General features: G+C 72.1%; 48 protein-coding genes and 3 tRNA genes (1 of these 51 running past the window's edge). 25 read left to right on the top strand and 26 right to left on the bottom strand.

All coding sequences use genetic code 11. The features are described from left to right. Positions 1-101 precede the first annotated feature (101 nt). The 5 genes from GPA10_RS32640 to GPA10_RS32615 form a co-directional block, all read right to left on the bottom strand. Positions 102-1691, bottom strand: a complete 1590-nt coding sequence (locus GPA10_RS32640; protein WP_425505853.1) for a sensor histidine kinase — start codon at positions 1689-1691, stop codon at positions 102-104. A gap of 164 nt (positions 1692-1855) precedes the next feature. Next, positions 1856-2602, bottom strand: a complete 747-nt coding sequence (locus GPA10_RS32635) for a response regulator transcription factor (protein ID WP_058849932.1) — start codon at positions 2600-2602, stop codon at positions 1856-1858. A 93-nt stretch (positions 2603-2695) separates the two neighbouring features. Further along, positions 2696-3631 (bottom strand): amidohydrolase family protein, encoded by a 936-nt coding sequence (locus tag GPA10_RS32630; RefSeq protein WP_157168603.1) that lies wholly within the window; start codon positions 3629-3631, stop codon positions 2696-2698. Then, positions 3624-4142, bottom strand: coding sequence for an antibiotic biosynthesis monooxygenase family protein (locus GPA10_RS42985; RefSeq protein WP_246260216.1), 519 nt, complete (start codon positions 4140-4142; stop codon positions 3624-3626). Before GPA10_RS42985 ends, GPA10_RS32630 begins: the two co-directional genes overlap by 8 nt. Positions 4143-4297: 155 nt before the next feature. Next, positions 4298-5311 carry a DUF2797 domain-containing protein gene (locus GPA10_RS32615; protein ID WP_198351773.1) on the bottom strand — a complete coding sequence of 338 codons (1014 nt, stop codon included), beginning with the start codon at positions 5309-5311 and terminating at the stop codon, positions 4298-4300. Between the two features lie 155 nt (positions 5312-5466). Here GPA10_RS32615 and GPA10_RS32610 point away from each other — a divergent pair, with 155 nt between their 5' ends. Continuing rightward, positions 5467-6387 carry an MOSC domain-containing protein gene (locus tag GPA10_RS32610; RefSeq protein ID WP_157168601.1) on the top strand — a complete coding sequence of 307 codons (921 nt, stop codon included), beginning with the start codon at positions 5467-5469 and terminating at the stop codon, positions 6385-6387. A gap of 564 nt (positions 6388-6951) precedes the next feature. On the opposite strand, the gene GPA10_RS32605 is transcribed toward GPA10_RS32610, so the two are convergent. Beyond that, a complete protein-coding gene (locus GPA10_RS32605) occupies positions 6952-7422 on the bottom strand; it encodes an NUDIX domain-containing protein (protein WP_157168600.1) in 471 nt (156 codons plus the stop codon). 2 nt (positions 7423-7424) lie between these two features. Further along, a complete protein-coding gene (locus tag GPA10_RS32600) occupies positions 7425-8171 on the bottom strand; it encodes an XRE family transcriptional regulator (protein ID WP_157168599.1) in 747 nt (248 codons plus the stop codon). Positions 8172-8763: 592 nt separating this feature from the next. Here GPA10_RS32600 and GPA10_RS32595 point away from each other — a divergent pair. The 4 genes from GPA10_RS32595 (at position 8764) to GPA10_RS32585 (ending at position 11547) form a co-directional block, all read left to right on the top strand. Further along, positions 8764-9066 (top strand): hypothetical protein, encoded by a 303-nt coding sequence (locus tag GPA10_RS32595; protein WP_343041580.1) that lies wholly within the window; start codon positions 8764-8766, stop codon positions 9064-9066. A gap of 232 nt (positions 9067-9298) precedes the next feature. Continuing rightward, a complete protein-coding gene (locus GPA10_RS32590; protein ID WP_157168597.1) occupies positions 9299-10423 on the top strand; it encodes a radical SAM protein in 1125 nt (374 codons plus the stop codon). Beyond that, the gene (locus tag GPA10_RS41915; RefSeq protein ID WP_198351772.1) at positions 10420-10584 is read left to right on the top strand and encodes a hypothetical protein; all 165 of its coding nucleotides are present in this window, start codon (positions 10420-10422) and stop codon (positions 10582-10584) included. The genes GPA10_RS32590 and GPA10_RS41915 overlap by 4 nt, the downstream gene beginning before the upstream one ends. 87 nt (positions 10585-10671) lie before the next feature. After that, positions 10672-11547: a GNAT family N-acetyltransferase gene (locus GPA10_RS32585; protein WP_157168596.1), complete on the top strand. Its 876-nt coding sequence runs from the start codon at positions 10672-10674 to the stop codon at positions 11545-11547. Between the two features lie 91 nt (positions 11548-11638). On the opposite strand, the gene GPA10_RS32580 is transcribed toward GPA10_RS32585, so the two are convergent. Next, positions 11639-11711, bottom strand: a tRNA-Arg gene (locus GPA10_RS32580). A 302-nt stretch (positions 11712-12013) separates the two neighbouring features. After that, positions 12014-12104 (bottom strand) — tRNA-Ser (locus GPA10_RS32575). A 243-nt stretch (positions 12105-12347) separates the two neighbouring features. Here GPA10_RS32575 and GPA10_RS43870 point away from each other — a divergent pair. Further along, positions 12348-12845 carry an SSI family serine proteinase inhibitor gene (locus GPA10_RS43870; RefSeq protein WP_343041579.1) on the top strand — a complete coding sequence of 166 codons (498 nt, stop codon included), beginning with the start codon at positions 12348-12350 and terminating at the stop codon, positions 12843-12845. Positions 12846-13159: 314 nt separating this feature from the next. Next, on the top strand, positions 13160-18208 hold the full coding sequence (locus GPA10_RS32565) for a PAS domain-containing hybrid sensor histidine kinase/response regulator (RefSeq protein WP_343041578.1): 5049 nt from the start codon (positions 13160-13162) through the stop codon (positions 18206-18208). Positions 18209-18357: 149 nt separating this feature from the next. On the opposite strand, the gene GPA10_RS32560 is transcribed toward GPA10_RS32565, so the two are convergent. Further along, positions 18358-18948, bottom strand: coding sequence for a TetR/AcrR family transcriptional regulator (locus tag GPA10_RS32560; protein ID WP_058849943.1), 591 nt, complete (start codon positions 18946-18948; stop codon positions 18358-18360). A 187-nt stretch (positions 18949-19135) separates the two neighbouring features. On the opposite strand from GPA10_RS32560, the gene GPA10_RS32555 reads away from it, so the two are divergent. Continuing rightward, positions 19136-20401, top strand: coding sequence for an MFS transporter (locus tag GPA10_RS32555; RefSeq protein ID WP_157168595.1), 1266 nt, complete (start codon positions 19136-19138; stop codon positions 20399-20401). A gap of 109 nt (positions 20402-20510) precedes the next feature. Here the strand turns inward: GPA10_RS32555 and GPA10_RS32550 are convergent, their stop codons facing one another. The 7 genes from GPA10_RS32550 to GPA10_RS32520 form a co-directional block, all read right to left on the bottom strand. Then, positions 20511-22160, bottom strand: a complete 1650-nt coding sequence (locus GPA10_RS32550) for a long-chain fatty acid--CoA ligase (RefSeq protein ID WP_058849945.1) — start codon at positions 22158-22160, stop codon at positions 20511-20513. A gap of 229 nt (positions 22161-22389) precedes the next feature. After that, positions 22390-22953 (bottom strand): SigE family RNA polymerase sigma factor, encoded by a 564-nt coding sequence (locus tag GPA10_RS32545; protein ID WP_016639082.1) that lies wholly within the window; start codon positions 22951-22953, stop codon positions 22390-22392. A 281-nt stretch (positions 22954-23234) separates the two neighbouring features. Then, on the bottom strand, positions 23235-24065 hold the full coding sequence (locus tag GPA10_RS32540; protein ID WP_157168594.1) for a DUF1906 domain-containing protein: 831 nt from the start codon (positions 24063-24065) through the stop codon (positions 23235-23237). A 73-nt stretch (positions 24066-24138) separates the two neighbouring features. Then, a complete protein-coding gene (locus GPA10_RS32535; protein ID WP_157168593.1) occupies positions 24139-25305 on the bottom strand; it encodes a lipid-transfer protein in 1167 nt (388 codons plus the stop codon). After that, positions 25302-25766 carry a MaoC family dehydratase gene (locus GPA10_RS32530; protein ID WP_157168592.1) on the bottom strand — a complete coding sequence of 155 codons (465 nt, stop codon included), beginning with the start codon at positions 25764-25766 and terminating at the stop codon, positions 25302-25304. Before GPA10_RS32530 ends, GPA10_RS32535 begins: the two co-directional genes overlap by 4 nt. Beyond that, positions 25763-26917: a Zn-ribbon domain-containing OB-fold protein gene (locus GPA10_RS32525; RefSeq protein WP_157168591.1), complete on the bottom strand. Its 1155-nt coding sequence runs from the start codon at positions 26915-26917 to the stop codon at positions 25763-25765. Before GPA10_RS32525 ends, GPA10_RS32530 begins: the two co-directional genes overlap by 4 nt. Positions 26918-27103: 186 nt before the next feature. After that, positions 27104-27415 carry a hypothetical protein gene (locus GPA10_RS32520; protein ID WP_058849949.1) on the bottom strand — a complete coding sequence of 104 codons (312 nt, stop codon included), beginning with the start codon at positions 27413-27415 and terminating at the stop codon, positions 27104-27106. A 371-nt stretch (positions 27416-27786) separates the two neighbouring features. Between GPA10_RS32520 and GPA10_RS32515 the strand changes: the two genes are divergently transcribed. Continuing rightward, the gene (locus tag GPA10_RS32515) at positions 27787-28848 is read left to right on the top strand and encodes a bifunctional DNA primase/polymerase (protein ID WP_246260214.1); all 1062 of its coding nucleotides are present in this window, start codon (positions 27787-27789) and stop codon (positions 28846-28848) included. Between the two features lie 309 nt (positions 28849-29157). Here the strand turns inward: GPA10_RS32515 and GPA10_RS32510 are convergent, their stop codons facing one another. The 3 genes from GPA10_RS32510 to GPA10_RS32500 form a co-directional block, all read right to left on the bottom strand. Further along, positions 29158-29355, bottom strand: a complete 198-nt coding sequence (locus GPA10_RS32510; protein ID WP_157168590.1) for a hypothetical protein — start codon at positions 29353-29355, stop codon at positions 29158-29160. Positions 29356-29631: 276 nt separating this feature from the next. Beyond that, positions 29632-29716 (bottom strand) — tRNA-Ser (locus GPA10_RS32505). 48 nt (positions 29717-29764) lie between these two features. Further along, entirely contained in the window at positions 29765-31411 is a 1647-nt protein-coding gene (locus GPA10_RS32500) for a S1C family serine protease (RefSeq protein WP_343041577.1), read from the bottom strand. Positions 31412-31689: 278 nt separating this feature from the next. Here GPA10_RS32500 and GPA10_RS32495 point away from each other — a divergent pair, with 278 nt between their 5' ends. The 3 genes from GPA10_RS32495 (at position 31690) to GPA10_RS32485 (ending at position 34826) form a co-directional block, all read left to right on the top strand. Then, positions 31690-32562, top strand: a complete 873-nt coding sequence (locus tag GPA10_RS32495) for a glycerophosphodiester phosphodiesterase (RefSeq protein ID WP_343041576.1) — start codon at positions 31690-31692, stop codon at positions 32560-32562. Positions 32563-32615: 53 nt separating this feature from the next. Further along, the gene (locus GPA10_RS32490) at positions 32616-33254 is read left to right on the top strand and encodes an ATP-binding protein (protein WP_343041575.1); all 639 of its coding nucleotides are present in this window, start codon (positions 32616-32618) and stop codon (positions 33252-33254) included. 597 nt (positions 33255-33851) lie between these two features. Next, on the top strand, positions 33852-34826 hold the full coding sequence (locus GPA10_RS32485; protein WP_157168589.1) for a DUF5926 family protein: 975 nt from the start codon (positions 33852-33854) through the stop codon (positions 34824-34826). 443 nt (positions 34827-35269) lie between these two features. Here the strand turns inward: GPA10_RS32485 and GPA10_RS32480 are convergent, their stop codons facing one another. Further along, the gene (locus GPA10_RS32480; RefSeq protein WP_157168588.1) at positions 35270-35965 is read right to left on the bottom strand and encodes a hypothetical protein; all 696 of its coding nucleotides are present in this window, start codon (positions 35963-35965) and stop codon (positions 35270-35272) included. Positions 35966-36020: 55 nt separating this feature from the next. Then, positions 36021-36824 (bottom strand): bifunctional DNA primase/polymerase, encoded by an 804-nt coding sequence (locus tag GPA10_RS32475; protein WP_157168587.1) that lies wholly within the window; start codon positions 36822-36824, stop codon positions 36021-36023. Positions 36825-37438: 614 nt separating this feature from the next. Here GPA10_RS32475 and GPA10_RS32470 point away from each other — a divergent pair. The 3 genes from GPA10_RS32470 (at position 37439) to GPA10_RS32460 (ending at position 42158) form a co-directional block, all read left to right on the top strand. Further along, a complete protein-coding gene (locus GPA10_RS32470; RefSeq protein ID WP_157168586.1) occupies positions 37439-38956 on the top strand; it encodes a PP2C family protein-serine/threonine phosphatase in 1518 nt (505 codons plus the stop codon). A gap of 254 nt (positions 38957-39210) precedes the next feature. Next, positions 39211-40680 carry an aminopeptidase P family protein gene (locus tag GPA10_RS32465; RefSeq protein ID WP_343041574.1) on the top strand — a complete coding sequence of 490 codons (1470 nt, stop codon included), beginning with the start codon at positions 39211-39213 and terminating at the stop codon, positions 40678-40680. Between the two features lie 251 nt (positions 40681-40931). Then, positions 40932-42158 (top strand): MFS transporter, encoded by a 1227-nt coding sequence (locus GPA10_RS32460; protein ID WP_157168585.1) that lies wholly within the window; start codon positions 40932-40934, stop codon positions 42156-42158. On the opposite strand, the gene GPA10_RS32455 is transcribed toward GPA10_RS32460, so the two are convergent. Further along, positions 42155-42709 carry a carboxymuconolactone decarboxylase family protein gene (locus tag GPA10_RS32455; protein ID WP_198351770.1) on the bottom strand — a complete coding sequence of 185 codons (555 nt, stop codon included), beginning with the start codon at positions 42707-42709 and terminating at the stop codon, positions 42155-42157. The genes GPA10_RS32460 and GPA10_RS32455 overlap by 4 nt on opposite strands. Positions 42710-42750: 41 nt before the next feature. On the opposite strand from GPA10_RS32455, the gene pdxR reads away from it, so the two are divergent. Next, entirely contained in the window at positions 42751-44247 is a 1497-nt protein-coding gene (pdxR, locus tag GPA10_RS32450; RefSeq protein WP_157168584.1) for a MocR-like pyridoxine biosynthesis transcription factor PdxR, read from the top strand. A gap of 53 nt (positions 44248-44300) precedes the next feature. Here the strand turns inward: pdxR and GPA10_RS32445 are convergent, their stop codons facing one another. Further along, on the bottom strand, positions 44301-44828 hold the full coding sequence (locus GPA10_RS32445) for an ATP-binding protein (RefSeq protein ID WP_157168583.1): 528 nt from the start codon (positions 44826-44828) through the stop codon (positions 44301-44303). 204 nt (positions 44829-45032) lie between these two features. Between GPA10_RS32445 and GPA10_RS32440 the strand changes: the two genes are divergently transcribed. The 9 genes from GPA10_RS32440 to GPA10_RS32395 all read left to right on the top strand — a co-directional run bounded on the left by GPA10_RS32440 (position 45033) and on the right by GPA10_RS32395 (position 55723). Then, positions 45033-45890: a hypothetical protein gene (locus GPA10_RS32440; protein ID WP_157168582.1), complete on the top strand. Its 858-nt coding sequence runs from the start codon at positions 45033-45035 to the stop codon at positions 45888-45890. 177 nt (positions 45891-46067) lie between these two features. Then, the gene (locus GPA10_RS32435) at positions 46068-46826 is read left to right on the top strand and encodes a YcnI family copper-binding membrane protein (RefSeq protein WP_157168581.1); all 759 of its coding nucleotides are present in this window, start codon (positions 46068-46070) and stop codon (positions 46824-46826) included. 71 nt (positions 46827-46897) lie between these two features. Then, on the top strand, positions 46898-47710 hold the full coding sequence (locus tag GPA10_RS32430; protein ID WP_246260212.1) for an SCO family protein: 813 nt from the start codon (positions 46898-46900) through the stop codon (positions 47708-47710). Then, positions 47707-48474, top strand: coding sequence for a copper chaperone PCu(A)C (locus GPA10_RS43865; protein WP_343041573.1), 768 nt, complete (start codon positions 47707-47709; stop codon positions 48472-48474). Before GPA10_RS32430 ends, GPA10_RS43865 begins: the two co-directional genes overlap by 4 nt. A gap of 16 nt (positions 48475-48490) precedes the next feature. Further along, a complete protein-coding gene (locus tag GPA10_RS32415) occupies positions 48491-50644 on the top strand; it encodes a copper resistance CopC/CopD family protein (RefSeq protein ID WP_157168580.1) in 2154 nt (717 codons plus the stop codon). Between the two features lie 4 nt (positions 50645-50648). Next, positions 50649-51923 carry an iron uptake transporter deferrochelatase/peroxidase subunit gene (gene efeB / locus GPA10_RS32410; RefSeq protein ID WP_157168579.1) on the top strand — a complete coding sequence of 425 codons (1275 nt, stop codon included), beginning with the start codon at positions 50649-50651 and terminating at the stop codon, positions 51921-51923. A gap of 144 nt (positions 51924-52067) precedes the next feature. Beyond that, positions 52068-53003: a prephenate dehydratase gene (gene pheA, locus GPA10_RS32405; RefSeq protein WP_058849967.1), complete on the top strand. Its 936-nt coding sequence runs from the start codon at positions 52068-52070 to the stop codon at positions 53001-53003. A gap of 594 nt (positions 53004-53597) precedes the next feature. Continuing rightward, positions 53598-54887 carry a serine--tRNA ligase gene (serS, locus tag GPA10_RS32400; protein WP_343041572.1) on the top strand — a complete coding sequence of 430 codons (1290 nt, stop codon included), beginning with the start codon at positions 53598-53600 and terminating at the stop codon, positions 54885-54887. Beyond that, positions 54884-55723, top strand: a complete 840-nt coding sequence (locus GPA10_RS32395) for an HAD family hydrolase (RefSeq protein ID WP_058849969.1) — start codon at positions 54884-54886, stop codon at positions 55721-55723. Before serS ends, GPA10_RS32395 begins: the two co-directional genes overlap by 4 nt. 430 nt (positions 55724-56153) lie before the next feature. On the opposite strand, the gene GPA10_RS32390 is transcribed toward GPA10_RS32395, so the two are convergent. Further along, entirely contained in the window at positions 56154-56411 is a 258-nt protein-coding gene (locus GPA10_RS32390; RefSeq protein WP_246260210.1) for an SGM_3592 family protein, read from the bottom strand. 172 nt (positions 56412-56583) lie between these two features. Next, positions 56584-56960, bottom strand: the 3' portion of a protein-coding gene (locus tag GPA10_RS32385) for an ABC transporter permease (protein ID WP_058849971.1). It continues 346 nt past the right edge of the window; 377 of the gene's 723 nt are visible here — the last part of the coding sequence; its start codon lies beyond the right edge, outside the window — the gene reads right to left on this strand; the stop codon is at positions 56584-56586.

The following is a 56960-nucleotide window of genomic DNA, read 5'->3' as shown; positions in this document are numbered from 1 at the left end:
TGTGTGGTGGTGCTGTGGTGCGACTGTGAGTCATGGGGCCGCACTCGCGTACGGGTGCTGTCCCCTACGGGGATGTTGTCCGTTACAGGGGTGCTGTCCCCTTACGGGGGCGGGGGTGCCGTCTCCTCGTACGGAGACGGGCACGACGTCGCTTCGTACGCGGGCAGCCGTACCGCGAACACCGTCCTGCCGGGCTCGCTGGTGACCGTCACGGTGCCGTCGTGCGCGGTCACGACCGCGTGCACGATGGCGAGGCCGAGGCCCGTGGAGCCGTGGGCGCGCGAGCGCGAGGTGTCGCCGCGCGCGAACCGTTCGAAGACGTGCGGGCGCAGCTCCGGCGCGATGCCGGGCCCGTCGTCCACGACGTCGAGGCCGACCCGGGTGCCGTGGCGGCGCACCCGCACGGTGACGGTGGTGCCCGGCGGGGTGTGGGTGCGGGCGTTGGCGAGGAGGTTGGCGAGGACCTGATGGACGCGGGCGCGGTCGGCGAGGACCGGCGCCGGGTCGTCGTCGGGGAGCTCCAGGCGCCAGCCGTGGTCGGGGCCCGCGGCGCGGGCGTCGCTCAGGACGTCGACGACGAGCGGCGCGAGGTCGACGGGCTCGCGGTCCAGCGGGCGTGCCGTGCCGCTCCCGCGGCCCGCGTCGAGCCGGGCGAGCAGCAGCATGTCCTCGACGAGGCCGGTCATGCGGGCGGCCTCGGACTCGATGCGGCCGAGGGCGTGCCGGGTGTCGGGCCCGGCCTCCTCGCCGCCGCGGCGCGTCAGCTCGGCGTATCCGCGGATGGACGCGAGCGGGGTGCGCAGCTCGTGGCTCGCGTCGGCGACGAACCGGCGCGCCCGCGTCTCGCTGTGCTGGCGTGCGCGCAGCGCCGCGTGCACGTGGTCCAGCATCCGGTTGAGCGCGGCACCGACCTGGCCGACCTCGGTGCGCGCGTCGGCCTCGGCCTCGGGGACGCGCTCGTACAGGGCCACTTCGCCGCTGTGCAGGGGGATCTCGGAGACCCGGCCGGCAGTGGCGGCGACGCGGCGCAGCGGGCGCAGGGCCACGCCGACCATGGCGGCGCCCGCGAAGGAGGCGGCGACCAGACCGGCCGCGGTGACACTGACCTCGGTGACGACGAGCGTGCGCAGGGTGGTGCCGACCTTGGTGGTGGGCAGGCCGACGAGGTAGTCGCCGTTCACGCCGGTGGCGTACTGGACGCGGTACTCGCCGAGGCCGGGGACGTCCACGCTGTGCGGCTCGCCGTCACGGGACACGGAGGCGAGGGCGGCGAGCTGGTCGGAGTCGAGCGCCACGGCGACGGCGCCCGGGGTCACTCCGGCCACGTCGTTCTCGGCGCTCACGGAGCCCGCGCCGACCGTGCCGCCGTCGTCGACGACGGCGCCGATGGTGCCGATCTCCTGGGGGCCGATGGTGACGAAGCGCAGGGGGCCGCCGCTGTTGCCCGGGACGAGGACGGGCGGGGTGCCGGTGACGCCGTCACCAGGCTTGCCGTCACCGGTTCTGCCGTCACCGGTCTTGCCGTCGCTGGGCTTGAGGAAGCGGCGTGCGCGGGGGTCCGGCAGCCCGTCGGCACCCTCCGGGGGCCCGGCGGCGCGCATCGCGACCTGCCCGAGCGCGCCGTCCAGCTGCTCGTACAGGTGCGAGCGCAGGGCGATCGTCGTGACCGTGCCGATGACCGCGCAGACCACGGCGATCAGGGCGACGGCGGAGAGGACGAGGCGGGTGCGGAGCGTACGAGGTGTACGAGGCGTACGAGGTGTACGCGACGTATGAGGTGCACGCGACGTACGAGGCGTACGAGGTGTACGCGACGTACGAGGTGTGCGAGGCGTACGGGTGCCGCAGCGTCGGGTCACGCCGCCAGGACGGCGGGCTTGATGAGATATCCGGCGCCGCGCCGCGTATGGATCATCGGCTCACGGCCCACGTCTATCTTCCGGCGCAGATAGGAGATGTACAGCTCCACGACGTTGGCCTGGCCCCCGAAGTCGTAGCTCCACACCCGGTCGAGGATCTGTGCCTTGCTCAGAACGCGCCGCGGATTGCGCATGAGGTAGCGGAGCAGCTCGAACTCGGTGGCGGTCAGATGGATGGACTCGCCGCCACGCGTCACCTCGTGACTGTCCTCGTCGAGGGTGAGATCGCCGACGGCGAGCACCGACTCGCTGCGGCGGCCGGACGCCCCGGCCCGCCGGATCAGGCCGCGCAGCCGCGCGACGACCTCCTCCAGGCTGAACGGCTTGGTGACGTAGTCGTCGCCGCCTGCGGTGAGTCCGGCGATGCGGTCCTCGACGGCGTCCTTGGCCGTGAGGAAGAGGACCGGTACGTCGGGCAGTTCCCTGCGCAGCCGCCCGAGCACGGACAGCCCGTCCATGTCCGGCAGCATCATGTCGAGCACGACGGCGTCGGGCCGGAAACCGCGCGCGGCCCGTACCGCGCCTGCGCCGTCGCCCGCGCTGCGGATCTCCCAGCCCTCGTAGCGCAGCGCCATGGACAACAGCTCGGTGAGCGACACCTCGTCGTCCACGACGAGCACGCGGACGGGGCTCCCGTCCGGCCTGAGCAGTTCGGTACGCCCCTGGGGCGATGTCGTGGTCATGCCCTCAGCGTCGGGGGCGGCGGTGAGAGCGGGATGGGCCCTGCCTGTGAATTCCCTGAGAAAACCCTCGGGGGCGGTGCGGTCTCCTGTCCCTCAGCCCAGGCCGAAGAGGCGCGCCCCGTTCCCGTGGCACACCGCCCTGAGCCAGTCGTCGCCCAGGTCGAGCCGGGCCAGGGCTTCGAGCTGGTGGACGTACCCGTAGGGGATGTTGGGGAAGTCCGTGCCGAGCAGGACGCGGCCGCCGAGCCCGAGTTCGGCGAGCCGCCCGAGGTCCGCCCGCGGGAACGGCGCCGCCCGCTCGCCGAAGTCCGTGAACGCCATCGTCGTGTCGAGCCGCACCTCCTCGTACCGCTCGGCCAGGTCCAGGAAGTCCGCGTACTCCGGCATCCCCATGTGCGCGACGACGAGCGGCAGCCGCGGATGGCGCGCGAGCAGCCGCGCCACCGGCTCGGGCCCGGTGTGCTTGCCGGGCGCGGGCCCCGACCCGCAGTGCATCACCACCGGGATCCGGGTTTCGGCGAGCAGACCCCAGACGGGGTCGAGCAGCGCGTCGTTCGGGTCGTACGCGCCGACCTGCACATGCGACTTGAACACCCGCGCCCCGGCCGCGACCGCCTCCGGCACATAGCGCGCGGCCTCCGGCTCGGGGAACAGCGTCGCCGTGTGCAGACAGTCCGGCGTCCGCGCGGCGAACTCCGCCGCCCAGCCGTTGAGCCACTCCGCCATGCCCGCCTTGTGCGGGTACAGCATCGACGTGAACGCCCGCACCCCGAACTCCCGCAGCAGGGCGAGGCGCCGCTCCTCGTCGTGCCGGTAGGTGATCGGCCACTTCACGCCCGTGAGCGGGCCGACCGAGTCGAAGTAGTTCCACACCTTGGTGAGGACGCGTTCCGGCATGAAGTGCGTGTGTACGTCGACGAGTCCCGGGAGGCCGAGCCGCCGCCAGAACGCGACGACCTGCGCGGCCTCGTCGCCCTCCCCAGGGGCGCTCTGCTGCTCCGGCCTGTCCGTGCCTCCTTCCTCACCCAAGGCCGTAGCTCCGTTCGACCTTCGCCACGTGCACGACGTAGTCCTCGTACCACTCCTTTCGGCCCCGCGCCCGTGCCTCCCGGTGCTCCGGGTCGCCGCGCCAGGCCGCGATCGCCGCCTCGTCGCGGAAGTACCCGACGGTGATGCCGAGCCCACCCGGCGTCCGCGCCGAGTCCATCCCGAGGAACCCGGGCACGGACCTCACCCGCTCCTCCATACGGTCGGCGGTCGCGCCGTAGTCGTTGTCCCCCTGGGTGCGGAGGGAGCTGAAGACGACGGCGTAGTAGGGAGGGTCGAAGGGTGGTACGGGCCCGCCCGGGGCTCGGCTGTCGCTCACGTCGGCGTCGAGGGGCGCGTCGGCGGTTCTGGTGGGGTCGGCGCTCCTGGTGGCGTCGGCGTTTCTGATGGCACCGGCGGTTCTGGTGGCGTCGGCGTTTCTGATGGCACCGGCGGTTCTGGTGGCGTCGGCGGTTCTGGTGGCACCGGCAGCAGCATCACGTTGATCACTCATGACACATACGGTCGGGTGCGCGCCGATTCCCTGTCCACCCTCCGGCGCCCGATATTGCCGAACGGGCGGCGGGACTTTGCCTTCCGGTCTCCGAAGCCACCGAGTGCGGTCTCAGAAGCCGCCGAGTGCGGTCTCCGAAGTCACCGAGTGCGGTTTCAGAAGAGCCCGCCCTGCACCACGGGTATCTCCCGCACCGGAACGGTCACGCCTTCCGCGACATCTCCGCGCCCGGCGGCGGAAGTGTCGTTCGCGTCCCCGGAAGCGGAGGTGCCGTCGCCCAGGCCGACCAGGCGCCACCCGCTCATCAGCCTGCTGTCGATGACCAGCTCTCGCGCCCCGGCCCTCTGCTCCCGGGCGCCCGCCCCCGCCTCCAGGCGCAGATGCAGATCGGGCCCTGCGGCGGCGGCGAGTGTCCCGGCGACGACGCCGCCGTCGGTCAGCTCACGCACGACCCGCCCGGCGTCGACGAAGCCGCCGGAATCGCCCGAGCCCGGTGGCGGTCCTGACCGCCCGAGCGCGGCGAGCCCGAACACCTCGCCGTGGTCGACGACGCCGCAGGGCAGCCGCTCCAGCGAATCGGGCAAGGCGCCGAGCGCCATCGCCTGCCCGTGGACGCGCGCGATTTCCTCCGCCCGCTCCGCAGCCCCGGGCAGCCGCGCGCGCAGCGCCCGCTTCCGCTCGTACGGAATCCGGTCCGGGACGCCGAGCGCGGTCCGCAGCAGCTCCTCCGTGCGACGGGCGGCCATCAACGGCCCCCGGCCGAGCCAGGTGTAGGCCACGGCGCCCTGCTCCAGGAGGCGCGCGCCGCCCCGCGCGACCCCGGTGATGCCCACCTTCACCAGTCCGGGGCCGAACCAGGCCACGTACACGTGGTACGGGCGGGGGTCGTCGGCGTAGGTGTCCGCCGCGACCGAGTGCGCCCGGTCGACACGCGCGCACTCCTCGCACTGCGCGCGCGTGGCCCGCCCCGGCACCGCCGCACCCGTCGGGCACACCGTCCACCGGCCGCCCCGCCACACCCCGAGGCAGCGCCGCCCGCCCCGGACCCGGAAGGCGATCGGGGCGCCGGCCGACAGGACGCTCTGCCGCTCGCCGCGCCCCGGCGCGTACCACCCGAGGACGGGCCCCGCACCGACCCGCCACCGCACCCCCGTGCACCACCACGTCATGAAACCGAGCATGCCGCACGCCACTGACAAAGCGGAACGGTGACGTCCGTACCGACCGCGCGAGGGGTGGGCCCAATGCCCTTGCGCGTCACGTGCGGTGATTGGTTACCGTCACGGAAGGCAGGGCACGCCGGAACCGCAGGAGGGACCACACCATGGCCGTCGTCGCCGGGTTGTCGTACTACCCCGTGAAGGGCTGCGCGGGAACGGCGGCGAGCGAGGCCGCCCTGACGCCCGCGGGCCTCGCGCACGACCGCAGCTTCATGGTCGTGAGCGAGGAGGGCGGGTACCGGACGCAGCGGCGGGACCCGCGCCTCGCCCTGATCCGCCCGGAGATCACGAGGGACGGAAGCAGACTCACGCTGCGCACGGAGCCCCACGGGCACGTGGAGCACGGCCTCATGGAGCACGGCCTCGTGGAGCACGGCCACATGGGGCACAGCCCCATAAAAGTCGGCACCGAAGTCGCCGGCGAGGTCGACATCGAGGTCGACACAACGGGCGAGCGCCGCCCCGTGGACCTCTTCGGCACCCCGTACACGGGCATAGACCAGGGCGACGCGGCGGCGGAGTGGCTGTCGGAGGTACTCGGCACGCCCAGCAGGCTGGTCCGCGTACCGCCGGAACACGACCGCGCGACGGACGGCGTGACGCCCGGCACGTCCGGCTACGCCGACAGCAGCGCGCTGCACCTGATCTCCCTGGCGACGGTGGACCTCCTGAACGGGAAGATCGTCGAGCGCGGCGGGGAGCCGCTGCCGATGGACCGCTTCCGCCCCAACATCGTCGTGGCGGGCTGGGACGAGCCCCACACGGAGGACCGCGCCCACCACCTCACGATCGGCACGACGGAACTCGGCTACACCAAGGCAGCGATCCGCTGCGCCGTCACCCTGGTGGACCAGACCGCCGGCCACAGAACGGGCCCGGAACCCCTCCGCACCCTCGCCACCTACCGCCGCGCACCCCAGGGCGGCGTCGCCCTGGGCACCAAGTACGCGGTACTGCGCACCGGAAAGCTGTCGGTGGGCGACGAGGTGACGGTATCCACATGGGGCACCCCAGAGGTCCCCTGACCGACGACGCCCAGCCCCAAGAGCCGATCCCCCGATGCCAAGTCAGTTTCCGCAGCAGCTGCTCGAAGGTAGCCCTCCGGGGACATCACCATCCGTTACTGAGATGAGCGGGCGTCTGAAGTCCCTTCCGGCGGCCAGGTCTGATTTGCCCGGCACCACCGTCAGGCCGACAGGCGTCGTATTTACTGTCGTACCGACTGTGCGGAAGTCATCTGTCCGCTACGTTCAGCCTGTGGATTCGGGGGAAGCGTCGATGCCACCGCCTGCGTCGGACCCAGATCGGCAGCAGGGATCAACCTGCGCACATGACAACCACCTGATGACCTGGTAGGCAACTATCTGGAGACTTTTACCCTTACGCCTGAGACTGATGATGGCACAGAAAGCCACAGGGCACAGAATTCCGACCTGCCGATCGACCTGATATTGACAGCGCTCCCGCACTGCGCAGACGAGCAACCTTCCCCAGATCACCGCGGACGTCTAATTTCTAGGAGAGTCGGTATCCTTACTCTCACAACCTAGATGACGCCACAGCCGGACTGGAAATTATCGGCACACTGGTCAGCCGAGAAAAGGGATCTCTCGACGCTCCAGGAAGTGCTGAATCCTGAGTCGCTGAGTATGATGCATCGGCAGTTCTTCTACTTCCTTCGAATCGACAAATTGGAGTTCGGTCGACTCCTCTGAAATCACGAGCCGACCGCCGACGACCCGTGCGGTGAAGCAAACATTGAACTGTCGCCGAACCTCACCGTCCGTGTACTCGATGATATGCCTCGGATCGGTATATGTTCCGACCAAACCCGTGATCTCCACGTCGAGACCGGTCTCTTCCTTGACCTCTCGAACCGCCGCACCGGGCAACGAATCGGCAAGCTCCATGCCGCCGCCCGGTAGCGCCCACAGATCGTTGTCCCGACGGCGCTGGAGCAGGATGCGCCCCTGCTCGTCAGTGACGACCGCCGAGGCCGCGACAACCATGCTGTTCGGCTTCGGTGCGTTCGGGTCGTCGTAGTACTCAGTTCGCGCCATGGTCATTCCTCCTGCTGTACCGGCTCCGCCGTCGCCCACACCGCGTCGAAGCTCTGCCCGTAGGTGTCGAACATGCCGCCTTCGCCGTTACGGCGGAGATGCCATACCGGGGCGCCGTAGGCGTTCGCTCCCCAGACGTGGGCGTTGACAAGTAGCTGGTCATCGGCGCGATACAAGGAGTTGTAAAGCGTCGTGCCGTGGGTCCTCAACTCGATGCCGGGTACCCCGACGAGAGGGCGGTAGTGCATCAGGGCCAGTCGGCACCGGGACTCGATGCCGTGACCGAAACGCTCCTCCTGGCCTCGCGCCTGGACGTTCGAGCTTTCGGCGTCGCCTACCGCGATGCGTACGGTGCAGCCATCGGCCGCTCGTTCGCGCAGTAGATCGTTGAGCCGCGGGTAGGCCTCGTGCAGGAAGACGGCCGCGTAGACCAACACCTCAATCCGCTCGCGGGCCTGCGTCATCAAGTCCACGAACGTGGAGACGGGGATGTCCGCCCGCTGTTCGTAGAGGGCCATTAGTTCCGGGCTGATCCCACGGGCGGCGCGAGCCTGTCGAAGCGCCGGCCAGAGTGCGTGCACGTCTTCTCCTAGAGCTTCGGCCGCCTCCAAGGCTGATGCACGGCGCGGCGTACGGCCCAGGTTCACCCAGCGCTCCACTGACTTGGGATCGACCTCAACTGCCCGTGCGAGGGCGGCGTACGTCCAGCCTCCGGCCGCCATAGCGGCACGCAGCCTCTCGTTCTGCATGAGCTTCTCCCTGGCTGTCGGGACGGCACTAGGGACGTTTTATCCGACTCGGGACGTCCCGAAGTGGGATTTGGCGGTGGTTCCTGGGTCCTGTTCGTTGAGCTGATGCTTCTCCGCATGAGCACGGACGGGTCCGGCTGCTTGCCGAGTGATGCGGCAACACCGGTTCGAAGTCCGTTCGTTCCGTCGGCGAGCAGGAGGCAGAAGTGATCGGCAACGCGGCCTTACGGACCGCCGGCACCGTCGCGGTGGATGAGCGTACCGACAAGCCGGGCATCGTGATGGGCAGTGAGGGTCGGTACGTGCAACTCCGCCCGCCATGGGGCGGCATGGAGTGGGATGTCCCACCTGAGGTACTCCGCCAACCCACCCGAATCGAAACACTGCGGGCCACGGTATCTACGGATGACACAGCGGATCTCGCGTGACTGGGGCCAAACATGTGCCGGCCAGCGAGATGCACGTGGGTACCGACCCTGTGCTCTCGGCCGGCCCCGGCGGCTTCCCACCGTGCGCGTGCCAACGGTGCACGGAGCGATCCGCCGTCGGCTCTGTGGGTGCTGTCGTGATGCGGTGCACACACTGGCGCCGGGTGCCCCTACACCTGGCGCGGGAAGCACGGGCGAGGTTGGCCGCGCAGATCGTGGACAGTGCCGTGCGGTGCCAGTTGTCCGCGCACGGCGGAGCGCACTACGGCCTTCTCGACGATCTCGGCGAGTACGGGACCGCGCTGTGGCTCCGCTGGCAGGAGAAGACCGACGTGGACCTGGTCGTGCTGCCGGACTGTCCGGCGGTCGCCCCAAGTCCCGACGGTGAGGGCTGCTGCCTGTTCGTCGACCACGCCGAGCGGCACACATGGGAAGACACCCTGGCGGAGATCACGCGCACCGGCTGATCACGAGTCCGCGCAGCAGCATGCTCCTCGTCGCACGCCCCGATCCCTGGCCCGGCGAGCGTACCCGCCCTCGCACACCTCGCAACGAGAGCTGCAGAGCTGCGGCGGCAGCGGCACCAACTCGTCCGGCAAGTCCTGCGGCACCTGCGGCGGCCTCGGCGAGATCAACTGCTGCATCGGTCTCGGAGTACACGCATGCCGTCACGTTCCATGACTGGAAGGAAGGCCTCTGATGGCCCACACGCTGATCGCGTCTCCGTTCCTCGACGGGCACCTGCTTCTCAGGCCGGGCGCGAGATCTGGGGCTCGCATCCCCGCCGACCGCTATGAGGGCATCCGGCAGGCTTACGCCGACGGCGAGGCTCTGCCGGCCTGGGCGGTGCAGGCGGCCGCCGATGCGTGGGGCATGGACCTGAAGGGCCAACCCGTACAGGGCACGGTGTTGGTGCGTGAGCCGTCCCCGTACGGCTACTGCCGTGCCTCCTGGGAGATCAACCTTGGCTGCAACTTCGGCTGCAAGCACTGCTACCTCGGCGAGCGGCCCTTCTCCGGGCTCAGCTGGGAGGAAAAGGTACGGCTCCTTGACATCATGCGCGAGGCCGGTGTCCTCTGGCTCCAGATCACCGGCGGCGAACCCACCATGGACCCGCACTTCCAGGGCGCCTACCGGTACGCCTGGCAGGCCGGGATGATGCTCACCATCTCCACCAACGGCTCCCTGCTCTGGCGGCCGGACCTCCTCAAGCTCTTCCGCGACTGCCCGCCCTACCGACTGGTCATCAGCATGTACGGGGCGAGCGAGGAGTCCTTCGACACGCTCACCCAGCGCCGCGGAGCTTGGAAGGCGTTCCGGCGCGGCATGGATGCCGCACGTGAGGCAGGCCTGCCTCTGCGGATCAACGTCGTGGTGACCGAGGACAACGCCTCCGAGGCCGACGAGATGACCGCCCTTGCCGAGGGCTGGAATGTCGAGAACCACGCGTACACGAACATGACGCCCACAATCTACGGCGGCGGCGAACCGCTGCTCGCCCAGTCCACCGCCCACCTGCGGCAGCGCAAACCATTCGCCGGCTGCAACGCGGGCCACACCTTCTTCCACGCCGACCCGCACGCCAAGGTCTCGATCTGCAAGGTCGGCCGGGACGACCAGATCGACCTGATGGCCGAAGGCGTCGATGGCCTCATCCGGCTCGGCGCCATCGCCGACCGCCTGATGCTTCGCACCGGCGGGTGCGAGGGCTGCGCCCTGTCCGGTACCTGCCGGGTCTGCCGCCCCCTGGCCAAGCACTATCAGGAAGCGAAGGCGCCGCTGCACAACTACTGCCAACACGGAGACAAGGAGAACGCCTCATGACCCCGCCCGTACTGGTGACCCTTCTGCCCGGCCCGCCGGCCTCGGCGCGCCGCGCGGCACCGCCCGTAGCCGCCCTCTCGGTGACCGTCGTCCCGGACCTGGACGATGTCGTGGAGAGCGCGGAGTGCTCCTGCGACGCCGGAGACGACAACCCGCACTGACCGATCGATCCGGGCGGTGGCGTTTGGGCCCTGGCACGTTCGCGTCGGGGCCCGAGCCCTGATCGGCCGCCCCTTAGGGTGCCAGTCATGCTCTTCCGTTGGGACTGGCTCCGGCCCGTGCTGGCCGCGCCGATCGTGCCGACTCTCGGACCCGTTCATCCTGACGCCCTGACCGTCGACATTTTCGGGGACATCCTGCGAGCGGCAGCCACCGGGGACTTCCTGCCCTACGACAAGGACCGGCGCTGGGGCGACGAGAAGGACAAGAAGGACGAGAAGGTTCTCCTCGACGACGTGGTGCACCAGCCTGACCGCACCCTCATCCCCACGCTGAGCCGGCGAGGACGCGGCACCGTCAAGGTCTTCGCCTATGGGTTCCACGGCAGCGCCTTGGATGAAGCGGTCGAACTGGCCGCGAAGCTCGCCGCCGTACACGACGCGGCCAGCGCCCGTGTCGTGCGCCCGCTCGGACCCGGGACCCGCTCCCCACACGGCACCCGCATTCAGCTGAAGGACTTCACGGCCCGCCCCTGCCCCGACCCCGGCGGCCCAGTCCGCCCCGTCACCGGCTGGCCCGCCGCCGTACAAGGAACCTTCGCCCCGTTCGCCGCGGCCATGTCCGCCGACGGCTTGGTCTTCCTCCACACCCAGATGCGGGTCGGCAGGTGCGGCCCGGTTCTCACCGCCGCCGTCGAGAACCGCATCGTGGGCGCGATCGGCCCCATGGAAGTACGCCCCGACGCGCTCGGGCGCCCGCAGCTTCTGCCCCAGTACTTCGCCGTCCTGCCCGAGGCCCGGGGAAAAGGCCTGGGCCGCGTCCTGTGGCGGGCCGCAATGTACTGGGGCCAGACCCACGGCGCCTTCTACCAGCTCCTCCAGACAGAGGTGGGCGGCGCTTCCGACAGGCTGTGCCGATCCGAAGGACTCGCCTCCCTCGGCTTCATCCACACCATGAGCGCATGACGTCCGTCGGACGGGCGTTGCGGTACGCCGCTGCTGTACACCCGGGAAACGCAAGAGGCCCCGGATCTCTCCGGGGCCTCTTGCTTATATGTGCACTCGGCAGGATTCGAACCTGCAACCTTCTGATCCGTAGTCAGATGCTCTATCCGTTAAGCTACGAGTGCTTGGTTTTTCTGTTGTGTTGCTCTTCCTCCCGGGCTTTTCTGCCCCGGTCGGCGTTGCGAGAACAACATTACATGACCTGCGCCGTGAGGCGAAATCCGATTCCCTCAACCCCTCTGACCTGGGCAAACGCTCGTCAGGGTGACTCCACGCCACCTACGGGACCTTCGGGGCCGCGAGCGCGCCGCCAGGGCTGGACCCATGAGGCTGGCCCCATGGGGAGGGCGAGGCTGACGGCGGCGAGCCGGCGGGGGCGGATACGGCCGAAGCCCCGGTCGGATGACCGGGGCTTCGGATCGTGGTGCGGAGGCGGAGGGATTTGAACCCTCGATGGGCTTTAAGACCCAAACCGCATTAGCAGTGCGGCGCCATAGACCGGACTAGGCGACGCCTCCCAACCTGCACATCCGCGCGAGCGCGGGGGTGCGTGCAGATGATGACACAGCCAGGGGGCGCGTCACCAATCGCGGCTCCACGGTACTAGTCGTGCGGCCCGCAGGGCAAAGCCAAAAACGAGGGCGCAACGCGTCGGGGCCGACGGCGTTATAGGTGGTGGGCGCCGGAGACCGATACGGCTCCGGCGCCGACGGCCTGGCCGTGCCGCGCCTCGCCGCCACCGCGTCCCCAGGGGAGCCCCCGTGCAGCACCTCACGTCACGCCGCCTCTTCCTCACCGCCGCCGCGACCCTCGCCGCCCTCGCCGCGGGCCCCGCCACCGCACAGGCGTCCCCGGTGGCGGGCGCCCTGGAGAACGTCCTGGAGAAGAAGACGGGTGTCACGGGGAGCGGCTGGTTCGGTGAGCACGGTCGGCACCGGCTGACCATCACCGTGGACGGGACCGAAGGCGCCGCCGACGGCACGTACACCCTGGAGTGCGCCCCCAACGGGGGCTCGCACGCCTCACCCGGTGCCGCGTGCGCCCGGCTCGACCAGCTCGCGGCCGACGGCCTCAACCCGTTCAAGCCGGTCCCGCGCGGCACCATGTGCACCCAGCAGTACGGCGGCCCGCAGACCGCCCGCGTCCGGGGCCAGTGGCAGGGGCGCCACATCGACGCCGTCTTCTCCCGCGCCGACGGGTGCGAGATCTCCCGGTGGAACAGCCTCGTGCCGGTGCTGCCCGCGGCGGACGGCGCCTGAGCCGGCGGCAGACCGTACGGGCCGGGAACCCGTACATCGTGCCCGAGAACAGCTGGCGGGTCGGAAACGGAGGTTGTGGGTCCGGCACGCCCTTCTTGTGAAGGACGCCACTTGGTCCTTCTGTGGCCAGGAACTGACCAGGAGCTGACCAGGAACTACGGAAGCCTCACAGCTTCTGCGTGCGACCTCCCTCTCATCCGGCGTCGCGCCCACAACCACTCCCCGTAGACTCCCTCCCGTGACACGTCACGGGCCGCGAGGCAAGATGGCCCGGTCGGTCGGCAAGGTGCAGTAATCAGGGAGGAAGCGTCGTCGTGAGCAGCAGGCCATCCCGAGGCGCTGCTCGCCTCGCAGCCATACTCGACGCGCTCCCGGACGCGCTGGTGCTGGTCAACGCCAACGGGACGGTCGTGAACGCGAACGCCATCGCGCTCGAGGCCTTCGAGGCGCCCGGCACCGCGCTCGTGGGGCGCGGACTGCTCGATCTGCTGCCGGAGTTCGACTCCCGGCTCATCCCGGGCTCCATGCGCCGCCCGGTGACGGCGGACGAACAGGGACGTACCAAGCCGAAGCGGATGATCGCCCGGCGCACGGACGGCAGCGAGTTCCCCGTCGAGGTCACCAGCTCCAACCTCGAGGACAGCCGGCAGGCGTACGACGAGCGGTTCGGCAGCCACGGCGGGTACGGCGGCTACAGCGGCGACGAGATGCTGATGATCGTCGTACGCGATCTGTCGGGCACCCTCAACACCGAGGCCGAACTCGCCCGGTCGCAGCGGCAGACGGAGATGATCCTGCGCGCCGCCGCCGAGGGCGTCGTCGGCACCGACACCGACGGCCGCGTCGTCCTCGTCAACCCCGCCGCCGCCCAGATACTCGGCTTCCGCGCCAGCGACCTCGGCGGCCAGGAGCTGCACCCGCTCGTCCTGCACTCCCGCGCGGACGGCGAGCCGTTCCCGTACGAGGACTCGCCGCTCGCCGACACCCTGCGCTCCGGGCGCAAGCACCGCGTACGCGGACAGGTCCTGTGGTCCAAGAGCGGCGAGAAGGTCTCCGTCGACCTGACGACGGCCCCCGTGCGCGACGGCGACCAACTCGTCGGCGCCGTGATGACCTTCACCGACCGGCGGCCGTACGACAGCCTCTCCGAGAAGTACGAGGCCGCCGTCGCCCGGCACGCCGAGGAACTGCGGATCGCCACCGAGCAGCACGAGGAGGAGTTGCGCGCCGCCGCCGAGCGGCGCGAGGAGGAACTGCGCGCCGCCGCCGAACTGCGCGAGGAGCAGCTCGCGGCCGAACAGGAGCGGTACGCCGCGCTCGCCGAGCGCGAGAAGGACCGCCACGAGGAGCTCGCCGAGCGGGAGCAGACGCGGTACGAGGCCCTTGCCGCGCGCCACAGCCAGCTCGTCGCCGTCCTCGACCGGTCGCTGCGCGGACCCCTCGACGAGCTGCGCCGCGAGCTGTCCGCCCTCGCCGCCGACGACGCGGGCCAGCTCTGGCCCGAGGCCAACCAGGTGCTGCACCACCTCTCCGCCGGCTACGCCCGTATGACGACGCTCGTCGACAACGTCCTCGGCTACCAGCGGCTCGTAGCCGGTGGCGAGCAACTCTCGCGCACACCCGTGCTGCTCGACGCCGTCGTCGCCGCCGGTGTCGACAGTGCCGTCGAACTGATCGGCCCCGGCAGGGCCCAGTTCGCCGTGCACGCACCGCCGATCGAGGTCGTGGTCGACCCGCACCGCCTCGCCACCGCGCTGGCCCATCTGATCGCCGACGTCGCCGGAATCGACGCCACCGGCAACACGCGCTCGGGAGCGGGGGCGGGCGCGGGAACGGGCGCGTACGTCGACTCGACCGTGGTCGTGGCCGCCGCGCAGCGCGGCGAAGTCGTCCGCATCGAGGTGCGCGGGCCGTACTCCGGGGGCGATCCGGTGCACGGGCCCGTCGTCCGGGGCATCGTCGAGGCCCATGGAGGCGTCCTCCAGACACACGAGGTACCGGGCGCGAACGGCAGCGCGTTCGTCCTTGAGGTGCCTATGGGTGATGTGTCCGGTGATGGGTCCGACGGTGTGGCCCGTGGTGTGTTCCCTGGTGTGTCCGGCCACGGTTCTTCCGGTTCTTCCGGTTCTTCCGGTTCCTCTGGTCCTTCCGGTTCCTCTGGCCCTTCTGGTCCTTCTGGCCCTTCCGGTTCCTCGGATTCCTCGGATTCTTCCGGTTTCTCGGCTCCTTCCGGTTCCACGGAGACTCCTGGTTCGGATACCTCGGTGCCCTCGCAGGACACCGGCAGCATCGGCGGCGGGCGCCGACGGGCCCGGCGGTCGTCCGTGGACTCCTTCCTGGACAGTGCCGTTTCCGGCGAGGCCGAGGAGAGCGCGGGCGGCGACGGTTCCGGTGGGACCGGGCGGCGCAGGCGGGCTCTCGGGGCCGCCGGGCCGGGTTCCGGTGCCGCGCCTGGTGACATGTCGGACGGGGCCTCGGGCGGAGCTTCGGGTGGTACGGGTCGACGGCGCGGGCGGCCCAGTCCGGCCGAGGGTGCCGTGAAGACCGCTGCCGAGCACGCCGCCGGAGCGGCCGCCCTCGGCGAGACCGTGCCGCCCCAGGGCGTGCCCACACAGGGTGGACCGCCGCACGGCGGACCGCACGGCGGGCCCGCGTCGGCGGAGATCGCCGTGGCGACCGGGCGGCGGGCCCGGCGCGGTGGCGAGCAGCAGGCGTTGGCGTTGCCTTCGGGTACGGGGCAGCCCGCCAGCGGGCCGGAGGCAGAGGGTCCGGAAGTCGGCGGGGAAGCACCGCGCCCCGGCGGCAGGCGGGCCCGGCGTGCACTGGCCGCGGCCCGTGAGCGGGCCGCGGCGGAGGAGGCCACCAGCGGGCGCGTGTTCGCGCTGCCGCCAGCCGAGGCCGACCGTGAGGCGGGCAGTGGTGCGGCCGGTATGGCCGAGCAGGTGGGCGTCGCGCAGGTTGGTGCCGGTCATGGCGCCGCCGCGCAGGCCGGTGCCGGTCATGGCACCCCCGTACAGGCCGGTGCCGCGCAGGTCGGCGCCTCGGTGAACGTACCGGCCGGTGTGCAGGCCGGCCTTCAGGCGCGTACTCGCGGGGGTGTCCCCTCGCAGGGTGGCGCGCCCGCGCAGAGCGGTGTGTCCGTACAGAGCGGTGTCCCCACGCACAGCGGTGTGCCCGTACAGAGCGGTGTGCCCGTACAGAGCGGTATGCCCGTACAGAGCGGCGCGCCGGAAGACGCCGCGCAGGCCCAGGAAGGCATGGCCGCTGCGGCACACGGTGTCCCGGCTGCGGGCGCGCGGGGTGCCCGTGTCGCCGGTGCGCGGCGCGGTGCGGCTTCCGGAGCGCAGGGGGGCGTGCCGGTGGGCGCGCCCGCGCGGGCTTCGGGCGTCGCGCCCGGGGCGGCCCCTGGTGCCGTGGCCCCCTCCGGCCAGGACACGCCCGGACAGCGCGCCCCCGAACCACACACCCCCGAACAGCGCGCCCCCGAAACGCACGCCCCCGGACAGCGCGCCCTCGGCCAGAACGCCCCCGGGCAGCACACCGCCGCCCTGCACGACCCGACCGAGGACCACACCCCGGTGGAGCCGCATCCGGCGCAGGCCGCCCCGATGCCGTACGGTCCTGCCGCCCCCTACGCACAGGGCGTGCCGCACGGTCCAGTGGCCGCACCGGGCACCCCGGCCCAGGGCACGCCTGCCCAAGGCACTCCCGTGGGCACCCCCGCACAGGGCACTCCCGCCCAGGGCACCCCGCCCCAAGGCACCCCCGCTCCGGGCCCCCAGCAGCAGAACCCCACCGGCCGCCGACGCGCCCGGCAGGCCCAGGCCGCCGACACTGCCGTGCCCAACGCGTCGACGCCCGCCCAGGGCATGCCGGTTCAGAACCAGCAGGTCCAGGGCACCTCGCCGAGCGGTACGCCCGCCGGGGGCACGCCTGCCGGGGGCACGCCCGCCCAGGGCACCCCCGCGCCCCCGCCCGGCGCCGCCCTCCCCCCGGAACGCGACCCCCGCGCGCGTGCCGCCCAGCCGCTGCCCGCCGAGGCCGCACCCGTCGACCCGAACTCGACCCAGGGGCGTGCCATCAGCGTGCGCACGCTCGGGCAGGGCGTGCCGTTCGGACGCCAGGCCAACGCCGCCCAGCCGGGACACCCGCGCCAGGCAGGCACGACCCCGCAGGCCAAGGCCCAGCCACAACCCCAGGGGGCCCAGCCCTCCCCGCACGCACAGCCGTTGCCCCAGCCCCAGCCGCAGGGCGCCCAGCCGGACCAGGGCCACACCCCGGCGCAGCCTTCGGCAGGTGGCTCGGGACGTCGGCGTCGGCTGTCCACGCCACCTGAGCCCGCGGCCGACGAGCGCCAGGCCAAGGCCAACTCGCACCCACAAGCCCAGCCGCAGACACAGACACAAGCACAGGCGCAGCCCCAGCAGGCCGCCCGACAGCCCGCCGCCCAGCAGCCCGCGCCCCAGCAGTCCAGGGTGCAGCCGCAACCCCGGCTCTCGCCGACCACCGAAGGCACGGGCCGTGCCTACGCGATCGGTGCTCCGGACGAGGACGCCGACGAGGGGCCGGAGCTGCTCGACGGCCCCGGAGGCGCCGTGGAGGTGTCGAACCGGCCGCAGCCGCAGCCCATGGACGACGAGTTGCCGCCCGAGCCGCTGGACAACCCGCGCCGTCTCCTGGTGTGGCCCGCACCCGACGTCACCACCCAGCAGGCGCTCAGCGACCGCGGCTACCGTCCCGTCATCGTGCACTCGCGCGAGGAGGTCGACGCGCAGATCGCCGCGTTCCCCGCGGCCCTCTTCGTGGACCCGCTGACCGGTCCGATCACGCGTACCGCGCTTCAGTCGCTGCGCCAGGCCGCGGTCGCCGCCGAGGTGCCCGTCCTGGTCACCGCGGGACTCGGGCAGGCGTCGCGCGAGGCGGCGTACGGCGCCGACCCGGCCGTACTCCTGAAGGCGCTCGCGCCGCGCGACAGCGAACAGCATCCCCCGCGCGTGCTGCTCATCGAGGAGCACGAGGAGATCGCGCTGGCCCTGACCGCGACGCTCGAACGGCGCGGGATGCAGGTGGCGCGGGCCGAGAGCGACGCGGACGCGGTCACGCTCGCCGCGCAGATGCGCCCGAACCTGGTGGTCATGGATCTCCTCCAGGTACGCCGTCGGCGTGCCGGGATCATCGACTGGCTACGCGCGAACGGCCAGTTGAACCGCACGCCGCTGGTCGTCTACACGGCCGCCGTCGACGAGACCGACCTGCCGAAGCTCGCCGCGGGCGAGACCGTACTGTTCCTGGCCGAGCGGTCCACGAGCGGCGAGGTGCAGAGCCGGATCGTGGACCTGCTCGCGAAGATCGGTACGAACTGAACGTGGCTCCAGAGGCCTGAGCTTCAGGGATCCTGAGATTCAGGGGACCCTGAGCATCAGAAGTCCCAAGCCTCCGGAGTCCCAAGCCTCAGGAGATCCTTAGCTAGCCTCAGGGGATCTTTCGCTCCAGGGATCCTGAGCTTCCGGAGTCAGCCTGAGGACGGCTCCGCGATGCGCCGCGCCGCCGCGCGGATCGAGGCCCGCAGGCGCGCCCTGTCCTCGTCCCCCGCACCGGCGAGGATGCGCCGCATCTGCGGTACCGCGGAGGCCCAGCCGGCCAGCGCGACCAGCATGAACAGCAGGTCCCGTGCCGGGATGGCGTCCGTGATCACCCCGCGCGCCTGGCCGTCCTCGAAGGTGGCGACCTTCCGGTCGTAGTGCACCTGGCGCTCGTACTCGTGCGGCAGTTCCTCGCTGCCGCCGTACTCGATGCCCTCCCAGAAGAGCAGGCGCAGCACCTCGGGGTGGGTGGCGTGGTAGTCCATGAGACGGTCCATCCAGCCGTCTATGTCGTCGGGGTCCGGCGGCACGCTGACGGCCAGATCGAGCATCCGCTTTTCGAGGACCTGCGCGAAGAGCTCCGCCTTGTTGCCGTAATAGGCGTAGATGAGCTGCTTGTTGGCTTTCGCCTCACTCGCGATGCGGTCGATGCGGGCGCCGGCGATGCCGAACCGGGCGAACTCCGCCACCGCCGCGTCGAAGATCCGGGCCCGCGTGGCCTCGGGGTCTCTCACTCCCATGGGGCCAGCGTAAGCGAACTTCACCGCTAACCAACCGTTTGGTTGCTTGACAGTCTTCGAGCCGGAGCCTCAGACTTGCAACCAACCAGTTGGTTACGAAACTGCCGTACTGCCTGCCGTACTGCCTGCCGTACTGCCTGCATCACGCTGCATCACGCCCCCCGACGCACAGAGGAGCCCGTCGCCCATGTCTTCAGCCACGCCGCCCCCGCCGGGCGCCCTGACGGTGGAGGGAGCCCGACCCACGGCACCGGGCCGGCCGAGGGCGCGCACACCCCCGCCCGTCCCCGCGGCAGGCCTCCCGCCGCGCGCGTTCCTCGTCCTCATAGCCGTCTGCACGGCGGTCACCGCGGCGAACATCTACGTCGCCGCGCCGCTGCTCCCCCTCATCGCCGAGGACTTCGGCTCGACCCCGTCGGGCGTGGCCTGGATCGCCTCGGTGGCCCAGTTCGGGTACGCGGCGGGGCTGCTGTTCTTCGCGCCGCTCGGCGACCGGGTCGACCGCCGCAAGCTCGTCGCGGCCCTGTCCCTGGCGACGACGGCCGCGCTGGTCCTGGGCGCGGCGGCGTCCGGCACCACCGTGCTCGCCGCCGCCGTCCTGATCGCCTCCACGGCGACGGTCGTCCCGCAGCTGCTCGTGCCCCTGGTGGCCGCCCGCGCACCGGCCGACCGGCGGGCCAGCCATGTCGCGGCCGTCATAGCCGGGCTCTTCACCGGCGTCGTGGCGGCCCGGGTCCTCGGCGGTCTCGCCGGGCAGGCCTTCGGCTGGCGCTGGGTCTTCCTCGGCGCGGCCGTGCTCACGGCGGTGCTCGGTCTCGCCTCCGCGGCCGCCCTGCCCAAGGAGACCCACCGCCGCACGGGCCCGCTGTTCGGCGGCCTCGCCCGACTCCCCGGCGTGGTGCGCGGCTCACGGGAGCTGCGCCGGGCCTGCATACGCCAGGGCGGAATGTACGGCGCGTGGAGCGCGCTGTGGACCTCCCTCGCGCTCCTCCTCACGAACGAGGGCGACGGGTACGGCATGACGACCGGCGCGGCCGGGCTCTTCGGCCTCTTCGGGCTCGCGGCGAGCCTGGTGGCGCCGATCGCGGGCGGGCTCGTGGACCGGTTCGGCGCGGGCAGGGTGGTGGCGTCGGCGTACAGCCTCGCGGCGGTGTCGGTGCCGCTGTTCTGGCTGGGCGGCGAGCGGCTGTGGGCGCTGTGCGCGGCGGCGGTCCTCGTGCACGCGGCGCTTGTCGCGAGCCATGTCGCCAACCAGACCCTGGCCCTGACCACGACCTCCACCCCGGCGGTCGCCAACACCGCCTATGTGGTGGCCGGTTTCGCGGGCGGCGCCCTGGCCTCCGCCCTCGCGGGCACGGCGTTCACGCACTGGGGCTGGACCGGGGTGTGCGCGGTGGCCGCGGGCTGCCTGGCGGTGGGCTGGGGGGTGACGTCGCTGCGCCTACGCAAGTAGGAGAGGGAGGACCCACGGGCTCGGCGGGCTCGGCGGGCCCGGCGGACCCGGAGAACCCGGCGGACCCGGCGGACCCGGAGAACCCGGCGGACCAGCGGACCCGGCAAGCTCAGAGTCGCGTCACGTCCAGCTCGCCCTCCGCGTACTGCCTGCGCAGCACCTTCTTGTCGAACTTGCCCACGCTGGTCTTGGGGACGGCCGGTACGAGGGCCCAGCGCTCGGGGAGCTGCCACTTGGCGACGCGGGTGGAGAGGAACTCCTGGAGGCTCGCGTAGTCGGCGGTGGCGTCCTCCTTGAGGACGACGGTGGCGAGGGGGCGCTCGCCCCACTTCTCGTCGGGGACGGCGACGACCGCGGCCTCGGCGACGTCCGGGTGGGACATCAGCGCGTTCTCCAGCTCGACGGACGAGATCCACTCGCCGCCGGACTTGATGACGTCCTTGGCGCGGTCGGTGAGGGTGAGGAAGCCGTCGGGGCTGATGACGCCGACGTCACCGGTCTTCAGCCAGCCGTCGGGGCTGAACTTGTCCTCGGGCCTGATGGCCTCGCCGCCGGCGCCGCCGTAGTAGGCACCGGCGATCCAGTTGCCGCGCACTTCGAGCTCGCCCGCGGACTCGCCGTCCCAGGGCAGACGGGTGCCGTCGGGGCCGGAGAGCCTGGCCTCGACCCCGGCGGGGAAGCGGCCCTGGGTGAGCCGGTAGCCGAACTCCTCCGGGGTGCCGAGGGCATGGGCGGGCGGACGGGCCACCGTGCCGAGGGGAGAGGTCTCGGTCATGCCCCAGGCGTGGCAGACGCGCATACCGAGCGTGTCGAAGGCCTCCATCAGGGAGGGCGGACAGGCCGAGCCACCGATGGTGACCTGGGTGAGGCTGCTGACGTCGCGGGGCTTGGCGGTGAGCTCGGCGAGCAGGCCCTGCCAGATGGTGGGCACCGCGGCGGCGTGCGTGGGCCGCTCGGACTCGATCATCTCCGCGAGCGGCGCGGGTTGCAGGAAGCGGTCCGGCATCAGCATGCCGACGCCGGTCATGAAGGTGGCGTGCGGCAGGCCCCAGGCATTCACGTGAAACTGCGGGACGACGACGAGGCTGAGGTCGGCGTCCGTCAGACCCATGGACTGGGCCATGTTGACCTGCATGGAGTGCAGGTAGATGGAGCGGTGGGAGTAGACGACGCCCTTGGGGTCGCCGGTGGTGCCGGAGGTGTAGCACATGGCGGCGGCGCGGCGTTCGTCCAGCTCGGGCCAGTCGTAGGCGGTCGCCCTGCCCTCGATGAGTTCCTCGTAGTCGTGGACGCGGACACGCCCGCCGTCGAGGAGGGAGCGGTCGCCGGGCCCGGAGACGACGACGTGCTCGACGGTCGTCATCCGGTCGAGCAGCGGCGCGAGCAGCCCGAGCAGCGAGCCGTTGACGATGATCACGCGGTCGGCGGCGTGGCCGACGATCCAGGTCAGCTGTTCCGCGGGCAGCCGCAGGTTGAGCGTGTGCAGGACGGCGCCCATGCAGGGGACGGCGAAGTAGGCCTCGACGTGCTCGGCGTTGTTCCACATGAACGTCGCCACACGCTCGTCGTCCTCCACGCCGAGGTCGTCGCGCAGGGCGTGGGCGAGCTGAGCGGCGCGGGCACCGATCTCACGGAAGCTGCGGCGCTGCGGGGCGCCGTTTCCCGTCCAGGTGATGACCTGCGAATTCCCGTGCACGGCCGTTCCGTGGTCGAGGATGCGGGTCACAGTCAGCGGTACGTCCTGCATGGTGCTCAGCACGGCGTCCTCCCGGGGGCGTGGCACGGGCGACCGGGTGGCCCCGGCGCGCTACCTGGCAGTAGCCCCAGATTCTTGCCGCATACCGCGCGGTATGTCACTACCGCGGGAGCACATCAAGGGAAAAATCACCGCGTACGGCCGACGCGCCGACTCGGCCGGCGACCGAGCGGCCGGACCTCGGTGGAGCCTCGGTGGAGCCTCGGTGGACCGGCCCCGTCGATCCTCGGTGTCAGCGGACCGGCGTCAGCTCCGGGTCCTCACGGAGCTTGCCGAGCGCGCGGGACACGGCGCTCTTCACCGTGCCGATGGACACCCCGAGCACCTCGGCCGTCTGGGCCTCGCTCAGGTCCTCGTAGTACCGCAGGACGACCATCGCCCGCTGCCGCGCGGGCAGCTTCATGATCGCGCGCCACATCGCATCGTGGAGCGCCTGCTGCTCGGCCGGGTCACCGGCCGGGACGGTCTCGGGCTCGGGCAGCTCGTCGCAGGCGAACTCGTCGACTTTGCGCTTGCGCCACTGCGAGGTGCGCGTGTTCAGCAGGGCCCGGCGGACATAGCCGTCGAGCGCCCGGTGGTCCTCGATCCGGTCCCAGGCCACATACGTCTTCGTCAGCGCCGTCTGCAGCAGGTCCTCGGCATCGCTCGGGTTCGCCGTCAGCGAGCGGGCGGTGCGCAGGAGCACCGGCTGACGCGCCCGTACATAAGAGGCGAACGACGGGTAGGCGGAAGGACTCGTGGTCCGCGTCGCGGCCTTCGATGCGCTGGTGCACACGGTCACCATGGATGCGGTCATGGCTCCACGCTAGAAGCGACCCCTACATCAGCGGATCGGCCGCAGGTCCCGAAGCCTTGTCCGCCTCAGGTTGTACGAGGGGAGCCAGCCCCACCTCCTGAAGGTGGAGGAGACGCGGCGGACCCCTGCGGGTTCAACCCTGAGGTGTACGCGATCGGCCATATCGACCGCGCAGGGGGCGCGGGTCCGGCGCACGCGGAGTGCGCCGGTGCGAAGCGCCCGACCCCGGGAGCCTCCTAAGGCCTGTCGTCAGACTCCCACCTGCCACATGACGACAGGGCCTAGCCCAGCGTGGCCACCGGTGCGTCCACGAGGTTGCGGTCGATGGTGACGGTGCGCCCGCCGTGGCGCTCCGTGACGTTGCCCGCGTACTGGTGGATGCGGCTGTTGGGCTGCCAGGCGTCGCGGCCGAGCGCGGGCTCGCCGTTCAGGTCGGGGTCGGTGTGCCAGCGCGCGAACCACATCACCGACGGCAGGTCCCGTACGCCGTCGCGCCGTGCCTGGTCCATGTGCGTTACGCCGGAATTGGCGCTGCTGTAGAAGCCCGGTACGTAGTCGTGGCTGCGTACTTCGCGGTTCCAGGCGCGGACGAAGGAGAGCGTGTCCTTGGCGCAGTCCCGCTGCTTGTACCGGTACGCCTCCATGTCCAGGTAGAGCGGGCTCTCCGGTCGGATGCCCATGTCCCCGGCACGCTCGACCGCGTCCGCGCCCTCCTGGGTGCCCTGCTTCCAGGGGTCGCTCCCGATGCGGACGTGCTGCTTGTTCTTCGCCACGACGCACGGGGACTGGGAGCCGACGTACACCGGAAGGACCCGCCAGCCCAGGTCGTCCACCTTGCTCAGCCACTCCCGGCTCAGGTGCTTCTGCTTGGCGCAGGCCCGGCCGCGGCCCCCGAAGTACACCCCCACCGCGCCGTAGTCGGACGCGAGCCAGCGCCGCATCGTGTCGACGGGCGGTGCCTGACAGGTGTCGAAGGCCCGGCCGTAGAAGGTGGCGGGGGCGGCGCGTCCGCCTCCGGCGGCGGGCGGCCCCACGTCGGCCGACCTCGCATCGGTCGGTGTGGTCGTGTCCATGGCCAGCGTCGCCGCGGCCAGGCCAAGTACTAGTCCCAAGAGCATCTTTCGGTGGCGCATACGGCGAGTGAACGGGTCGGGCCCGCCGCCGGGCGCGGGACACGCGCCGCGTTCAGCCGTCCGCCGCGATAATCAGCCCCGATGTGGGGACACCGGTGCCCGCCGTCACCAGGACGCGCGCGGCGTCGCGTATCTGGTTCACCGCCGTGCCCCGCACCTGCCGCACGGCCTCGGCGACGCCGTTCATCCCGTGCAGATACGCCTCACCGAGCTGCCCCCCGTGCGTGTTCAGCGGCAACCGCTCCTCCGCCACGAACTCCGCCCCCTCACCAGCAGCGCAGAACCCGAACTCCTCCAGTTGCATCAGCACGAACGGAGTGAAGTGGTCGTACAGGATCCCCACGTCCACCTCCCGCGGCGAGAGGCCCGCGGCCCGCCACAACTGCCGCGCGACCACTCCCATTTCGGGCAGACCGGTGAGGTCGTCGCGGTAGAAGCTCGTCATCTGCTCCTGTGCCCGGCCCGCGCCCTGCGCCGCGGCGGCGATGACCGCGGGCGGTCGCCGCAGGTCACGGGCGCGTTCCACGCTCGTCACCACGAGCGCCTGCCCGCCGTCCGTCTCCTGGCAGCAGTCGAGGAGGCGCAGCGGCTCGACGATCCACCGCGACGCCGCGTGCTCCGCCAACGTGATGGGTCTGCCGAAGAAGTACGCCGCCGGGTTCGTCGCCGCGTACTTCCGGTCGGTGACCGCGACATGCCCGAAGACCTCCGGCGCGAGACCGTACGCATGCAGATAGCGCCGAGCCGCCATCGCCACCCACGACGCGGGCGTGAGCAGGCCGAACGGCAGCGCCCAGCCGAGCGCCGCGCCCTCCGCCGACGGCTCCCTGTGCTGCACCCCGGAGCCGAAGCGGCGGCCGGAGCGCTCGTTGAACGCCCGGTAGCAGACGACCACTTCGGCCACTCCGCTCGCCACCGCGAGCGCCGCCTGTTGCACGGTCGCACAGGCCGCGCCGCCGCCGTAGTGCACGCGGGAGAAGAACGACAGTTCCCCCATGCCCGCGGCCTGCGCCACCGTGATCTCCGGGCTGGTGTCCATCGTGAACGTGACCAGGCCGTCGACGTCGGCCGGCCGCAGCCCCGCGTCGTCGAGCGCGGACCGCACCGCCTCCACGGCCAGCTTCAGCTCGCTGCGTCCGGAGTCCTTGGAGAACTCCGTGGCGCCTGTCCCGACGATCGCCGCCCGCCCGCCGAGACCGTCCTTGTTCCGTACGCTCATGCCGCGCCGCCCTGGTCTGCACTGCCCTGGCCTGCACTGCCCCGGCCTGCACCGCCCTGACCTGCGGGAACCGTCACCGTGACCGTGCCCGTCACATGCTTGCCGATGCTGTTGGCGCCGACGACCCGGACGGTGAGAGTGGCTTCCGAGCCGCCGCCCCGGGTCTCCGACTCGACCGTGCCCGTCAACACCAACGTGTCCCCGGGATAGTTGGGCGCCCCAAGGCGGATCGACACCTTCCGCAAGGTGGCTCCCGGGCCCAGGCAGTCCGTGATGTAGCGGCCCACCAGGCCGTTCGTCGTGAGGATGTTCATGAAGATGTCGGGGGAACCCTTCTCGCGCGCGAGCTCCGCGTCGTGGTGCACGTCCTGGTAGTCCCGCGAGGCGATGGCCCCGGCGACGATCGACGTACGGGTGACGGGGATCTCCAGAGGCGGGAGAGAGGTACCTGACCTGGTCATACGGGCTCCTCCGGAGGTACGGCCCCCTCGTACGCCGGAGACGCGACCGGCCGGAACACGGGCAGCTCCCACTCCTCGTCGACGCGCCGGAAGTCGAGCCGCACCGGCATCCCGATCCGCACCTCGTCGTGTGCCACCCCCACTAGTTCACTGATGATCCGCACCCCCTCCGCCAGCTCGACGAGCACGACCGCGTACGGGGGGTCGAAGGCGGGGAACGGGGGATGGTGCAGCACGACGTACGAGAACACCGTGCCGTCGCCGCCCGCCGCGACCGTGTCCCACTCCGGCGCACCGCAGCCGTTGCAGCCGGGCAGCCAGGGAAAACGCAGCCGGGCGCAGGCGGTGCAGCGTTGGATGAGCAGTTCGTGCCGGGCGACGCCGTCCCAGAATCCCGCGTTGTCCCTGTTGATCACGGGTCGCGGCCGCCGGCTCCCGGCGGCCGGTGGCGCCGCATCGTCCGGTCGTCGGCGTGCGGGGGCGTATTTCAGGATCCGGAAGCGGTGCGTCCCGGCGGGTTCTCCGTTCGCGCGGACGTCCATCCGCGTGGTCACGAAGTGGCCCTTGCCGAGCCTGGTCGTCTTGCGCTCCGACACCTCCTCGATCACCGCGTCGAAGGTGATCTCGTCACCGGGGCGCAGCGGACGCAGATACTCCTGTTCGCAGTCGGTCGCCACCACGGAGGTGCAACCGGCGTCGTCGAGGAGCGCGAACAGCTCGTCGTACGCCTCCGAGCGGCCGGAGTGCTCGGAGGAGCCGGACTGCTCGGAGGAGCCGGACTGCTGGAAGGGCCCGGACTGCTCGGAGGAACCGGAGTGCCCGGAGAGGCCGCCCATCGTCCACACCTGGAGCATGGTCGGCGGTGCGACGGCGTCCGCTCCGGCGTACGCGGCGTGCGTGTCGCCCATCGCCTCGCACCAGTGCCTGATCATCGGGGCGTTCACCGGATCCTTGCCGCGCGCGGCCACAACGGCGGGCCGCCCCACGAACCCCTCCAGCCGCGCGAACAACTCGCCGTCCGGGTCAACCGGAGCCCCCGGCCCGTCCCAGGCCCCCGGCTCGCCCCGGGGCTCCGGCTCGCCTCGGGCCCCCGGTCCGGACGGAATCCCCGGCTCGTACGGAACTCTCGGCACATGCGGCAGACCCGCCATCCTCGTCCCTCCGCCCCGTACCCGGCTCCTGCTCGCCCACAAGGTCTTCTGACTGTCCGTCAGGAGACTCCCGGCCGTCAAGGCCCCCGCACACGACTGTGCGGCGGTGCCGTGGCACCGCCGCACAGACATCACATCACCCCACAGAGCCGGCCCCCGGGGATCACTCCCCGGCGAGGCCTCGGCTCACCAGAGTTCGCTGAAGTTGACGGCGACATTCGCGTTCGACTGCTCGATGGCCGTGAACGCGGAGCCGTTCACCTGGGCGGTGTTGTTCTGGTTCGAGGCGCCATTGCCGATCGCCTGCTGCTGCGTAGTGGCCGAGTTGCCGTTGTTGTCGTCGCCGACGCCACTGCCGATGACTGTGGCGACGCCCGCGTTGGATCCGTCGTCCGCGAACGAGCCGTTGTCGGCCATCGCCACACCGGAGAAGAGAGCGGCGGCGAGGGGCAGGGCCGCGACAGCAGCGAGGGCACGGGCGGTACGGATGCTTGCCATGTCGTTCCTCCAGAACGGGAGATTCACCCCGGCAGGGCGCCGGAATCAACTCAACTAGGGCTTGCAGCAAGGCGGTTGGCCGACCACCTCGGTTTCTGCACTGCACGACGTCGCGACTCCAGAGTTGCCCACCGAATCCCCTCGGAACCACCCCGGAAGACACGATTCCCCCGCAAGCGTGAGGACAAGTCGATAAACATGCTTTGCATCAGCAGACGCTCCGCGCGGCTTCGCGCGGGCGCCGGAATCGAGACGCCGCACGGGCTGAAGCGTTCCGGCGGCCGCCGGAAGAAAGGGCCGCCACCACCGCGGGACGTGCCACCCCCGGCCATCCCTCTGCCCATCGTCGAACGCCTGTACGAAAATGAGACATGGCCTCCTCCGACCGCCATGACGCAGATCGCAACACCCCTGATGAGACCCCCCGCCGAGCCGCCGAGGAGCGCCCCGGCAGCCCCGGTCCCCCCGTCGGGCCCGACGCCCGCCACCCCGCCCGGGTCGCCGCCCGGCACACCGCCACCCTCGCGCTCGCCCACGCCCTGTCCGCGGCCGAGCGCGGGCTCGCCGTCATCCCGCTGTCCCGGACCAAGCTCCCCGCGCTGCGCTCACCGCACCACGGCGTGCCGCACCACGGCAAGCCGCACCACGGGGATCCGCAGGCCGGGCTCCCGCACGCCGATCCCACGTCGCCGACGCCGTCGCCCTGCCGGGGCGCGTGCGGACGCATGGGGCACGGCGTGTACGACGCGTCGAGCGACCCGCACCGCATCCGCGAACTGTTCGCCGCCGCGCCCTGGGCCTCCGGGTACGGGATCGCGTGCGGGCTTCCCCCGTACCACCTGATCGGCATCGACCTGGACACCAAGTCCGGCACGGACGCCCCGGCCGCGCTGCGCGAGCTGGCGCTGCGGCACCTGTTCACGATCCCGGACACGGTCGTCGTGACGACCCCGAGCGGCGGCCGGCACATCTGGCTCTCCGGGCCGCCCGACACCGTCGTGCCCAACTCCGCGGGCCGTCTCGCCCCCGGCATCGACATCCGCGGGGCGGGCGGATATCTGGTCGGCCCGGGATCACGTACCGAGCGCGGCGTCTACAGCACCGTGCCCGGCACGGCCCATCTCCCGCCCGCCGTCTGCCCCGCCGCGCTCCTGCGCCTGCTCGTCCCGGCGCCGCGCCGCCGGCCCCCGCCGCCGCGCGGGGGCGTCCCGCCGGACCCGCAACAGGGTCAGGGCCTGGTCCAGTTCGTCCTGGCCGCACACGAGGGACAGCGCAACACGCGGCTGTTCTGGGCCGCGTGCCGCGCCTACGAGAACGGTATCGGCGAGGCCCTCACCGGCCCGCTCACGGACGCGGCCCTCCGGGTGGGCCTCACCCTCCGCGAGGCCCGATCGACGCTCGCCTCGGCGGCACGCCTGACGGGGCACGCCTGACAAGGCACGCTTGACCGGCCGCACCCGAAGGCCCACGCCTGACAAGGCACGCCCGACCAGCCACGCCCGAAGGCCCACGCCTGACAAGGCACGCCCGACCAGCCACGCCCGAAGGCCCACGCCTGACAAGGCACGCCCGACCAGCCGCACCCGAAGGCCCACGCCTGACAAGGCACGCCCGACCAGCCGCACCCGAAGGCCCACGCCTGACAAGGCACGCCCGACCGGCCACGCCCGAAAACCCTGGGGCGGCCTGTCGTCCTGGCCCGACAGCACGCGGCCCGTCGGCGGCCCAGGCCCCACCCGGGGTCAGGAGCGGTCGTCGAGCCCCTCGACGAGTTCCTTGCCGGGCACCCCGTCGAACGAGTCCTTCGCGATGATCGACGTGATCCCCAGCCCCTTCCTCGACGGCTCGTCGGCAGCGGCAGCGGGTGCTGCCGCCGTCCCCAGAGCCCCCAGCGCCACGACCGTGCCCACGGCTCCCGCCACCACCTCGGCGATCCTCATGCCGGTGTCCTTTCCGGCAGCACGCCCTCGGGCACGACGGTCGTGCCCCGGGGCACCGTTCACCCGGTGCCCAGGCCCTGCCACCACCGGTAACCCGCCGCACCCCGGCGAGGTACCGCCCCCTCACCCGGGCGGCTCATCGCCCACGCGGCACCCGTACCGCCCGCGCCGGAGGGACCACCCCACGCGCGGAGAGGACCGCCCCGGAACACGGCGACGGGGCGCCCCCGGAAACCGGAGGCGCCCCGTGTCGTCGGCGCTGCGGCCGAACTGGTGCGGTGGGTGTGGGATTTGAACCCACGGTGGCGTGAACCACGACGGTTTTCAAGACCGTTCCCTTAGGCCGCTCGGGCAACCCACCCCGCGCCCGCGGCCCGACGGACCGTGGCGCGGGGTCAAGAGTAGCGGGTCAGCTGTCGCCCTTGCGTGCGCCCAGGACCACGTCGACCGTGCGCTCCTTGCCGTCGCGCTCGTAGGTGATCTTCACGGAGTCGCCGGGCTTGTGGGTCCAGATCTGGCCGATCAGCGTCGGGCCGCTGTCGATGACCATGTCGTCCAGCTTCTTGATGACGTCGCCGGACTTGAGACCCGCCTTGGCCGCGGGGCCGCCGGGCTCCACCGCCGGGCCCGAACCGCCGGCGCCGCGGTCGGAGATGGTGGCGCCGTCCGAGGTCTCCGCGAGGGCGACCGACGCGCCGATGACGGGGTAGGTGGCCTCGCCCGTCCTGATCAGCTGCTGCGCGACGTTCTTCGCCTGGTTGACCGGGATCGCGAAGCCCAGGCCGATGGAGCCGGACTGGCCGCCCCCGCCGAGGCCGCCGCCGCTGTCGGCGGGCTTGATCGCGGAGTTGATGCCGATGACCGCGCCGCGCGCGTCCAGGAGCGGACCGCCGGAGTTGCCCGGGTTGATGGAGGCGTCGGTCTGCAACGCGCTCATGTACGAGCTCTTGTTGCCGCCGTCGCTGGAGGTCACCGGGCGGTTCTTGGCGCTGACGATGCCCGTGGTGACCGTGTTCGACAGGCCGAAGGGGGCGCCGATGGCGATCGTGGAGTCCCCGACGGCGACCTTGTCGGAGTTGGCCAGCGGGATCGGTGTGAGGTCCGCCGGCTTGTCCTTGAGCTTGATCACCGCTACGTCGTAGCCCTCGGCGCGGCCGACGACCTCGGCGGCGTACTTCTTTCCGTTCGAGAACGTTGCCGACAGTTTGCCGCCCTCGGCCGCGGACGCCACGACGTGATTGTTTGTGAGGATGTGACCCTGGGTGTCATAGACGAAGCCCGTGCCCGTGCCGCCCTCGCCGCTGCCGCTCTGGGCCTCTATCGTGACGACGCTCGGCAGCGCCTTGTTCGCGATGGCCGCCACCGAACCCGGCTGCCGCTTGAGGTCGGCCGGGGAGTCCGATGCGGAGACCGTCGTCGAGTCCGTGCCGCCGTCGTCGTTGCGGTCGGCAGCCCAGAAGCCGAGGCCGCCGCCGACACCGCCCGCGATCAGCGCCGCCGCGAGGACCGCGGCGACCAGGCCGCTGCGGCGACCGCTCGGCTTCGGCGCGGACGGCTGCTCCGCCGCCCAGGAGGCGCCCCAGCCGGAACCCGCACCGCCGCCGTGCCCGCCGTCCTGCGCGTACGTCGGCACCGCCGGCGGGGGAGGCGGCGGCCAGGCGCCGACCGGGCTCTGCGTGGTGGCGGGGTGGCCGGTGGCGGGGTGGCCCGCGCCTGTGTGACCCGCGCCGGGGTGCGCTGTCGGGTTCTGGCCCGCGCCGTGGTGCGCGGCCGTGTGGGCGTACGGGTCCGGGACGCTCGGGGCCGGAGTGGGAGCCGGAGCGCTCGGGGCCTGGGCAGGGGGCGCCGCGGGCGCCGGGGCCTGCGCCGGAGCGGGGCCCGGCGCGGCCGGCTCGCTCCCGGCGGCGGTCGCCCCGGACGGCGCGGCGGCTCCCCCGGACGGCTCCGGGGGCTGCTGCGCCGACGTCTCGGGGGCGGAAGCAGCGGGAGTGTCCACCGGCACGGGAGGTGCGGACGGGGCCGGAGGTACTTCGGTGCCCTCGTTCTCGGTGCTCACAGCTTCTTCTCCTCGGTCCACGCTGTCGTACTCGGTCACGGCCTGAGAGCAGCAAACGATCAGATCGGTTCAGATTTGTCTGTAGTCAGCTTTTCCCATGGGCTGTCAGGGCACCATAAGCCGAGGCTGTGCGTTCACGGCGGGCGAAACCGCCGCACCCCGCCCCACTCCGACCCGCACGGCCGACCCGCACGGCCGACCACTACGGCCGACCAGTACGGCCGACCCGCACGGCGGCCACGGCGGGCGCGGCGGGGCAGCGATGGCACGATGACGCGGTGACCCACGCACGACAGCACCACATCCAGGTCGTCGCCCACCGCGGAGCCTCCGAGGACGCACCGGAGCACACCCTCACCGCCTACAAGAAGGCCGTCGAGGACGGCGCCGACGCCCTCGAATGCGACGTACGCCTCACCGCGGACGGGCACCTCGTGTGCGTCCACGACCGCCGTGTGAACCGCACCTCCAACGGCCGCGGCGCGGTCTCCACCCTGGAACTCGCCGATCTGGCCACCCTCGACTTCGGCTCCTGGAAGCACGGGGGACCCCCGGGGGCGGCCGGGGGCGTACCCGGCGGCGCGGCGGGCGACATCGACGGGGAGGGGCCCGACTGGGACGTGGCACCGGACCCGGCGGACACCTCGGTCCTCACCCTGGAGCGACTTCTGGAGCTCGTGGCCGAAAACAACGCCTCCGGCCGCCGGGTGCGGCTCGCCGTCGAGACCAAGCACCCCACCCGCTGGGCCGGTCAGGTCGAGGAGCGGCTGCTGCACCTGCTCAAGCGTTTCGACCTCGACGCGCCGCCCGCCGACGGCCCGTCGCCCGTCCGCGTCATGAGCTTCTCGGCGCGCTCCCTGCAACGCGTGCGGGCCGCGTCCCCGACCCTGCCGACGGTCTATCTGATGCAGTTCGTCTCGCCCCGCCACCGCGAAGGACGACTGCCCCGGGGCGTACGGATCGCCGGCCCGAGCGTACGGATCCTGCGCAATCACCCGGGATACGTGGCCAAGCTCAAACGTGCCGGGCACCAGGTCCACGTGTGGACCGTGAACGAGCCCGAGGACGTCGAACTCTGCGCCCGGCTCGGGGTCGACGCGATCATCACCAACCGCCCCAAGCAGGTGCTCTCCCAACTGGGCCGCGACTAGGCCCTGTCACGGGGAGTGCACCGGCGCGTTCGCTGCGTGTTCGACCGTGTCGAGTGCGTCACCATCCCGGCGTTGGCCGGTTTCCGGTCCAGTCCATTGGGGCATCCACACCGTGGCGTGGGGCAAAGGAGGTCTCGGGGGTGGCGTTTGTGGTGGCACGGGAGGTGCCCGCGTCGTCGAGCATGGCCGTACCCCATGGTCCTGCGGGCGTGGGGGAAGCAAGACACCGGATGCGTGACCAGTTGCGTGTCAGCGGGGTGTCGGAGACGGTCATCGACGATGCCGTTCTGATCCTGTCCGAGCTTCTCAGCAACGCCTGCCGCCATGGCAGGCCGCTCGGCGAGGGGCTGCACGGAAACGACGGCGACAGCGACGGAGACGTACGCGCCGCGTGGCGCGTCGACAAGACGGGACGACTCACGGTCGAGGTGACGGACGGCGGCGGACCGACCCGCCCGGTCCCGGCCACACCGTCCGTGACGGCGCACGGCGGCCGCGGTCTGAACATCATCACCGCTCTCGCCGAGAACTGGGGGGTTCGCGACGACATCCACGGCGAGGTCACGGTCTGGGCTCTCGTGCAGTCCGACCATCGCCCCGAGGACTTCGCTACGCGCGTCGCGGCACCGGCCGCCGCCGCGGCGACGATATCCGACCTCGCCTTCGCCGATTCGTTCGACGACGGGGACTGACGACGGGGCCCCCCGGGGGGCGACCGACGATGGATGCCGGTGACGGGGGCCGGTGATGGGGGCCCAAGACGGGGCCCGCGGCAGAGCCCGGCGCCGGAGATCCCGGTGCGATCACGGCGACTTCGGGTGGGCAAGGACGGCTACGCCCGGCGGCGCGGCGCCCACCACCCCTCCGGTACGAGGTGCCGCGGCCCGGCAGCCCGGTGCCGACCCGGCCTCGCGGCACGAGACGTACTGGCCTCATGGCATGACCCGCACTGGCCGGTCGGCACGACCCGTACCGGGCCGGAAGCAGGACGAGCGGCAGCCGGGCCACGCCGCATCGGCCGGTCCCTCCGCGGGAGAGCGCAAGAGCCGCCGGTACGAGGGGCCGCGGGCCCGTGGCAGGACCCGTACCGGCCGCACGGAGCCGACGCGCCCCGGTCCCGTGACGGGACACCCACCGGCCCGCGGGCACGATCCGCACCGGTCGCGCGACGCGACACCCACCGTCCCCGGCACCCCGTCCCCCGGGCCCGCACGCGATCGGTCCGGTCCGCGGCGAACGGCTAGGCTCGCGCCCGTACGCAAGCGAGCCGTAACCGGGAGACACCCACGATGGCCAAGAAGCGCCCGCAGACCAAGGGCAACAAGGGCAAGCAGTCGCAGCTCAAGGACCACGAGGTCCCGGTGGTCGGCGCCCGGGAACCCTGCCCCTGCGGTTCGGGCCGCCGCTACAAGGCGTGTCACGGCCGGGGCGCCGCGCACGCGGTGACCGAGCTGGTGCAGCGCCCGTTCGACGGTCTGCCCGGCGAGTGCGACTGGGTGGCCCTGCGCGAGCTGGTGCCCGCCGCGACCGTCGAGCTCACGCTGAAGGAGGGACTGCCCGACGGCGTGCCCTCGGTGACCCTGGCGACCGTGCTGCCGATGGCCTGGCCCGCGCTGCGCCGCGACGACGGCAGCGTCCTGCTCGGCCTTCAGAACGAGACCTCGTCCGGCGACATCAGCCGAGACCTCGCGGACACCCTGAAGCGTGCGCTCACCACCGAGCCGGGCAAGCCGGTCGCGGGCCGCCGCGCGCCCGCCGACGGGCCGCGACTCCAGGACCTGATCGACGAGAAGAGCGCGTTCGAGCCGGTCGTGCACTCCGGGTTCGAGTTCTGGGTGCCGGACGCGGAGAACGCGACGCAGGAGGTGTCCGCCTCCTTGGAGCGTGCGAACGCCGCCGCCATCCCGACCGTCAAGCTGTCCGGCGTGGACGCCGCGTACTGGTGCGAGACGCCGGAGAAGAACCACCTGCGGTGGGTCATGCCGCACTCCGAGGAGCAGCTGCTCGACGCCCTCGCGCGGCTGCACGCCGCCGGTACGTCGAGCCTCGGCGAGGGCACCCGCCTGGTCGGCTCGTTCCGCGCGCACGGCCTGACCGTGCCGGTGTGGGACCTGCCGAGCGGCGTCGGCGCCGCGGACGTCGAGAAGCCGGCCGCCGAGTTCGCGGCGCGCCTCGCCACGGCGCTCGCGGCCACCGAGCCGCTGACGCCGGAGGAGCGCAGGGCCCGCGGCGGCCTCACCAACCGTCAGGTCACCCTCAGCTGACCGTGGAGTCGCCGTCAGCCGTCTGCGGGGGCACCCGGAGGCCGGCCCTCCGGACACCCTCCGCCGACCGCCGGGGTGTCGTGGGCGCGACCGCGCCGATGCGTGGACGCCACCCGTCCGCACCTGTCCGGCCGTCTGCCGGGGCACTTCCGGACGGCTGTCGGGACAGGCTCAGCGGCCGGTCCGCGCGTGCGCGGCGGCGGGGCGTGAGACAGGTGGGCCGCCCCGTCGGCGGCACCCCCTCACTGACCCACCAGTCAGTCGGATCGGAACGCGTGACTCCTGTCACAACTCCCCTTGGCGGCAGGTAAATCCCTGTCCGGATAACTGAGATCGAATTTGCCAAGCGCCGATCTCTTGTTACCGTTCTGGTAGCCCGGTTGCTGGTGCATCCCCCGTCGCCAGCAACCGGGCGCTTCTGTGCCCTGCGAACGGTCGCATGCTCAACTGCCCGGGGCGGCGGTGGAGTTGCTGCCCGACCTGAGCAGCAGGGCGTCGCCGCGCTCCGCCGCGAACTCCGCCACCGCCGAGTACCGCGCCGCTGGGCCCGCCGTGCGTTCCCTGGGTGTGTCGCAGGCCGTCGGCTCGTCCTCCGCGCCCACCGGGCAGTGCATCTGCACGGTGCGTCCCGTGGGGCTCATGAGGCTGAGCACGGCCTTCATCGGCTCGCCGGTGGCGTTGCGGTAGTACGTGCGTGCCCAGGTCTCACCGGCCTGGGTCAGGACACAGGTCTGGGCGTCGACGCCCTTCGGCGAGGAGACCTCGGGGCCGCAGCGCGCGGTGGTCTCGGCCGGGGGCTGGGCGTCGGCAGACGGGGCCGCGACAGACGGGACATCGGCGGGCGGGGCATCGGCGGGCGCGGGCCGGTCAGGGGCGCGGTCGTCCTCGCCCGGCGCGGACTGGCCGGAGGCCTTGGCGTCCTCGTCGGGCACGGACTGCCCGGAGGCCTTGGCGTCCCCGTCGGGCACGGACTGCCCGGAGGCCTTGGCGTCCCCGTCCGGCGCGGACCGCCCGGGAGCTTCGGCGTCCTCCCGGAGTGCGGGGCCCGCGGACGCGCCGGCGAGCGGCAGCAGCGCTGCGACGGCCACGACGCCCAGGAGCGCGAGCAGGCGGGGGTTCACGGCCGGGCGCGGGTGCATGGGCCGAAGATAACGACCGGGGAGACCCGGCCTGTTCGTCCCGCGCCCAATACCCCTACAACTCGGGTGCGCTCACACCCGTACGAGTGAGCGCGTCGACCACCGCGTCCACGACGGCCTGCACGTCGGGCACCCAAGGGGTCGCGGAGCCCGGTGCCGGGGCACGCTCCCAGCGCACCTGTCCCTGGCCGGTCTCCGACGGCGGCAGGGCGACGTACCCACCGTCGCCGTGAAAGCGCAGCGAGCCCGGGACCCGGTCCTTGGCATACAGGAGTGCGCCCAACTGCTCCATCGAGTACGGCGCGACGAGGATGAAGACGCGGGCCTGGGTGGCGACGACGGGTCCGAGCCGGACCCCGGCCTTGTCGAGTGCGGCCAGGGCGCGCGCGCCGGCCACCGCGGGCAGGCTCACGGCGCAGGGGGCGCGTCCGCCGGTGGCAAGGAGCACCGGTGCGCCGGGCCGATTGGTCCACCACCAGCGCACCATGCGCTCGTCGGTGGTCGCGGCGAGCAGTCCGGGGTCGAGCGGGTGGGCGCCGGGGAAGGCGCAGTCGGGGTCGGGGCAGGCACAGCGAACGGGCGCCCCGCGCAGCTCCGCCGCTCCGGTGCCCCTGGCCGCCTTTCTGGCGCCCCTGCCGCTCCTCTTGCGTGTGTCGCTCTGCCGGTCCGTGCGCGTGCCGAGGGTGTCGAGGGCGCCGAGGCCCCGCCTGACCTGGTCGTCCGTACCGACGCCTGGCAGCACGGGCCAGCGCCATGCTGTCGCGAAGGTCAGGGCCGCGAGCAGAGCGGGACTCTGGTCAGGCTTCCTACCGACTCGCCAGGACAGGAGCCTGCGTCGCCTTCCGAGGATCTCGCGCATGAGCGCTCGTTCCTTTCCGTTACACGCAGAGGGACACTTCGGGCCACATCACACCATGAGTGGATCTCTATCGCCGTGCGTACGAGGTGCGCGTACTAGGTGCATGCAAGTGCGTACAGGTGCGTACAAGCTGGCGCATCACTCCCCAGCCTGCGGCATGGGGCTCCCCTATGGGCCGAGCGTTGACGTGGCGGGGGGTGGCGGCGCCTGGCGTTTGCCGTCCCGCGCATTTCGTGCCGCCCGTGCCACGGGAGGATGGGGCACGGTCGCCGTGGGTTTAGACGCCCGACTCGGCCACCAGGTTCCGGGCATCGTGCAACTGCCCCTGGCCATCACCGAGTACGTACCCATCACGACCGCTGTGACGCTCCTTCGAACAATGTCAGTCGACCGCAATATGCCGTTCGCTGCAACAGTTTTCAGACAAGTTCTCAAGATCTCTTCCGCTGCACGGAATTCACACGCATCTTCTTGGACACCACGAATCCCAGCAGGACAATGCTGGACATCCCCTCTCCACTGCGTGTAGATGTGGAGACATTGCTAGCGACGCAAGATGACAGGGGGTTTGCGATGCTATCGAGCAATACGCGCTGGTCGGAAAGCCGTCAGCCATGAACGCCCCGCATCCTCCGAAAGTGGCCGGAATCGATTCCACTGTTCCCTCTCCCGCCCACACTGCCACGCCCGCCTCATCCACCCGGGGCGCGCCGGGAGCGCTGATCCAGGATCGCCTGGCCGGCTGGGTCTCGGACCTCACCACGCTGCACGAACTCGCCGAACGCCTGTCCCGCACCGCCACCCTTGACGAGGCCCTCAAGGAACTGCTGCGCGCGGGAGCCGCACTGGTCGGCGCCCGCCGCGGTCTCGTCGTCCTGGAACCCGCCGACGGCCGCGGTCCCGACACGACGGTCGGCCTCGGCCTGACCCGCGCCGACCTCGGCCATCTGGAGACGGTGCCGCGCGGCGCCACGTCGTTCGGCAGGCTGCTCGACGCCACCGCCGCGTACGCCCCCGGCGCGGCCGGCTCCGCGAGCGCCCTAGACGCGGTGGCCGCGGGCGACTCCGGGGACGCAGTGGGCGCCCCCACCGCGACCGACGCCTGCGGACCCCGGCCGCCCGTCACCGAGATCGTGCAGCCCGACCTCTTCGCCGACGACGCCCTCGACCCCCGCCACCGCGAGGTCGCCGTCCGCCTCGGCTATGCGGCCAGCTATGCGCTGCCGCTGGTCACGGACGCGGCGGGGCGGGTCGGCGCGGTGGCCTGGCTGTACGACGAGCCCGCCGAGCCGACCGCGCGCCGACGGCATGTCGTCGGCCGCTACGTCCAGTACGCGACCGAGCACCTGGCACGCCTGGTGGAGCTCGACCGCGCCCGCTCGACCACCGCGACCCTGCGCGAGGAACTGCTGCCCTCCCGGCTCCCGCGCGTCGCCGGGGTGCAGCTCGCCGTCCGGCACCACGCGGGACCGCGCGGCGGCGGCGACTGGTTCGACGCGCTGCCCCTGCCCGAGGCGGCGCTCGGCCTCTCGGTCGGCTCCGTCACCGGGGCCGGGCCGAGCGCGGTCGCCGCGATGGGCAGGCTGCGGGCGTCCCTGCGGGCGTACGCGGTGATGGAGGGCGAGGATCCGGTCGCCGTCCTGTCCGACCTGGAGCTGCTGCTCCGCCTGACCGAGCCCGCGCGCGCGGCGACGGCGCTCTTCGCCTACTGCGAGCCCGCGCTGCGCAAGATCGTGCTCGCCGGGGCCGGGCACAGCCCGCCGCTGCTCGTCGGCGAGCGGCGCACGGAGTTCGTGGAGACGTCCCTCTCGGCGCCCCTCGGCATGCTCGCCTGCTGGGAGGCGCCCAGCGTGGAGCTGCACCCGGAGCCCGGAGAAACGGTGCTGCTCTATACGGACGGGCTGCTTCACCGCACCGGCGACGCGATGGACCGCGCCTTCGCCCGGCTGCACGCGGCCGCGGTGAGCGTGCCGAAGGCCGCCCGCGACGACCCCGGCGCGATCGCCGACCACGTCCTGCGCACGATGCTGCCCGAGGGCCCCGACGCACAGGACGGCGCGCACGGCGCGCACGGCGCGGACAGCGAGGACAGCGAGGAGGACGTCGTGCTCCTCGCTGCGCGGTTCGCGTAGGGCCCGCGCGGCGCGGTGCGCAGGAGACCCTTCGTGGCGCGGTGCGTACGAGACTCCTTCGTGGCGCGGTACGTACGAGACCCCCTCGCGGCGCGGTACGTACGAGACCCCTCCTCTGCACGGCGCGCGTAAGGAACCGGGCACTCCGCGTGAGCCTGCCGCAACGGGTCTTCCGGCCCTGGGAGCCCTTCCGTACGACCGTACGATGGAGAGATCCCAGTGTCGTACACAGCCGCGAAAACAGGAGGCAGACCGTGTCGGACGCCCTCAACCCGGAGACCCCGGAAGAGCTGGTGGAGACCGAAGAAGAGCCGATCAAGCAGCGCAAGAACGGCCTCTACCCCGGTGTCTCCGACGAGCTCGCCGAGAACATGAAGTCCGGGTGGGCCGACACCGAGCTGTACGACCTTCAGCCCGTCGCGCAGGCCGCCGAGACCGCCGCCCGGCGCGCCGCGCTGTCCGCGCGCTTCCCCGGCGAGCGCCTGGTCGTGCCCGCGGGCAACCTGAAGACCCGCTCCAACGACACGGAGTACGCCTTCCGCGCCTCCGTCGAGTACGCCTATCTCACCGGCAACCAGACCGAGGACGGCGTCCTCGTCCTGGAGCCCACCACCGGCGGCCACAAGGCGACCGTCTACCTGCTGCCGCGCTCCAACCGCGAGAACGGCGAGTTCTGGCTCGACGGCCAGGGCGAGCTGTGGGTCGGCCGCCGCCACTCCCTCACCGAGGCCGAGAAGCTGTACGGCATCCCCGCCTCCGACGTCCGCGAGCTCGCGGACGCGCTGCGCGAGGCCGCGGGCCCGGTCCGGGTCGTGCGCGGGTACGACGCCGGGATCGAGGCCGCCCTCGCCGACAAGGTGACCGCCGAGCGCGACGAGGAGCTGCGCGTCTTCCTCTCCGAGGCCCGTCTGGTCAAGGACGCGTTCGAGATCGGCGAGCTGCAGAAGGCCGTGGACTCCACGGTGCGCGGCTTCGAGGACGTCGTGAAGGTCCTCGACAAGGCCGAGGCCACCAGCGAGCGCTACATCGAAGGCACGTTCTTCCTGCGCGCCCGCGTCGAGGGCAACGACATCGGCTACGGCTCGATCTGCGCCGCGGGCCCGCACGCCACCACCCTGCACTGGGTCCGCAACGACGGCGACGTGCGCTCCGGCGACCTGCTCCTGCTCGACGCGGGCGTCGAGACGCACACTTACTACACGGCGGACGTCACCCGCACCCTGCCGATCAACGGCCGCTTCAGCGAGCTTCAGAAGAAGATCTACGACGCCGTGTACGAGGCCCAGGAGGCCGGTATCGCGGCCGTCAAGCCGGGCGGCAAGTTCCGTGACTTCCACGACGCCTCGCAGCGCGTGCTGGCCGAGAAGCTCGTCGAGTGGGGCCTGGTCGAGGGCCCCGTCGAGCGGGTCGTCGAGCTGGGGCTCCAGCGCCGCTGGACGCTGCACGGCACCGGTCACATGCTCGGCATGGACGTGCACGACTGCGCCGCCGCGCGCCGCGAGTCGTACGCCGACGGCACCCTGGAGCCGGGCATGTGCCTGACCGTGGAGCCGGGTCTGTACTTCCAGGCGGACGACCTGACCGTGCCGGAGGAGTACCGCGGGATCGGGGTGCGCATCGAGGACGACATCCTCGTCACCGAGGACGGCAACCGGAACCTGTCGGCCGCGTTGCCTCGTCGGTCCGACGAGGTCGAGCTGTGGATGGCCAAGCTCAAGGGCTAGCCGCCCGGGAGCAGGTGAGGGCCGGGGCACCGCGACTGCGGGGCCCCGGCCCGCTGCTTGCCCGGCCCGCTGCTTGCCCGGGGCCGGGCTCGCCGTTGATCGGCCTTCGGCCTCGTCCTCAAACGCCGGACGGGCTGAGACCCGCCAGTCGGCTCAGGAATCCGGTCAGGCCGGGACCCACCAACTGGCCCAGGAACACAGTGCGGGAATGGACCAGTTACAGGTGCCACTCCCTTCCTAACGTCTCCGGCATGACCTCGATCCGGCTGCTGCCGCCACGGGGGCCCGCGCGGCTCCTCGCGCTCGCCCAGTTGAGCAACTCCGTGGGTGACGGCGCGTTCTACGTCACGTCCGCTCTCTACTTCTCGCAGGTCGTCGGGCTCGCCCCGACCAGGATCGGGCTCGGGCTCACGCTGGCCTGGGGCGTCGGGGCGGTGCTCGGGGTGCCGCTCGGGCGGCTCGCCGACAGGCGCGGGCCGCGCGGCACCGCGGTGCTCCTGTCCCTCGCGACCGGCGCGGCCGTCGCCTCCTTCCTCCTCGTACGCGGCTTCGTACCGTTCGTGGCCGCCGCGCTCGTGTACGCGACCGCGCAGTCCGGCCTGTCCGCCGCACGCCAGGCCCTGCTCGCCGGGCTCGTCGCCGAGGAGGAGCGGACCGGGCTGCTCGCCCATCTGCAGTCGACCCTGAACGCGGGGCTCGCCGTGGGCGCCGGGCTCGGCGGTGTCGCCCTGCACCAGGGCAGCCGGGGCGCCTACCTCGCGGTGTTCGCCATGGACGCCGTCAGCTTCCTGGTGTGCGCGGCGGTACTGCGGCGGCTGCCCGCCGTCGCACCGGTCGCGGCGGTGCCGGGTGAACGGCTGGCGGTGCTCAGGGACCGGCCGTACGCGCTCGTCACGTTCCTCAACACCGTTCTGCTGCTACGGATGCCGCTGCTCAGCCTCGGCGTTCCGCTGTGGCTGACCGAGCGCACGACCGCGCCCGCCTGGCTCGTCTCGGCGCTGTTCGTCCTCAACACCCTCGGGGTGATGGCCTTCCAGGTGCGTACGGCGAGGTCGGTGTCCGGCATACCGACGGCGGTGCGGGCCCTGCGCAGGTCCGGTGCGCTGATGCCCGCCGCGTGCGTGATGTTCGCGCTGTCGGGCGCGGTGGACGGCGCCTGGGCGGCGGGCGCGGTCCTGGTCGCGGCGTCCCTGGTGCTCCTCGTCTCCGAGATGCTCCAGTCCGCCGGTTCCTGGCAGCTCGGCTTCGACCTGGCGCCCGCCCACCGGATCGGCGAGTACCAGGGCCTCTTCGGCACCGGCGTCACCGTGGCCCGCACCCTCGGGCCCCTTGTCCTCACCGCGCTCCTGGTGGAGTGGGGCACGCCCGGCTGGCTGCTCCTCGGCGGCCTCGTCCTCGCGGCTTCGTACGGGATGGGCCCTGCGGTGCGATGGGCCCAGGGGCAGTCGGCCCGCCCGGTGGGCCACCGAGCCCTCTAGCCGTGGCGCTCGTCCGTTCCCGCGACCTTCGCGGTGGCGAGCGCGATCCGGTTCCAGGTGTTGATCGCGAGGATCAGGGCGATGACCTGGGCCAGCTCCCCGCCCTCGAACTGCACCGCGGCCTCGGCGTACACGGAGTCCGGGACGCCCGCGTCGGCGACACGGGTGACCGCGTCCGTCAGGGCGAGGGCGGCCTGCTCCTTGGCGGTGAAGAAGTTCCGGGCCTCGCGCCAGACGGCCACCATGTGCAGCCGGTCCTCGCTCTCGCCCGCCTTGCGCGCATCGTTGGTGTGCATGTGCAGGCAGTACGCGCAGCCGTTGAGGTGCGAGGCACGGATCTGGATCAGCTCGACCAGGGCCGGGTCGAGGCCCTCGCGGGCGGCGGCGTCCAGACCGATGACGGCCCGGAAGACCTTGGGGGCGGTCCTGGCGAAGTCGATGCGGGCGGCGGTCCCGGGGGTGGACGCCATGGTGTTCGTGGTGTTCGTGGTGTTTGTGGTGTTTATGTTGTTCGTGGTGTTCGTGGTGTGCTCGGTGTTCGTCATGACCATGAATCTACGGCGCGGAAAGACCACGCGTAGGGTGCATTCCCATGGCGGAATCATGGGTCAATTCGGCGGAGCGCATCGTCAGTGACCTGCACCTGGACCTCTCCGGCGGGGGCAGCCGCAGGGCCGCGCTCATCCGTGCCCTGCGCGCGGCCGTCCAGGACGGCAGGCTCGCCCCCGGTACCCGGCTCCCCCCGTACCGCTCCCTCGCCGCCGACCTCGGCATCGCCCGCAACACCGTCGCCGACGCCTACGCCGAACTCGTCGCCGAAGGCTGGCTGACCGCCCGGCAGGGCTCCGGCACCCGGGTCGCCGAGCGGGCCGCCCCGCCGCCCGGCGTGCGCGTGCCCAAGCGCTCCGCCGCGGCCGCCCGTCCCGTCCACGACCTCGTCCAGGGCCGGCCCGACACCGGCTCCTTCCCCCGCACCGCCTGGCTCGCCGCCGCCCGCCGCGCCCTCACCGCCGCGCCCAACGAGGCCTTCGGGCCCGGCGATCCGCAGGGCCGCTTCGAGCTGCGCCGGGCGCTCGCCGCGTATCTGGCGCGGGCGCGCGGGGTGCGCACGACCCCGGAGCGGATCGTGGTGTGCTCCGGGTTCGCGCACGCGCTGCGGCTGCTGTTCGGCGGTCCCGGCGGCGGCGCGGGCGGCGGGGTGCTGCGCGGGCCCGTCGCCGTGGAGGCGTACGGGCTCGGCTTCCACCGCGCCCTGCTCGACGCCGCGAAGGTGCGGACCCTGCCGCTGGCCCTCGACGAACACGGTGCCCGCGTGGAGGAGTTGGCGGACCTGCCGGGACCCGTACGGGCACTGCTCCTGACGCCCGCGCACCAGTTCCCTACCGGCGGACCGCTGCACCCCGGGCGCCGCAGCGCCGCCGTCGACTGGGGCCGCACCCGCGGCGGGCTGATCCTGGAGGACGACTACGACGGGGAGTTCCGCTACGACCGGGAACCCGTCGGCGCGGTCCAGGGCCTCGACCCCGAACGCGTCGTCTACATCGGCTCGGTCAGCAAGAGCCTGTCACCCGCCGTGCGGCTCGGCTGGATGGTCCTGCCGGAGCATCTGGTCGACGCAGCCGTCGCCGCCAAGGGCGAGCGCGAGGCCTGGGCGAGCGTCCCCGACCAGCTCACCCTCGCCGACCTGATCGACTCCGGCCACTACGACCGGCACGTCCGCCGCATGCGCCAGCGCTACCGGCGCCGCCGCGACCATCTCGTCGCCGCCCTCGCCGAGCGCGCGCCGCACATCACCGTCACCGGTATCGCCGCGGGGCTGCACGCCGTGCTGCGGCTGCCGCCCGGCACAGAGGCGTCCGCCGTGAAGGCCGCCGCGTGGCGGGGGGTCGGCGTGGAGGGCCTGTCCGACTACCGGCACCCGGCCGCGCAGGCCGGGGAGCGGGACGGGCTGGTCGTCGGGTATGCGACACCGCCCGAACACGCGTACGCGGCGGCGGTCGAGGCGCTGTGCGAGGTGCTGCCGCCGCCGTCGGGGGGACGGGGGGATCGAGGAGGCGCAGACGACGATTCAAGCCCGTCCGGCGTTTGAGGACGAGCAAGGCCGAAGGCCGCGACCTCCCCGCGCCATCAACCGCCCAAGCCTCACGCAGTGACAAGCGGCGCGTCCTCACGCCACTTGAGGATCTTGTCGAAACTGATCACGGCGCCGCCGCGACCGGGCGTGCTCCCGAAGTCCACATGGTCGGCGAGCTCCCGGATGAGACACAGACCGCGCCCGCTCTCGGACGTCTCGGGAGGCAGGGCGAGCGCGGGGGCGGGAGCCGGGGCCGGGCGCCGGGTCCTGCGCCGCCCCCGGCGGTGGGTGGACACGTGCACACGGCTCGGCGGAAATCCGGGACCGGAGTCGGCGACCTCGATGCGGCACTTCTCGCCGTCGAGATACGCCGTGACGCGGTAGGCCCCGCCCGGGGAGTCGCCGCCGGGCGCGCCCGACGGCGCCGCCCCACCGTGCTCCACCGCGTTGGCACAGGCCTCGGTGAGTGCGAGGGACAGGTCGTAGGAGACATCGGGGTGCACCCCCGCGCTCTCCATCGTGCCCATCAGCAGGCGCCGGGCGAGCGGAACGCTCGCAGCTTCGCGCCGCAAATGGAGTGACCACCAGATGCTCATGCTCCAGCCTCCTGGCTGCGGCTCGACATACCGATACGTATTGCCGCACGTACCCGCGAATAAGCGCCCACTTGACGTGATGCCGCCCATACGGCGGACGCGGCGGCGCCCCCGCCCGGTGTAGTCGGGTACCCGTTCCACGGCGCAGAAGCCTGCCGACCTGCCGTAGGCGCGGGGGGAACCTGGTGCGATGATGGCCCGGCCATGACTGCCCCCCACCAGCGCCACGCGCGCGCCGGAGCCGACCTCCGGCTGCTGCGGGCCGCGACGTTCGCCGCGGTCTGCGTCGTGCTGTCCGCGGGGGGCCATGTGCTCGCCTCGTGTGCCTCCGTCCCGCTGTGGACGCTGGCCGTGGCCTTCCTCGCGGTGCTCGCCCTCGCCGTGCCCCTGGCCGGGCGCGAGCGGTCGCTGCCGGGGATCGCGGGCGCGCTCGCCGTGGGTCAGCTCGGGCTGCACGCCCTGTTCGGCCTGGGTCAGCAGCACGGCAGCGCGATGGCGGCGGCCTCCGCCGGCGGCGGGCAGGGCCCCGGTTCGCTCGTCGAGCGCGCCGCCCGGATCGTGTGCGGCGCGGGCGGGGCGACCATCACCCCCGTCCAGGCCCGGCAGATCCTGGAGGGCGCGGGCCTCGGCCCCGAGGGCGGCGCGCACACGGCGCACGCCCACGCCGGGGCCGCGGCGGCCACTCCCGTGCCGCCGATGGAGGCCGCTTCGCCGGTGTCCGCGGCCGCGCTGCTGCCGTCCCTGCCGATGCTTCTCGCGCACCTCCTCGCGGCGCTCGCCGCGGGCTGGCTGCTGCGCCGCGGCGACCTCGCCCTCGGCCGCCTCGTGCGGCTCTCCGCCCAGGGGGCGTACGGAGTCGCCGAGGCCGCGCTCATGCGGTCCCTGCGGGCCGCCCTCACGCTGGTACGCATCCTGCGCGCCGGTCTCACGGGCGCACCCACGACCGGCCCGGTGCGCGCCGTCCCCGCCCTCGTACCGCCGCGGCTCAGGGCCGCCGCGCTCGAGGACACGGTGATCCGGCGCGGCCCGCCCGCGTCCGCCGCGCTCGCCCTCGCCGCCTGACGCGGACTGCTCCTCCCGCACCTCCCGGAGGGGTGCCGCGTCGCGCATCCACGCGCCCGCGCGGCCGCCCGGCCCGCCGCGGCGCCCCCTTCCGAACACCACAGTGCGTACGGCCGTATTCACCGTTCATCACGGGCACGACCGCGTGCCCGCCTGCTGAAACTGGAGCACTCCGCCATGAAGTCCCTGACCCGCGTCTCCGTCGTCGCCTCCACCGCCGCCTCCGCCGTTCTGCTGCTCTCGGCCGTCCCGGCGTTCGCGCACGTCAGCGTCTCCGCCGAGGGCGTCGCCGCCAAGGGCGGCTACGCCACCGTCAACTTCAAGGTCCCCAACGAGCGCGACGACGCCTCGACGACCAAGCTCGAGGTCACCTTCCCCGCCGACCAGCCGCTCGCGTCCGTGATGACGCAGCCCGTACCCGGCTGGAAGGCGAAGGTCAGCAAGACCAAGCTGAAGAAGCCGATCGAGATCCACGGCGAGAAGATCGACGAGGCCGTCTCCAAGGTCACCTGGACCGCGGACGGCAAGGGCATCGAGCCCGGCACCTTCCAGAAGTTCCCGCTGTCCCTCGGCCAGCTCCCCGAGGACGCCGACCAGATGGTCTTCAAGGCCTTGCAGACGTACAGCAACAAGGAAGTCGTCCGCTGGATCGAGCCGCAGGAGAAGGGCGCCGAGGAGCCGGACTTCCCCGCGCCCGCCCTCGCCCTGAGCGCCTCCGACGACCACCACGGCGGCGGTGCCGCGTCCGACGACGACGCCGACGACGCCAAGGCCGCCGGTGCGAAGGACGGAGACAAGGAGACCGCCTCCTCGAAGGCCTCCGACAGCGACAGCAGCGACACCACCGCCCGCACCCTCGGCATCGTCGGCATCGTCGTCGGCGCCGCGGGCGTGGCCTTCGGGGTGCTGGCCGGCCGTCGCCGCGCCAACAGCTGAGCCACCCGCGGGACGCGCCGCGGGCCCGGCCCCGGCGCGTCCCGGCCCCCTCACATCTGGGACATTTTCGTATGCGCAAGTTGAGCAAGTTCAGCAAGCAGAGCAAGTCCAGCACGCGGAGCACGCGGAGCACGCGGAGCACGCGGAGCACGCGGAGCACGCCGAGCACGCAGAGCACGCAGAGCACGCGGAGCACGCCGAGCAAGCAGACCACGAAGGCGCTCACCGCCGCCGCGCTGCTCGCCGCGGCCGCCGTCACCCTGACGGCGTGCGGTTCGGGCGACAGCAAGAAGGACCAGCCGGTCGCCGACGTGTCGATGGAGTCCGCGAAGGACCGGGCCGCGACGGTCCTCGACAAGCCGTTCAAGAAGCCGGACCTGGTCCTGAAGGACACCCACGGCAAGAAGTACGACCTGCGCGAGCAGACCAAGGGCAAGCCGGTGCTCCTGTACTACGGGTACACCAACTGCCCCGACGTCTGCCCGCTGACGATGAGCAACATCGCGGTCGCCAAGAAGAGCCTGCTGCAGAAGAAGGCCGTCACGAAGGCGGAGCTCGACAAGCTCCAGGTCGTCTTCGTCACCACCGACCCGGAGCGGGACACCGGCAAGGAACTCGGCAAGTGGCTGAAGGCCCAGGACCCCGAGTTCGTCGGTCTGACCGGTGACTTCCCGACCATCCAGGGCAGCGCCCGCACCGTCGGCATCAGCATCGAGCCGTCCAAGAAGCTCAAGAACGGCAAGATCGAGTCGATGCACGGCACCCAGGTCGTCGCCTTCTCGCCGAAGTCCGACGCCGGCTATGTCGTCTACAACGGCAAGGACGCGACGGCCAAGGACTACGAGCAGGACCTCCCCAAGATCCTCGAGGGACGGAACCCGTGAACCACCGCACCACCCGCCGTCGCCGCCTCCTGACCGGCGGTGCCCTCGCGCTGACCGCGGGCCTCGTCCTCGCGGGCTGCGGCGACGATTCCGCCGACGATCCGGGATCGTCCGCCGCCTCCGCCGGCACCGCGAAGAAGCCCGTACTCGCCGTCAGCGGCGCCTACATCCCCGCCCCCGCCATGGACGACATGGCCGGCGGCTTCTTCAAGATCACCAACAAGGGCGCGGCCGACAAGCTCGTCTCGGCCTCCAGCCCCCTCGCGGGCAGCGTCACCCTGCACGCCACCGTCGGCTCCACGATGAAGGAGCGGAAGTCCTTCGACGTGCCCGCGAACGGCGAGCTCGACTTCGCCCGCGGCGGCAACCACATCATGCTGGAGAAGCTGAAGCACAAGCCGGAGCAGGGCGACAAGGTCGAGGTCACCCTCCGCTTCGAGAAGTCCGAGCCGATCACCGTGACGATGGCGGTGCAGGCCGCGACGTACAACCCGGACGCGGGCTCCGAGCACGAGTCGGGTGCCGCCGACAAGCACGCATCCGGCGCTGCGGAGAAGCACGCATCCGGCACCGCCGACAAGCACCCATCCGGCGCCGCCGACAAGCACCCATCCGGCGCCGCCGACAAGCACGGCTCCGGCGCCGCCGACAAGCACGCATCCGGCGCCGCCGACAAGCACGCATCCGGCAACACCAAGACCCACTCCACCACCGGCGAGCACGCGGCGGCCGACGAGCCGACCGACGCGCACGCGTCGCACTGAGGGGATTGAAGAGTTGATGCGGACCACCGCTCCCCGCCCGGAACCGGCCTCCCTGACCGGGTACGGGCGCCTGCTGATCGTCGCCGTCGCCCTGATCGGCGCCGTCCTCGGCTCCCTGCTCGCCGCCGCGGCGCCCGCCGACGCGCACGCCGCACTCACCGGGAGCGACCCCAAGCAGGGAGCGGTGGTCGACGAGGCACCCCGGCAGGTGTCCCTGACCTTCTCCGAGAAGGTCGCCATGTCCGACGGCTCGGTACGGGTCCTGGACCCGGCCGGAAAGCGCGTGGACAACGGCAGGACCAGCGACCTGGGCTCGCACTCCTACGGCGTGAAGCTCAAGCCGGGGCTGCCCGACGGCACCTTCACCGTCGCCTACCAGGTCGTCTCCGCCGACAGCCACCCCATCGCCGGAGCCTTCACCTTCTCCATCGGCGCGCCGTCGGCCACCAAGGTGTCGCTGTCCGACCAGGAGGTCGGCGGCGGGCTGGTCGGCAGCCTCTACGACTTCGCGCGCTACATCGCGTACGCCGGCTTCACCGTCGTCGTCGGCGGCGCCGCTTTCGTCCTCGGCTGCTGGCAGCGCGGCGCGGGCGTGCGCGCGCTCCAGCGGCTCGTGGTCGGCGGCTGGCTCGCGCTCACCGGCGCCACCCTGGTCACGCTGCTGCTCCGCGCCCCCTACACCGGTTCCGGCAAGCTCGGTGACGCCTTCGACCTCGCGAAGCTCGGTGACGTCCTCCAGACCAAGACCGGCGCCGCCCTCGTCTCGCGGCTGCTGCTGCTCGCGGCCGCCGCGCTGTTCATCGCCGTGCTCTTCGGCGCGTACGAGCGGCGCGCGGACCCCAAGGAGAAGCGGGACCTCGCCTTCGGCCTGGCCGTCGGCGGCAGCGTCGTCGCCATCGGCATCGCCGCGACCTGGGCGCTCGCCGAGCACGCCTCGACCGGCATCCAGCCCGGGATCGCGATGCCCGTCGACGTCCTGCACCTGCTCGCCGTCGCCGCCTGGCTCGGCGGGCTCGCCGCGCTGCTGCTGTGCCTGTACCGGGCGCCGCTCGTCGACGCCGACGCCGTACGCCGCTTCTCCCGCGTCGCCTTCGGCAGCGTGGTGGCCCTGGTGGCGACCGGCCTGTACCAGTCGTGGCGGCAGGTCGGCTCGTGGTCCGCGCTCGCCGAGACCGGGTACGGGCAGCTGCTGCTCGTCAAGGTCGGGCTCGTCGTCGTCCTCGTGGGCGTCGCGTCGGTGTCGCGGCGCTGGACCGGGCGGATCCTCGCCGAGGCCGGGGGGCTGACGCCGGAGGCGGCGGCCGCGACGGTGGTCGAGCAGCGGACGGGTACCGCGGGCACCAACAAGAACACCGCGGGCACGAGCACGAGTAAGAAGAAGAAGCCCGTCGCCGTGGCGCACAGCTCGAAGACGGGCGTCTCGGCCCGCGTCGAGGACGCGGACGCCAAGGCCGACGGCGGAACCGGCAGCAAGGGCACCGGCGGGAGCACCGACGGGAGCAGCGGCGGAAGCGGCAGCAACGGCAAGGGCGGCGGCGGCAAGAGCAGCGACGCCGACAGCAACGGCAAGGCGTCCGGCGACAAGGCCCCCGGCCAGGACAAGCGGAGCGCGCAGCTCGCCCGGCAGCAGGCCGCCGTGGACGCCGCCCGCGAGAAGCGGATCCGCGACGCCGACCCGCACCGCTCGGGCCTGCGGCGCACGGTCTTCGTCGAGGCGGGCATCGCCGTCGTCGTGCTCGCCGTCACCACGCTTCTGACCAGCACCGAGCCCGGACGTACGGAGGAGGAGGCCAAGAACGCCTCCTCGGTCGCCGCGCAGCAGCAAACCGGACCCGTCAAGCTCGCGATCCCCTTCGACACCGGCGGCCAGGACGGCAAGGGCACCGTGCGCCTGGAGCTCACACCGGGCCGCACCGGCAGCAACGACCTGCACGTCTTCGCGAACCGGCCCAACGGCAGCGCCTTCGACCTGCCCGAGGTGAAGGTCTCCTTCACCCTCAAGGCCAAGGACGTCGGCCCGCTGCCCGTCGCCCCCGACCGCATCGCCACGGGACACTGGAGCGCGAGCGGGGTGCAGATCCCCATGGCGGGCAAGTGGCAGGTCAAGCTGACCGTGCGCACCTCCGACATCGACCAGGTGACCCTCGACAAGAACGTGCAGATCGGCTGACCCCATGGCGGACCACACCATTTCCCGACGGCGCCTGCTCAGCACGGCCGGCGCCACCGGCCTCGCCCTCGGCGCGGCGGGCAGCGCCGCCGGGTACGCCGTCGCCTCCTCGGGCTCCTCCGACGGCTCCGGCGGGGCCGGGGCGGCCCTGACGACGCTCGGCGCGGACGAGGTGATGTTTCACGGGAAACATCAGCCGGGGATCACCACGCCCGTGCAGTCCCGCGGCCATCTGGTCGCCTTCGACCTCGCCGCGGGCTCCGGGCGCAAGGAGGCCGCGGCCCTGCTGCGCCGCTGGTCGACGGCGGCCGGGCAGCTGATGGCGGGCAAGCCGGTGGACGGCGCGGGCCCGGACACGGACATCGCGCGCGACGCAGGACCCTCCGCGCTCACCGTCACCTTCGGCTTCGGCCACAGCTTCTTCGGCCGCACCGGCCTGGAGAAGCAGCGCCCCGCCGCCCTGGACCCGCTGCCGGACTTCTCCTCCGACCACCTCGACAAGGCCCGCAGCAACGGTGACCTCTGGGTACAGATCGGCGCGAACGACCCGCTCGTCGCCTTCCACGCGCTGCGCGCCCTGCAACGCCTCGCCCGCCCGGCGGCGAAGGTGCGCTGGCAGATGAACGGCTTCAACCGCTCGCCGGGCGCCACCGCCCGCCCCATGACCACCCGCAACCTCATGGGCCAGATCGACGGCACGAACAATCCGCAGCCGTCCGACGACGACTTCAACCAGCGGATCTTCGTTCCCGGCAGACCGGACGGCACGGATCCGCTCTGGATGGCCGACGGCTCGTACGTCGTCGTACGCCGTATCCGGATGCTCCTCGACGACTGGGAGGAGCTGTCCACCCGCGCCCAGGAAGAGGTCATCGGCCGCCGCAAGTCCGACGGCGCGCCCCTCACCGGGGGCACGGAGACCACCGAGATGGAGCTGGAGAAGACCGTCCGCGACGGCCGCAGCGGTCGCGACGAACTCGTCGTACCGCTCAACGCCCACGCCCGCATCTCACGGCCGGACCAGAACGGCGGCGCCGCGATGCTGCGACGACCCTTCTCGTACCACGACGGATTCGACGCCAAGGGCGAGCCGGACGCCGGGCTCCTGTTTGTCTGCTGGCAGGCGAACCCCTTGCAGGGCTTCGTCCCCGTACAGCGCAAGCTCGACCGCGGCGACGCCCTGTCCGCGTTCATCCGGCACGAGGCGAGCGGACTGTTCGCGGTGCCGGGCGGGGCAGCGGCCGGGGAGTACGTGGGGCAGCGGCTCCTGGAGGGGTGACGCGGCCGGGCCAGGCACACGGCCGGGCGAGGCGCGAGGCGTGCGGCCGGGCCAGGCGCGCGAGGGGGCGTCAACAGTGGCCGTCGGCCTGCTCCCGCGGTCGCTGTACGCCATCCGTCCCACCCTGCGCATTAGTGTGACGGCATGTCGGCGACGCGATATACCTACCTCGGCCCCGAGGGCACCTTCACCGAAGCTGCCCTGCGCACCCTGCCCGAAGCGGCCACCCGTGAGCTGGTCCCGATGGTGTCCGTTCCGGCCACCCTGGACGCGGTGCGCAGCGGAGAGGCCGCGGCGGCGCTCGTACCCATCGAGAACTCGGTGGAGGGCGGTGTCACCACGACCGTCGACGAGCTCGCCAAGGGCGAGCCGCTGATGATCTACCGCGAGGTCGTCCTGCCGATCGCCTTCGCGCTGCTCGTGCGCCCCGGCACCAAGCTCAAGGACATCAAGACGGTGACGGGTCACCCGGTGGCCCAGCCGCAGGTGCGCAACTGGCTCGCCAAGCACCTGCCGCACGCGGTGTGGGAGTCGGCGGCCTCCAACGCGGACGGGGCGCGGCTCGTGCAGGAGGGCCGGTACGACGCGGCGTTCGCGGGCGAGTTCGCGGCGGCGACGTACGGCCTCCAGGCCCTGGTCACCGACATCCACGACGCGCAGAACGCGGCGACCCGGTTCGTGCTCGTGGGCCGTCCGGCCCGGCCCGCCGCGCCGACCGGTGCGGACAAGACCTCCCTGGTGATCTGGCTGGGCGACGACCACCCCGGTGCGCTGCTGGAGCTGCTCCAGGAGTTCGCGGTGCGCGGCGTCAACCTCGTCCGCATCGAGTCCCGGCCGACAGGACAGGGCATCGGCAACTACTGCTTCAGCGTCGACACGGAGGGCCACATCACGGAGCGCCGGGTGGGCGAGGCCCTGATGGGCCTGAAGCGGATCTGCCCGAAGGTGCGCTTCCTGGGGTCCTACCCGCGCGCCGGTGTGGCCCTGGAGGACGTGCGGCCGCTGCGTCCGGGGACGTCCGACCGGGAGTTCGTGGCGGCGGCGGACTGGCTCACACAGTGCCAGGACGGCCGATTCTGAACGTTTCTGCGGTCCTACCTGCAGATTTACGTTGTCCACAGAAGTTATCCACAGGTGCCCTTCTCGATCTGGGGACAAGTCGACAACGAAGCGCGACATCGTCGACAAAGCGGTACGCAGCCCCCAGTTGTGTCCACACCCCCGTACGTCACCCCTCGTCCACCCTTTTGTAGCGATCAACTCTTTGGAGTTAACCAATTCCACTCGAAAGTTGGCCGGGAGGGGGTTTGGGGCAGAAATCCAGTGGCGTGCGAGGAGCATTTGGAAGTGCCCATTCCGGCATCCACAGAGCTTTCGCACAGCCTGTGGATAACTTTTCGGCAACCCTCGATCCTGTGGACAACCGCACCCTCAAGTCCCGTTGCCCACAAGGTGATCCGGTCAAGGCGACAAGAGCCCTGTGCCCCGTTTCGGGGAACCGTGTCCGGTTTATTGACCTTGTACGGGCCGATCGGTTCGCGTCGATCTTCGGCCAGTCCGGCCGACGCCCGAAGCAATGGCGAGACCCCGAGGCCAATCCGGCAAAACGGGCAAAAAGTACGCATCGAGAATAACGATTCGTGGGCCGCAACCACGCGACGGTAGCCTTGAGGGGTGATTGACCTTCGCCTGCTCCGTGAGGACCCCGACCGTGTGCGCGCTTCGCAGCGCGCCCGTGGAGAGGACGTCGATCTCGTCGACGCCCTGCTCTCCGCCGATGAGCGGCGCAGGTCGTCCGGGCTCCGCTTCGACGAGCTCCGCTCCGAGCAGAAGGCGCTCGGCAAGCTCATCCCCAAGGCGGCCGGCGACGAGAAGGCCGAGCTCCTGAAGAAGGCGGGCGAGCTGGCCGCGGCCGTCAAGGCCGCCAACGCCGACCAGGACGACGCCGACGAGGAGACCAAGCGTCTCCTCCTGCGCCTCGGCAACCTCGTGCACGCGGACGTGCCGGTGGGCGGCGAGGAGGACTTCGTCGTCCTGGAGACGCACGGCACGATCCGTGACTTCGCCGCCGAGGGCTTCGAGCCCAAGGACCACCTGGAGCTCGGCGAGGCCCTCGGCGCCATCGACGTCGAGCGCGGCGCGAAGGTCTCCGGATCGCGCTTCTACTACCTGACGGGCGTCGGCGCCCTGCTCGAACTCGCGCTGGTCAACGCGGCGATCGCGCAGGCCACGGAGGCCGGGTTCACCCCGATGCTCACCCCCGCCCTGGTGCGCCCGCGCGCCATGGAGGGCACCGGCTTCCTCGGCCAGGCCGCCGAGAACGTGTACCACCTGGAGAAGGACGACTACTACCTGGTCGGCACCTCCGAGGTCCCGCTCGCGGCGTACCACATGGACGAGATCGTCGACGCCGACAAGCTCCCCCTGCGGTACGCCGGGTTCTCCCCCTGCTTCCGCCGCGAGGCCGGCACCTACGGCAAGGACACCCGCGGCATCTTCCGTGTGCACCAGTTCGACAAGGTCGAGATGTTCTCGTACGTCGACCCCGAGGACGCGGAGAACGAGCACAAGCGCCTCCTGGACTGGGAGAAGCAGTGGCTGACCGGCCTCGAACTGCCCTTCCAGGTGATCGACGTGGCCAGCGCGGACCTGGGCGCCTCGGCCTCGCGCAAGTACGACTGCGAGGCCTGGATCCCCACCCAGGGCAAGTACCGCGAGCTGACCTCGGCGTCGAACTGCGACAGCTTCCAGGCCCGCAGGCTCTCGGTGCGCATGCGTGAGGAGCACGACGGCAAGAAGACCGTCAAGCCCCTCGCCACGCTGAACGGCACGCTGTGCGCGGTGCCGCGCACGATCGTGGCCCTCCTGGAGAACCACCAGCTGGCCGACGGTTCCGTGCGCGTCCCGGAGGTCCTGCGACCGTATCTGGGCGGCCGCGAGATCCTGGAGCCCCTCACCAAGTGAGCACCGCCCCCGCCACCCCGACCGGCGCCGCAGGACCGGCCTTCCCGTATCCGCTCGTCGCGACCGACCTCGACGGGACGCTCCTGACCGCCGACGACGCGATCTCGGCGCGCACCCGGGACGCGCTCGTCGCCGCCACCGCGGCGGGCGCGGCCCACATCATCGTGACCGGCCGCTCCGTCGCCTGGACCCGGCACATCCTCGACGACCTCGGTTACCAGGGGATCGCGGTGTGCGGGCAGGGCGCGCAGGTCTACCACGCGGGCGAGCACCGCCTGCTGACCTCCGTGACCCTCGACCGGCAGCTCGCCGGGCTCGCCCTCGCCAAGATCGAGGCGGAGGTCGGCCCCCTGGCGCTCGCCGCGAGCCGCGACGGCCTGGACGGCGAGGTCCTGGTCGGCCCCGGGTACGCGGTACAGGAGGGCCCGCTCCCCGTCATCCCGTTCACGGACGTGGCGGACCTGTGGGCGGCGCCGCTCAACAAGGTGTACGTCCAGCATCCCGGGCTCGGCGACGACGCCCTGGCGGCCGTGGCGCGGGAGGCCGCCGGTGATCTGGTCGGCGTGACGATGGCGGGCGAGGGGATAGTGGAGCTCCTGCCGCTCGGCCTGACCAAGGCGACGGGCCTGTCCATCGCGGCCCGCCGCCTCGGCGTGCAGGCCGCGGGCACCATCGCGTTCGGCGACATGCCCAATGACATCCCGATGTTCGCCTGGGCCGCGCACGGCGTGGCCATGGCCAACGCACACGAGGACCTCAAGGCGGTGGCCGACGAGGTGACGTCCTCCAACGAGGAGGACGGCATCGCCGCGGTCCTGGAACGCCTCCTGCCGTAGCAGGGCCCTGCGCCCGACGACGACTCCCGCCGCGGACAAGTGGCCCACGCGCCCGTGCGGGCAGCCACGCACCTTGTTGTGGGCGTGCGCGCGGGCCGGCCCCGGGGCCACGGAAGGTTCCCGCGACTCCGGACCGGCCCGGCGCGAAGTTGGGTGGGCGACCCGCGCACATGTGCGCGCTCGAAGCGGTCGCCCCGGGCGATCCCCCGTAGCGTGCTCGGACGGAGTGAGTAACTACCCCGGAGCACACCCGAACCGCCCTGCCGGAAGCGCGGCGTGCCGTAGAAGGAACGCCGTCGGCTCCACTCCCAGAAGGTGAGCACCGGGACGAACCCGGCGCGTTGACATCCCCAACTCTGCCGAGCGAGGAACCCGAGCGCCACCGAATTACGCTCTCGGCAGCACGCCCGCACACCCCTGCCCCGCCCCGCTACTTGCGCCGCCGCTTCTTCTTGCGCCGACTGAAGAACCACCCGGCGGGCGGCTCGTCGGACCGCCAGGGCTGCGGCTCCGGCGCCCCGTCCCGCCAGCGCGCGGAGAGCATCCGGGCCCGTGCCGACGGCTCGGCCGCCTCCGCGGACCGTATGAAGTCGGCGTCGAGGACCACGTCGTCCCAGTCGGGCTCGCCACCCGGACGCGCGTCCGGGCCCTCGCCCGGCTCCTCGCCCGGTCCGTTGTCGGCTGCCATCGCGGCACCTCCCGGCCACATCTCCCGCGTCCTGCTTCCCAGTGTCCCCACCCGAGGGTGAAGCCGCCGTGAAGACTCCGGGCCACCCGAGGACTCGGCGTCACCCGCTCCCGTGGGTCCTCTCCCGTGGGTCCTCTCCGTGGGTCCTCTCCGTGGGTTCTCTCCGTGGGTCCTACTCCTCCCCGGCCAGCGTCAGCGTCCGCAGCTTCTGCCCCGCGTACCAGGTGGCCCCGGCCGTGACCACGACCAGGAGGATCACCGCGGCGGGCAGGCCCACGTCCGAGGTGACCAGGTCACCGCCGTCCGCGGCCTTGTGGGCGACGGCGAGGGACCACTGCTGGACGCTCAGCGTGCGGGCACCGGCGACGAGGGACCCGAAGAGCGCCTCCCACACCAGGGCGTAGACGAGGCCGAGGACCACCGCGTGCCGGGTGATGGTGCCGAGCAGCAGGAAGATCGCCGCGTACGCGATGGAGGAGACCAGGGAGGCGATGGTGTAGGCCACGGCGACCTGCTGGCCGTTGCCGTTCAGGATCATGCCCGCGACGA

The sequence above is a fragment of the Streptomyces typhae genome (assembly GCF_009755605.1).
Lineage (GTDB): Bacteria > Actinomycetota > Actinomycetes > Streptomycetales > Streptomycetaceae > Streptomyces > Streptomyces typhae.
Note: the sequence above shows the minus strand (reverse complement) of the source record. Positions and strands in the feature narration are given on the sequence as shown.

Bases quoted from the DNA above. Each gene is read 5' to 3' on its own strand.
- GPA10_RS32635 (WP_058849932.1), bottom strand. From the start codon at position 2,602: ATGACCACGACATCGCCCCAGGGGCGTACCGAACTGCTCAGGCCGGAC.
- GPA10_RS42985 (WP_246260216.1), bottom strand. From the start codon at position 4,142: ATGAGTGATCAACGTGATGCTGCTGCCGGTGCCACCAGAACCGCCGAC.
- GPA10_RS32615 (WP_198351773.1), bottom strand. From the start codon at position 5,311: ATGACGTGGTGGTGCACGGGGGTGCGGTGGCGGGTCGGTGCGGGGCCC.
- GPA10_RS32610 (WP_157168601.1), top strand. From the start codon at position 5,467: ATGGCCGTCGTCGCCGGGTTGTCGTACTACCCCGTGAAGGGCTGCGCG.
- GPA10_RS32605 (WP_157168600.1), bottom strand. From the start codon at position 7,422: ATGGCGCGAACTGAGTACTACGACGACCCGAACGCACCGAAGCCGAAC.
- GPA10_RS32600 (WP_157168599.1), bottom strand. From the start codon at position 8,171: ATGCAGAACGAGAGGCTGCGTGCCGCTATGGCGGCCGGAGGCTGGACG.
- GPA10_RS32590 (WP_157168597.1), top strand. From the start codon at position 9,299: ATGGCCCACACGCTGATCGCGTCTCCGTTCCTCGACGGGCACCTGCTT.
- GPA10_RS41915 (WP_198351772.1), top strand. From the start codon at position 10,420: ATGACCCCGCCCGTACTGGTGACCCTTCTGCCCGGCCCGCCGGCCTCG.
- GPA10_RS32585 (WP_157168596.1), top strand. From the start codon at position 10,672: ATGCTCTTCCGTTGGGACTGGCTCCGGCCCGTGCTGGCCGCGCCGATC.
- GPA10_RS32560 (WP_058849943.1), bottom strand. From the start codon at position 18,948: ATGGGAGTGAGAGACCCCGAGGCCACGCGGGCCCGGATCTTCGACGCG.
- GPA10_RS32555 (WP_157168595.1), top strand. From the start codon at position 19,136: ATGTCTTCAGCCACGCCGCCCCCGCCGGGCGCCCTGACGGTGGAGGGA.
- GPA10_RS32545 (WP_016639082.1), bottom strand. From the start codon at position 22,953: ATGACCGCATCCATGGTGACCGTGTGCACCAGCGCATCGAAGGCCGCG.
- GPA10_RS32535 (WP_157168593.1), bottom strand. From the start codon at position 25,305: ATGAGCGTACGGAACAAGGACGGTCTCGGCGGGCGGGCGGCGATCGTC.
- GPA10_RS32530 (WP_157168592.1), bottom strand. From the start codon at position 25,766: ATGACCAGGTCAGGTACCTCTCTCCCGCCTCTGGAGATCCCCGTCACC.
- GPA10_RS32525 (WP_157168591.1), bottom strand. From the start codon at position 26,917: ATGGCGGGTCTGCCGCATGTGCCGAGAGTTCCGTACGAGCCGGGGATT.
- GPA10_RS32520 (WP_058849949.1), bottom strand. From the start codon at position 27,415: ATGGCAAGCATCCGTACCGCCCGTGCCCTCGCTGCTGTCGCGGCCCTG.
- GPA10_RS32515 (WP_246260214.1), top strand. From the start codon at position 27,787: ATGGCCTCCTCCGACCGCCATGACGCAGATCGCAACACCCCTGATGAG.
- GPA10_RS32510 (WP_157168590.1), bottom strand. From the start codon at position 29,355: ATGAGGATCGCCGAGGTGGTGGCGGGAGCCGTGGGCACGGTCGTGGCG.
- GPA10_RS32485 (WP_157168589.1), top strand. From the start codon at position 33,852: ATGGCCAAGAAGCGCCCGCAGACCAAGGGCAACAAGGGCAAGCAGTCG.
- GPA10_RS32480 (WP_157168588.1), bottom strand. From the start codon at position 35,965: ATGCACCCGCGCCCGGCCGTGAACCCCCGCCTGCTCGCGCTCCTGGGC.
- GPA10_RS32475 (WP_157168587.1), bottom strand. From the start codon at position 36,824: ATGCGCGAGATCCTCGGAAGGCGACGCAGGCTCCTGTCCTGGCGAGTC.
- GPA10_RS32470 (WP_157168586.1), top strand. From the start codon at position 37,439: ATGAACGCCCCGCATCCTCCGAAAGTGGCCGGAATCGATTCCACTGTT.
- GPA10_RS32460 (WP_157168585.1), top strand. From the start codon at position 40,932: ATGACCTCGATCCGGCTGCTGCCGCCACGGGGGCCCGCGCGGCTCCTC.
- GPA10_RS32455 (WP_198351770.1), bottom strand. From the start codon at position 42,709: ATGGTCATGACGAACACCGAGCACACCACGAACACCACGAACAACATA.
- pdxR (WP_157168584.1), top strand. From the start codon at position 42,751: ATGGCGGAATCATGGGTCAATTCGGCGGAGCGCATCGTCAGTGACCTG.
- GPA10_RS32445 (WP_157168583.1), bottom strand. From the start codon at position 44,828: ATGAGCATCTGGTGGTCACTCCATTTGCGGCGCGAAGCTGCGAGCGTT.
- GPA10_RS32440 (WP_157168582.1), top strand. From the start codon at position 45,033: ATGACTGCCCCCCACCAGCGCCACGCGCGCGCCGGAGCCGACCTCCGG.
- GPA10_RS32435 (WP_157168581.1), top strand. From the start codon at position 46,068: ATGAAGTCCCTGACCCGCGTCTCCGTCGTCGCCTCCACCGCCGCCTCC.
- GPA10_RS32430 (WP_246260212.1), top strand. From the start codon at position 46,898: ATGCGCAAGTTGAGCAAGTTCAGCAAGCAGAGCAAGTCCAGCACGCGG.
- GPA10_RS32415 (WP_157168580.1), top strand. From the start codon at position 48,491: ATGCGGACCACCGCTCCCCGCCCGGAACCGGCCTCCCTGACCGGGTAC.
- efeB (WP_157168579.1), top strand. From the start codon at position 50,649: ATGGCGGACCACACCATTTCCCGACGGCGCCTGCTCAGCACGGCCGGC.
- pheA (WP_058849967.1), top strand. From the start codon at position 52,068: ATGTCGGCGACGCGATATACCTACCTCGGCCCCGAGGGCACCTTCACC.
- GPA10_RS32390 (WP_246260210.1), bottom strand. From the start codon at position 56,411: ATGGCAGCCGACAACGGACCGGGCGAGGAGCCGGGCGAGGGCCCGGAC.